Source organism: Sneathiella sp. (assembly GCF_029233945.1).
Lineage (GTDB): Bacteria > Pseudomonadota > Alphaproteobacteria > Sneathiellales > Sneathiellaceae > Sneathiella.
The window spans coordinates 1-57,671 of record NZ_JARGOQ010000016.1 but is presented as its reverse complement, the minus strand read 5'-3'; the positions used below and the strand labels follow the sequence as shown (position 1 = coordinate 57,671).

Annotated in this window: 52 protein-coding genes and 1 tRNA gene (1 of these 53 running past the window's edge); 22 read left to right on the top strand and 31 right to left on the bottom strand. The window is 53.3% G+C overall.

What is annotated here, in order from left to right; genetic code table 11:
- From prmC to P1U71_RS07410, 8 genes are all read right to left on the bottom strand, one after another.
- Positions 1 to 754: the 5' portion of a peptide chain release factor N(5)-glutamine methyltransferase gene (gene prmC, locus P1U71_RS07445; RefSeq protein WP_301104940.1), read on the bottom strand. Its footprint begins 101 nt before the window's first position; only the first 754 of its 855 coding nucleotides appear in the window; the start codon lies at positions 752 to 754; the stop codon falls past the left edge of the window.
- A gap of 4 nt (positions 755 to 758) precedes the next feature.
- Entirely contained in the window at positions 759 to 1,847 is a 1,089-nt protein-coding gene (prfA, locus tag P1U71_RS07440) for a peptide chain release factor 1 (protein WP_301104939.1), read from the bottom strand.
- Between the two features lie 9 nt (positions 1,848 to 1,856).
- Complete coding sequence (hisS, locus tag P1U71_RS07435; protein ID WP_301104938.1) at positions 1,857 to 3,101, bottom strand: histidine--tRNA ligase; 1,245 nt, start codon at positions 3,099 to 3,101, stop codon at positions 1,857 to 1,859.
- Positions 3,102 to 3,138: 37 nt separating this feature from the next.
- Positions 3,139 to 4,284, bottom strand: a complete 1,146-nt coding sequence (gene ispG, locus P1U71_RS07430; protein WP_301104937.1) for a flavodoxin-dependent (E)-4-hydroxy-3-methylbut-2-enyl-diphosphate synthase — start codon at positions 4,282 to 4,284, stop codon at positions 3,139 to 3,141.
- A 125-nt stretch (positions 4,285 to 4,409) separates the two neighbouring features.
- Positions 4,410 to 5,828, bottom strand: coding sequence for a helix-turn-helix domain-containing protein (locus tag P1U71_RS07425; RefSeq protein ID WP_301104936.1), 1,419 nt, complete (start codon positions 5,826 to 5,828; stop codon positions 4,410 to 4,412).
- Positions 5,829 to 5,910: 82 nt separating this feature from the next.
- Positions 5,911 to 8,175, bottom strand: coding sequence for a phosphoenolpyruvate--protein phosphotransferase (ptsP, locus tag P1U71_RS07420; protein ID WP_301104935.1), 2,265 nt, complete (start codon positions 8,173 to 8,175; stop codon positions 5,911 to 5,913).
- The gene (locus P1U71_RS07415; RefSeq protein ID WP_301104934.1) at positions 8,176 to 9,219 is read right to left on the bottom strand and encodes a nitronate monooxygenase family protein; all 1,044 of its coding nucleotides are present in this window, start codon (positions 9,217 to 9,219) and stop codon (positions 8,176 to 8,178) included.
- Between the two features lies 1 nt (position 9,220).
- The gene (locus P1U71_RS07410; RefSeq protein ID WP_301104933.1) at positions 9,221 to 10,441 is read right to left on the bottom strand and encodes an aspartate kinase; all 1,221 of its coding nucleotides are present in this window, start codon (positions 10,439 to 10,441) and stop codon (positions 9,221 to 9,223) included.
- 179 nt (positions 10,442 to 10,620) lie between these two features.
- Here P1U71_RS07410 and ubiG point away from each other — a divergent pair, with 179 nt between their 5' ends.
- The 3 genes from ubiG (at position 10,621) to mutT (ending at position 13,104) form a co-directional block, all read left to right on the top strand.
- A complete protein-coding gene (gene ubiG, locus P1U71_RS07405) occupies positions 10,621 to 11,382 on the top strand; it encodes a bifunctional 2-polyprenyl-6-hydroxyphenol methylase/3-demethylubiquinol 3-O-methyltransferase UbiG (protein WP_301104932.1) in 762 nt (253 codons plus the stop codon).
- A 74-nt stretch (positions 11,383 to 11,456) separates the two neighbouring features.
- Positions 11,457 to 12,689 carry a bifunctional glutamate N-acetyltransferase/amino-acid acetyltransferase ArgJ gene (gene argJ, locus P1U71_RS07400; RefSeq protein ID WP_301104931.1) on the top strand — a complete coding sequence of 411 codons (1,233 nt, stop codon included), beginning with the start codon at positions 11,457 to 11,459 and terminating at the stop codon, positions 12,687 to 12,689.
- Positions 12,670 to 13,104, top strand: a complete 435-nt coding sequence (gene mutT, locus P1U71_RS07395; protein ID WP_301104930.1) for an 8-oxo-dGTP diphosphatase MutT — start codon at positions 12,670 to 12,672, stop codon at positions 13,102 to 13,104. Before argJ ends, mutT begins: the two co-directional genes overlap by 20 nt.
- Positions 13,105 to 13,318: 214 nt before the next feature.
- Here the strand turns inward: mutT and P1U71_RS07390 are convergent, their stop codons facing one another.
- The gene (locus P1U71_RS07390; RefSeq protein WP_301104929.1) at positions 13,319 to 13,657 is read right to left on the bottom strand and encodes a hypothetical protein; all 339 of its coding nucleotides are present in this window, start codon (positions 13,655 to 13,657) and stop codon (positions 13,319 to 13,321) included.
- A 191-nt stretch (positions 13,658 to 13,848) separates the two neighbouring features.
- Entirely contained in the window at positions 13,849 to 14,745 is an 897-nt protein-coding gene (locus P1U71_RS07385; RefSeq protein ID WP_301104928.1) for a methyltransferase domain-containing protein, read from the bottom strand.
- Positions 14,746 to 14,887: 142 nt separating this feature from the next.
- On the opposite strand from P1U71_RS07385, the gene P1U71_RS07380 reads away from it, so the two are divergent.
- Genes P1U71_RS07380 through P1U71_RS07370 form a run of 3 tightly spaced genes read left to right on the top strand, consistent with a single transcriptional unit; the run spans position 14,888 to position 16,802 of the window.
- A complete protein-coding gene (locus tag P1U71_RS07380; protein WP_301104927.1) occupies positions 14,888 to 15,622 on the top strand; it encodes a ComF family protein in 735 nt (244 codons plus the stop codon).
- Between the two features lie 46 nt (positions 15,623 to 15,668).
- Positions 15,669 to 15,929: a glutaredoxin 3 gene (grxC, locus tag P1U71_RS07375; protein ID WP_301104926.1), complete on the top strand. Its 261-nt coding sequence runs from the start codon at positions 15,669 to 15,671 to the stop codon at positions 15,927 to 15,929.
- Positions 15,930 to 15,947: 18 nt separating this feature from the next.
- Positions 15,948 to 16,802: a carbon-nitrogen hydrolase family protein gene (locus P1U71_RS07370; protein ID WP_301104925.1), complete on the top strand. Its 855-nt coding sequence runs from the start codon at positions 15,948 to 15,950 to the stop codon at positions 16,800 to 16,802.
- A gap of 5 nt (positions 16,803 to 16,807) precedes the next feature.
- Here the strand turns inward: P1U71_RS07370 and P1U71_RS07365 are convergent, their stop codons facing one another.
- Positions 16,808 to 17,317, bottom strand: a complete 510-nt coding sequence (locus tag P1U71_RS07365) for a bifunctional 2-polyprenyl-6-hydroxyphenol methylase/3-demethylubiquinol 3-O-methyltransferase UbiG (protein WP_301104924.1) — start codon at positions 17,315 to 17,317, stop codon at positions 16,808 to 16,810.
- Positions 17,318 to 17,413: 96 nt separating this feature from the next.
- Here P1U71_RS07365 and P1U71_RS07360 point away from each other — a divergent pair, with 96 nt between their 5' ends.
- Entirely contained in the window at positions 17,414 to 17,854 is a 441-nt protein-coding gene (locus P1U71_RS07360; RefSeq protein WP_301104923.1) for a DUF1178 family protein, read from the top strand.
- A 76-nt stretch (positions 17,855 to 17,930) separates the two neighbouring features.
- Here P1U71_RS07360 and P1U71_RS07355 read toward each other — a convergent pair whose 3' ends face one another.
- Complete coding sequence (locus P1U71_RS07355; protein ID WP_301104922.1) at positions 17,931 to 18,899, bottom strand: peptidylprolyl isomerase; 969 nt, start codon at positions 18,897 to 18,899, stop codon at positions 17,931 to 17,933.
- 328 nt (positions 18,900 to 19,227) lie between these two features.
- Here P1U71_RS07355 and secA point away from each other — a divergent pair, with 328 nt between their 5' ends.
- From secA to P1U71_RS07330, 5 genes are all read left to right on the top strand, one after another.
- On the top strand, positions 19,228 to 21,909 hold the full coding sequence (gene secA, locus P1U71_RS07350) for a preprotein translocase subunit SecA (RefSeq protein WP_301104921.1): 2,682 nt from the start codon (positions 19,228 to 19,230) through the stop codon (positions 21,907 to 21,909).
- Between the two features lie 34 nt (positions 21,910 to 21,943).
- Positions 21,944 to 22,402 (top strand): TerB family tellurite resistance protein, encoded by a 459-nt coding sequence (locus tag P1U71_RS07345; protein WP_301104920.1) that lies wholly within the window; start codon positions 21,944 to 21,946, stop codon positions 22,400 to 22,402.
- Between the two features lie 117 nt (positions 22,403 to 22,519).
- Positions 22,520 to 22,858 (top strand): ferredoxin FdxA, encoded by a 339-nt coding sequence (fdxA, locus tag P1U71_RS07340; protein WP_301104919.1) that lies wholly within the window; start codon positions 22,520 to 22,522, stop codon positions 22,856 to 22,858.
- A 273-nt stretch (positions 22,859 to 23,131) separates the two neighbouring features.
- A complete protein-coding gene (locus P1U71_RS07335; RefSeq protein WP_301104918.1) occupies positions 23,132 to 23,629 on the top strand; it encodes a CarD family transcriptional regulator in 498 nt (165 codons plus the stop codon).
- A gap of 219 nt (positions 23,630 to 23,848) precedes the next feature.
- A complete protein-coding gene (locus P1U71_RS07330) occupies positions 23,849 to 24,568 on the top strand; it encodes a hypothetical protein (RefSeq protein WP_301104917.1) in 720 nt (239 codons plus the stop codon).
- Between the two features lie 11 nt (positions 24,569 to 24,579).
- Here P1U71_RS07330 and P1U71_RS07325 read toward each other — a convergent pair whose 3' ends face one another.
- Positions 24,580 to 26,037 (bottom strand): M48 family metalloprotease, encoded by a 1,458-nt coding sequence (locus tag P1U71_RS07325; protein ID WP_301104916.1) that lies wholly within the window; start codon positions 26,035 to 26,037, stop codon positions 24,580 to 24,582.
- A gap of 43 nt (positions 26,038 to 26,080) precedes the next feature.
- Positions 26,081 to 26,860, bottom strand: a complete 780-nt coding sequence (locus tag P1U71_RS07320) for a hypothetical protein (protein WP_301104915.1) — start codon at positions 26,858 to 26,860, stop codon at positions 26,081 to 26,083.
- Positions 26,861 to 27,039: 179 nt separating this feature from the next.
- Between P1U71_RS07320 and P1U71_RS07315 the strand changes: the two genes are divergently transcribed.
- From P1U71_RS07315 to P1U71_RS07300, 4 genes are all read left to right on the top strand, one after another.
- Positions 27,040 to 27,789: a phosphoadenylyl-sulfate reductase gene (locus P1U71_RS07315; protein WP_301104914.1), complete on the top strand. Its 750-nt coding sequence runs from the start codon at positions 27,040 to 27,042 to the stop codon at positions 27,787 to 27,789.
- A gap of 134 nt (positions 27,790 to 27,923) precedes the next feature.
- Positions 27,924 to 28,238 (top strand): DUF2849 domain-containing protein, encoded by a 315-nt coding sequence (locus P1U71_RS07310; protein WP_301104913.1) that lies wholly within the window; start codon positions 27,924 to 27,926, stop codon positions 28,236 to 28,238.
- Positions 28,239 to 28,254: 16 nt separating this feature from the next.
- Positions 28,255 to 29,910: a nitrite/sulfite reductase gene (locus P1U71_RS07305; RefSeq protein WP_301104912.1), complete on the top strand. Its 1,656-nt coding sequence runs from the start codon at positions 28,255 to 28,257 to the stop codon at positions 29,908 to 29,910.
- The gene (locus P1U71_RS07300) at positions 29,903 to 30,397 is read left to right on the top strand and encodes a DUF934 domain-containing protein (protein ID WP_301104911.1); all 495 of its coding nucleotides are present in this window, start codon (positions 29,903 to 29,905) and stop codon (positions 30,395 to 30,397) included. The genes P1U71_RS07305 and P1U71_RS07300 overlap by 8 nt, the downstream gene beginning before the upstream one ends.
- 81 nt (positions 30,398 to 30,478) lie before the next feature.
- Here P1U71_RS07300 and P1U71_RS07295 read toward each other — a convergent pair whose 3' ends face one another.
- The 8 genes from P1U71_RS07295 to P1U71_RS07260 all read right to left on the bottom strand — a co-directional run bounded on the left by P1U71_RS07295 (position 30,479) and on the right by P1U71_RS07260 (position 38,987).
- Positions 30,479 to 30,955, bottom strand: a complete 477-nt coding sequence (locus P1U71_RS07295) for a YHS domain-containing (seleno)protein (RefSeq protein ID WP_301104910.1) — start codon at positions 30,953 to 30,955, stop codon at positions 30,479 to 30,481.
- Between the two features lie 101 nt (positions 30,956 to 31,056).
- Entirely contained in the window at positions 31,057 to 31,719 is a 663-nt protein-coding gene (locus tag P1U71_RS07290; protein ID WP_301104909.1) for a rhomboid family intramembrane serine protease, read from the bottom strand.
- 20 nt (positions 31,720 to 31,739) lie between these two features.
- On the bottom strand, positions 31,740 to 32,375 hold the full coding sequence (locus P1U71_RS07285) for a glutathione S-transferase (protein WP_301104908.1): 636 nt from the start codon (positions 32,373 to 32,375) through the stop codon (positions 31,740 to 31,742).
- Positions 32,376 to 32,422: 47 nt separating this feature from the next.
- Entirely contained in the window at positions 32,423 to 33,628 is a 1,206-nt protein-coding gene (locus P1U71_RS07280) for a CaiB/BaiF CoA-transferase family protein (protein WP_301104907.1), read from the bottom strand.
- The gene (locus tag P1U71_RS07275; RefSeq protein WP_301104906.1) at positions 33,625 to 35,724 is read right to left on the bottom strand and encodes an acetate--CoA ligase family protein; all 2,100 of its coding nucleotides are present in this window, start codon (positions 35,722 to 35,724) and stop codon (positions 33,625 to 33,627) included. The genes P1U71_RS07280 and P1U71_RS07275 overlap by 4 nt, the downstream gene beginning before the upstream one ends.
- Positions 35,725 to 35,757: 33 nt before the next feature.
- Positions 35,758 to 37,569 (bottom strand): acyclic terpene utilization AtuA family protein, encoded by a 1,812-nt coding sequence (locus P1U71_RS07270; RefSeq protein ID WP_301104905.1) that lies wholly within the window; start codon positions 37,567 to 37,569, stop codon positions 35,758 to 35,760.
- 5 nt (positions 37,570 to 37,574) lie between these two features.
- Positions 37,575 to 38,402 (bottom strand): enoyl-CoA hydratase-related protein, encoded by an 828-nt coding sequence (locus P1U71_RS07265; protein ID WP_301104904.1) that lies wholly within the window; start codon positions 38,400 to 38,402, stop codon positions 37,575 to 37,577.
- Positions 38,403 to 38,438: 36 nt separating this feature from the next.
- On the bottom strand, positions 38,439 to 38,987 hold the full coding sequence (locus tag P1U71_RS07260; protein WP_301104903.1) for a TetR/AcrR family transcriptional regulator: 549 nt from the start codon (positions 38,985 to 38,987) through the stop codon (positions 38,439 to 38,441).
- 262 nt (positions 38,988 to 39,249) lie between these two features.
- Between P1U71_RS07260 and P1U71_RS07255 the strand changes: the two genes are divergently transcribed.
- Genes P1U71_RS07255 through P1U71_RS07245 form a run of 3 tightly spaced genes read left to right on the top strand, consistent with a single transcriptional unit; the run spans position 39,250 to position 42,746 of the window.
- On the top strand, positions 39,250 to 40,395 hold the full coding sequence (locus tag P1U71_RS07255; protein ID WP_301104901.1) for an acyl-CoA dehydrogenase family protein: 1,146 nt from the start codon (positions 39,250 to 39,252) through the stop codon (positions 40,393 to 40,395).
- A 10-nt stretch (positions 40,396 to 40,405) separates the two neighbouring features.
- Entirely contained in the window at positions 40,406 to 41,617 is a 1,212-nt protein-coding gene (locus tag P1U71_RS07250; protein WP_301104900.1) for an acyl-CoA dehydrogenase family protein, read from the top strand.
- A gap of 4 nt (positions 41,618 to 41,621) precedes the next feature.
- Positions 41,622 to 42,746, top strand: coding sequence for an acyl-CoA dehydrogenase family protein (locus tag P1U71_RS07245; RefSeq protein WP_301104899.1), 1,125 nt, complete (start codon positions 41,622 to 41,624; stop codon positions 42,744 to 42,746).
- Here P1U71_RS07245 and P1U71_RS07240 read toward each other — a convergent pair.
- The 4 genes from P1U71_RS07240 to P1U71_RS07225 are packed head-to-tail and all read right to left on the bottom strand — an operon-like array spanning position 42,725 to position 49,272.
- Positions 42,725 to 44,758 (bottom strand): NADPH-dependent 2,4-dienoyl-CoA reductase, encoded by a 2,034-nt coding sequence (locus P1U71_RS07240; RefSeq protein WP_301104898.1) that lies wholly within the window; start codon positions 44,756 to 44,758, stop codon positions 42,725 to 42,727. The genes P1U71_RS07245 and P1U71_RS07240 overlap by 22 nt on opposite strands.
- A 25-nt stretch (positions 44,759 to 44,783) precedes the next feature.
- Positions 44,784 to 45,578 (bottom strand): TIGR03084 family metal-binding protein, encoded by a 795-nt coding sequence (locus tag P1U71_RS07235; protein ID WP_301104897.1) that lies wholly within the window; start codon positions 45,576 to 45,578, stop codon positions 44,784 to 44,786.
- 27 nt (positions 45,579 to 45,605) lie between these two features.
- Positions 45,606 to 47,597 (bottom strand): acetyl-CoA carboxylase biotin carboxylase subunit, encoded by a 1,992-nt coding sequence (locus tag P1U71_RS07230; protein WP_301104896.1) that lies wholly within the window; start codon positions 47,595 to 47,597, stop codon positions 45,606 to 45,608.
- Positions 47,598 to 47,649: 52 nt separating this feature from the next.
- Positions 47,650 to 49,272: an acyl-CoA carboxylase subunit beta gene (locus P1U71_RS07225; protein ID WP_301104895.1), complete on the bottom strand. Its 1,623-nt coding sequence runs from the start codon at positions 49,270 to 49,272 to the stop codon at positions 47,650 to 47,652.
- Between the two features lie 225 nt (positions 49,273 to 49,497).
- On the opposite strand from P1U71_RS07225, the gene P1U71_RS07220 reads away from it, so the two are divergent.
- Both P1U71_RS07220 and P1U71_RS07215 read left to right on the top strand, forming a co-directional pair.
- Complete coding sequence (locus P1U71_RS07220) at positions 49,498 to 50,967, top strand: hydroxymethylglutaryl-CoA synthase family protein (protein ID WP_301104894.1); 1,470 nt, start codon at positions 49,498 to 49,500, stop codon at positions 50,965 to 50,967.
- A gap of 2 nt (positions 50,968 to 50,969) precedes the next feature.
- Positions 50,970 to 52,175, top strand: a complete 1,206-nt coding sequence (locus P1U71_RS07215; protein ID WP_301104893.1) for an acetyl-CoA acetyltransferase — start codon at positions 50,970 to 50,972, stop codon at positions 52,173 to 52,175.
- A gap of 66 nt (positions 52,176 to 52,241) precedes the next feature.
- Here P1U71_RS07215 and P1U71_RS07210 read toward each other — a convergent pair whose 3' ends face one another.
- Positions 52,242 to 53,783: a long-chain fatty acid--CoA ligase gene (locus tag P1U71_RS07210; protein ID WP_301104892.1), complete on the bottom strand. Its 1,542-nt coding sequence runs from the start codon at positions 53,781 to 53,783 to the stop codon at positions 52,242 to 52,244.
- A gap of 40 nt (positions 53,784 to 53,823) precedes the next feature.
- Positions 53,824 to 55,011: an acyl-CoA dehydrogenase family protein gene (locus P1U71_RS07205; RefSeq protein ID WP_301104891.1), complete on the bottom strand. Its 1,188-nt coding sequence runs from the start codon at positions 55,009 to 55,011 to the stop codon at positions 53,824 to 53,826.
- 190 nt (positions 55,012 to 55,201) lie between these two features.
- Here P1U71_RS07205 and P1U71_RS07200 point away from each other — a divergent pair, with 190 nt between their 5' ends.
- Positions 55,202 to 56,050, top strand: coding sequence for a crotonase/enoyl-CoA hydratase family protein (locus P1U71_RS07200; protein WP_301104890.1), 849 nt, complete (start codon positions 55,202 to 55,204; stop codon positions 56,048 to 56,050).
- A gap of 40 nt (positions 56,051 to 56,090) precedes the next feature.
- Here the strand turns inward: P1U71_RS07200 and P1U71_RS07195 are convergent.
- From P1U71_RS07195 to P1U71_RS07185, 3 genes are all read right to left on the bottom strand, one after another.
- Positions 56,091 to 56,167, bottom strand: a tRNA-Arg gene (locus tag P1U71_RS07195).
- Positions 56,168 to 56,254: 87 nt separating this feature from the next.
- A complete protein-coding gene (locus P1U71_RS07190; protein ID WP_301104889.1) occupies positions 56,255 to 56,434 on the bottom strand; it encodes a DUF3012 domain-containing protein in 180 nt (59 codons plus the stop codon).
- A gap of 70 nt (positions 56,435 to 56,504) precedes the next feature.
- Positions 56,505 to 57,386, bottom strand: coding sequence for an OmpA family protein (locus tag P1U71_RS07185; protein ID WP_301104888.1), 882 nt, complete (start codon positions 57,384 to 57,386; stop codon positions 56,505 to 56,507).
- Between the last annotated feature and the right edge of the window lie 285 nt (positions 57,387 to 57,671).

Here is a 57,671-nt window from a genome sequence, read left to right as displayed (position 1 = left end):
CCGGGGCCTGACCGATACCGACTTCGAACACCAATTGGCCACCAGAGCGCAAAATATTCCGGATATTGGAAAGAATGTTCCGATAACAATCGAGGCCATCCACTCCTCCGTCCAGTGCAAGATGCGGCTCAAAATCACGCACTTCCGGCTGAAGATCCGCCAGAGCTCCCGTCAGGATATAGGGGGGATTGCTGATCACAAGGTCGAATTTTTCCCCAAGATCGATATCCCAACTGCCGCGATGGAATTCAGCGCGGGCCTTTATGCCCAACCGACGCGCATTCTCCTGCGCAATGGCAAGGGCAGCGTCGCTAAGATCAACTCCAATGCCTGTCGCCGATGGTATCTCGCTCAAAATCGTCAGCAGCAAGCAGCCGCTTCCCGTCCCGAGATCCAGCACACGCTGCGGCTTAAATCCTTGGCTTCGCGATAACAGCACAGCTTCAATCAGGGTTTCGCTATCGGGTCTCGGGTCCAGAACATCTCCGCTTACCAGGAAATCAAGGCTCCAGAACTCCCGATGCCCTGTCAAATGGGAAAGCGGCTCCCGCGCCGCGCGGCGCTCAACTAGCTGCTTGAACGTCCGCGTCTCCTCCTCGGTCAGTCGGCGATCCGGCTCCCGGTAAAGATATCCTACATCCTCATTTAGGACATACGCCAAGAGGAGGGAGGCATCCCGCTTCACATCGCTTACATCAGCCTGCCGCAATATGCCACTGGCCTCATGCACCAATGATCGAAGGGACGCCGCCATCGGGTTAATCGCCACCCTCGATTTCAGCGAGCAGCGCCGCCTGATCCTCCGAGATCAGTGCCTCGATCACTTCACCAAGAGCTTCGCCCGTCAGCACCTTATCAAGCTTATAGAGGGTGAGGTTAATTCGGTGATCCGTCACGCGTCCTTGCGGGAAATTATAGGTTCGGATGCGCTCTGATCGGTCGCCCGAACCGACTTGCCCTTTTCTATCCGCAGATCTCTCTGCTGCCAGTGCTGCCCGCTGCGCCTCATAAATGCGCGACCGCAGTACACTCATCGCCTTTGCCTTGTTCTTGTGCTGAGACTTCTCGTCCTGCTGCTGCACGACGATGCCTGTTGGAATATGGGTAATACGCACCGCTGAGTCTGTCGTATTAACGGACTGGCCACCCGGACCGGACGCGCGGAAAATATCAACCCGGATATCGCTATCGGCAATTTGCACGTCGACCTCTTCTGCCTCAGGCAGAACCGCCACCGTCGCGGCGGATGTATGGATCCGCCCACCGGTTTCCGTCTCGGGCACGCGCTGCACCCGATGCACGCCGGATTCAAATTTGAGATTGGCGAAGACATTCCGCCCTGTCACCTTGACGACCACTTCCTTAACCCCGCCAAGATCGGATTCTGAAAATGACATGGTTTCACATTTCCAGCCCTGACCTTCGGCATAGCGCTGATACATCCGGTAAAGATCGCCCGCGAAAAGCGCCGCCTCCTCCCCGCCTGTGCCAGCGCGAATTTCCAGAATGGCGTTTTTCTCGTCCGCGTCATCTTTTGGGAGTAGTTGCAGCTTGATGGAATGCTCAAGGTCGGGAATTCGTGTTTTAAGCTCCTCAATCTCCAGCTCCGCCATCTCCTTCATTTCCGCGTCCGTGTCATCACTTTCGAGCATTTCTTCAAGATCGCCGAGTTCGCTACGGGTGGATTGATAGTTCTGGATCGCCTCGACCAGCGGTTTTATCTCTGAATATTCCCGGCTCATCCGCACAAAATCATCCGGCGCCACCTCGCCCATTTCGCCGGACATAGCGGCCTCCAGCTCCTCGGAGCGGGCCTGAATCATTTTGAGCTTATCTTCGGGAAGCATATTCTGACCTTAACTGAGCGCGCCAAGCGCTGCGGAAATATCCGACAAAGCGACTTCGCTCTGCTCGCCCTGATCTAGATCACGAAGGGTGCAGACGTTTCGGGCAAGCTCATCTTCACCGATAAGAACGGCCGCACGAGCATTTAATTTGTTTGCCCGTTTCATGCGCTTGCCGACATTGCCCTTGAAGGCCATTTCAATGCTATGCCCGTCTTGCCGTAGTCGATGGGCTAGCTTTGCGGCAACGGATTCCGCCGCGTCACCGACCGGAATGATAGCGATAGGGCGTATCGATGCAGGTACATCTCCGATCAGCATGGCAAGACGCTCAATGCCGCCGGCCCATCCGATCCCCGGGGTTGGTTTGCCGCCCAATGTTTCGATCAGTCCGTCATAGCGTCCACCGGCGATCACCGCCCCTTGCGCACCCAGCGCCGTGGTCACGAATTCAAAGGCGGTATGGGTATAATAATCCAGCCCGCGCACCAGTCGTCGATTGAGCGAATAGTCAATCCCGAGTAGCGATAACCCTTCCAGCACCTCGGCAAAGAAGTCACTCGAATAACTGTTGAGATAGTCATTGAACAGGGGCGCCTTTTCGACGAGAACCCGATCGTCCTTGTCCTTACTATCAAGAATGCGAAGCGGATTGCGCTCCAGCCGTTCCAGGCTGTCCTTGGAGAGGCTCGATTTATGAGCGCTGAAATACTCGACGAGCGCCGTGCGATAAGCCTGTCGGCTTTCCTGATCTCCGAGGGTATTAATCTCAAGAGAGCAATCCTGCATCACACCGAGCGCACCAAGTATTGACGCCCCAATGGCAATCACCTCTATGTCCGCCTTGGCCTCTGCCGCACCGATACATTCCACATCGATCTGGTGAAACTGCCGTTGTCGGCCTTTCTGCGGGCGTTCATAGCGGAACATCGGACCCGCCGCGAATACCTTGAACGGCACATTCTGCTGCAGCCCGTTGCTGATAAAAGCGCGGCATATCCCGGCGGTATATTCAGGCCGCAGCGTCATGCTTTCCCCGCTCCGGCTTTCAAAGGAATACATTTCCTTCGACACCACATCGGAACTTTCGCCCATTGTGCGCGCAAAAACCTCTGTAAACTCGAAAATCGGCGTTGCCATTTCCGCATAGCCAAAGCGTGCCGCCATTTCCCGCGCAGTCGCCTGCACATGGGCATGGCGCGCAAAATCCTCGGGCAACAGGTCATGGGTGCCGCGGACTGGCTGTGGTAAGGACACGTCTTTTCTCCGTCTTGTAATTTCTTCTCAGGTGGGATCAGGCGATGCGCTTGGCAGCGTGGGTTTCAGTCATATCGCCGCTTTCGTCTAGGGCCTCCAGCTCAGCGGCTTTTGCTTCGACCAGTCCGACAATATGATCCACCATATCCCCGGTCGCCACTTTATGGTCCGTAACGCCGCTCAAGTAAACCATATGATTATCCTTGCCGCCCCCCGTCAGACCGATATCGGTCTCCCGCGCTTCCCCCGGGCCATTGACGACACAACCAATAATCGAGAGGGTGAGCGGTGTCTGAATATGCGCCAGCCGCTCTTCCAGCAACTCAACCGTTTTGATCACGGGAAAGGCCTGCCGCGCGCAGGAGGGACAGGAAATAATCGTCACACCCCGACGGCGCAGCCCGAGGCTTTTCAGGATTTCATAGCCAGCCTTTATTTCCTCAACTGGATCGGCCGAAAGGGACACACGGATTGTATCGCCAATCCCCGACCAGAGCAGCATGCCAAGGCCGATAGAGGATTTCACCGTACCGGAGGACAATCCGCCAGCCTCTGTAATACCGAGGTGGAGCGGATAATCGCATACCTCCGCCAGCCCCTGATAAGCTGCGACAGACAGGAAAACATCGGACGCCTTCACGCTGATCTTGAAATTGAAGAAATCATTATCTTCAAGAATACGGGCGTGGTTCATGGCGGATTCTACCATCGCTTCCGGGCAGGGTTCGCCATATTTCTCCAGCAGTTCGCGCTCAAGGCTACCGGCATTTACCCCGATCCGCATGGAACAGTTATGATCGACCGCAGCCTTGACCACATCCCGTACACGATCAGCCGAGCCAATATTACCAGGATTGATCCTGAGACAGGCCGCGCCCGCCTCCGCCGCCTCAATGCCACGTTTATGATGGAAATGGATATCGGCGATAATGGGAACGCTTGTTTCCCGGATAATTTCCTTAAGCGCGGCTGTGCTCGCCTCATCCGGGCAGGAAACCCGGACCATGTCCGCACCCGCTTCCTCCAGCGCATGAATCTGCCCTATGGTTGCCTTGGCGTCGGACGTCAGGGTATTGGTCATCGACTGCACCGTTATAGGTGCGTCGCCGCCAACAGGCACATCGCCGACAAAAATCTGACGCGATTTCCGGCGGATAATCTCTCGGTAAGGTCTGATGCTCATGGGATCATACTTTTTAAATTAGCGTCAAAAAAAGCCGCTGTCGCGAATTTCGCCTAAAATGGCTGCAAATCGCAGAAATTACAAGTGATACAATTGTTGTCGGTTTTTCAACCTGAAAATCTCAGCTATTGTAAACCGGTATTTTCAAGCAGGCTCTCCGCAACCAACGGGACTTCACGCAAAATCGTCCCAGCCCCGCCGAGAGCCTTAATCTCTTTACCATCCACCCGGATTTCAAGTCCGCCGGCATTTCCCGTAGTGAGGATAAGATCCGGCTCATTCGGCGCCATATAGACGTCCCCCGGTTTGAGCACTCTGGAGAGGACAGGATTTTCATCTGTCGCCTTGACCTCAATCCAGCTTTCCTCCGTTGCGCGAACAACGACGCGAGCGTCCGTATTTTCAACACCAAATGTCCGCGGCAACGGATTTTCGGGCGTATCTGCTGTCTGGAGTTGCGCGGCGGTGGCTGTGTCCAACTTGTCTTGCGGATAGCTGGTGGAAGTCTCCGGTGCTGGTTGAGGCGTTTCCGGCGTAGTCGTTTGCTGCTCCGTTGCCTCTGCCACTGTGGCGGCTTGTGTTTCACGGGTCACGGGATTTTGCGGTGCTTCCACTGCGGATGCTGACGTCGTTTCATCCTCTGCCGTCGACGTGTCAACCGCCGCCATCTCTTCAGGTGATGAAGCCGCACTGTTACTCTCCGACGCCATGGCAGTCGAAGAACTTTCTACAAGTTCCGTCTCCGGGTTTGCAGTCTTGTTCGTTTCTTCAAGATTGTCTGTCGCGGCGCTCTCTTCTGAGGATGTTTCATTTTCGCTTAACGCCGCGACATTCTCACTTTCGGGAGCAGTATTTTCTTCGGACTTGGCTTCAGGGGCCTCTATCACAGCTATAACAGGGCTTTCGGATGAATTCTTCTGGTTCATGGTGACACTGTCGACGCTGGGGTCTCCTGCCGCATTTTCAGGTGAGGTCTCGCCAAGATCGCGAATTTTGCTCACCAGATGCTCCGGCAATTCCGCAACGCGCTCGAAATCAAGACTTTCGCTTTCCTGATACAAGAACCAGCCAGCCAGCAGGATCAGTGCGACGACAAATGTCCCAAGCATGATACCTGCGCCCGGGATACGTCCGCCGGAAGAGGGTTCCGGAAATGCGAGGGATTGCACATGCAATCCGCCACCTTCCTCATTCTTGTAGAGTTCGACAATCGCCACCGCGTCGAGATCGAGTAAATTCGCATAGGATCGCAAAAAGCCGGTCACAAATGTCTGGCCTGGCAGGCTGTTGAAGTTACCTTCTTCCAGCGCATGAACCTGACTTGCACGAAGCCGTAGAATATCTGCAACCTGATGCAGGGAAAGCCCTTTTGCTTCTCGTGCATCACGCAGCTGAGTGCCGACAGAAAGCGGGCCATCCTCCGCTTCCGGTTGATCGTTATTCTCTTCGGGGGTCTTTAACGACAGCCTGTTTCCCTTGGACGCATTTCTGCCGAACAGGTTAGGCTGTGTTACGACATCTCGTCGGTTGCTGTCTTTCGCCATAATGGAATGCCAAATTACCGTTAATTAACTCGTCTCAACAGCTTATCCGCCATTATCGGCGAAAATAAGGAAAGTTCAATCTCTATATTATTATTGAATGATCCCGGGCAAAGGCGCGCAGCTGATCGCGCACCGAATGATCCCGGGATTGACACAGCCCCCGGACAAAATTCTGCAGTTTACTGATATCTGCGCTCAAGGCCATCTCCTTCACCCGCCCGAGGGTTTCAGACGACATGGAAAAATTCCGATATCCCAAACCGAGCAACGCCATCGCTTCAAGAGGACGGCCGGCGATATCACCACAGATAGCAAATGGCTTACCTGCCTGCTCGCAATGTTCCGCGATATTACGTAGAAGCAGCAAAAGACTTGGGCTTAACGTATCATAGCGGTCGCTTACCTTGGGATTGCCGCGATCAACCGCAAAGAAAAATTGCATTAAGTCATTTGATCCAACAGAGATAAAATCAACTTCCTTCAACAAATGCGGCAACTGCCAGACAATTGAGGGAACCTCAATCATAGTGCCAACATTTACCTTCGTCGGCGGCCCGTCTTTGCGTTGCGCGGCTCGCGTCAGCTCCTTATTGAGGAGGAGTTTCGCTTCCTGAAACTCCGCCACTTCCGCAATCATCGGAAACATCAATGACAGTTCACGGCCAGCCGCAGCCTGTACCAGAGCCCGAAGCTGGCTACGCAAGAGAGCCGGTCGGTCAAGCCCGATCCGAATAGCGCGCCAACCAAGCGCCGGGTTTTCTTCTGGTTTGGTCTTGAGATACGGCAGAAGTTTGTCCCCACCGATATCAAGCGTACGAAAGACGACCGGTTTTTTGTCCATTTTGTCCAGAACACGCGAATAAAGCTCCGTCTGTTCGTCAACCTTCGGCATCTGGGAACGAACCATAAATTGCAGCTCGGTTCGAAATAGACCAATTCCATCGGCCCCTAATTCCGGAAAATGATCGATATCAATGAGCAGTCCGGCATTCACATTCAGCTTGAGCGGCACACCATCCTTTGAAATATTAGGCTTATCACGGAGTGCCGCGTATTTTGCCTGCTGCTGCGCGCGCTGACGCTGGCTGCGGGAAAACGCCTGCCGGACATCATCCCCGGGGCGCAGGAATACCTGGCCATGCTCCCCGTCGACGAGCATCAAATCCCCTTGCTCCACGTTATCACGCACATCCGCGCACTGGCCAACTACCGGTACGCCTAGGGCCCGCGCCACAATCGCAACATGACTGGATCGCGTCCCTTCCGCCAGCACGACAGCCTTCAGGCGGCGGCGATCATAGTCGAGCAATTCGGCCGCTCCCATATTGCGCGCAACCACGACCGTATCCTTTTCAAGATTGCGCCGATCAATTTGCGATCGCCCATCAAGATGCAGATAGAGCCGATTTGCAAGATCATCGAGTTCCGACAAACGCTCACGAAGGTATGGATCGGTAATTTCCTTCATCCGGGCACGTGTGTCGTCCTGAACACGTTTGATCGCGGCTTCGGCGGTCAAGCCGCTATTAACAGCCTCCTGCAATTTTTTCAGCCAGCCCTTGTCATGGGCGAACATTTTATAGGCTTCAAAAATTTCCTTCGATTCATCCTTGAAGAGTGTGTTTGTGGCAATCAGCAGCTTGTCGACAGAGCTTTGCAGGGCATTGACGGCGGAATTTAGTCTGGCCATCTCCATCGCGCGATTGCTCGAGATTGCATGAACGACCTCGATCCGGGGTTCGTGAAGCAGCGCAACACCTGCACCCAACCCTTCCGCCAGCACACGTCCGTTAATATGATGCGGTAATGTGGCGTTTCCAGCGGCATCCGAAAATTCCGTCGAGGCCACCATCTGTTCAGAGCTAACAAGCTCCGCCACGACCATGGCAACCGTCTGCAGCGCTTCTACTTCCTCGTCAGTGTAGGATCGCCGCGTTCTGTTCTGAACAGCCAGCACGCCGATAACCCGCCCGCCGCGCAAGATTGGCGTGCCAAGCAGGGAATGATATTCCTCCTCACCTGTTTCCGGACGATAGGCAAATTGCGGGTGTGACTGCGCATCCGACAGATTAAGAGGGCGCGCGCGCGCCGCGATATCACCGACGAGGCCTTCGCCAAAACGCAGGCGGGTCTGATGGACAGAATTCTTCTTGAGGCCTTCGGTTGCGTAAAGCTCAAGCACGTCCCCTGCACGACGCAGATAACAGGAGCAAACTTCGGCGATCATATTACCGGCGATCAGTCTAACAATCTCATTTAGACGCTGTTCCGCATCGCCATGCCCCGCCATAACCTGGTGGAGCTTGCGTAGCAGCAATCTTGGTGCACTGATCCCCAGACCGCTCATTTATGAACTGTCCCTTTGATCTCCATGATTTTCGAAAGAGCCCCGTGCCTGGCTTACGAGTTCTTCCATAATCTCCTCTATCGATTGTTCCTTCTTGACCATGCCAACGCTCTGGCCCGCCATGACAGAACCAAACTCTACATCGCCGTCGATAACTGCCCGGCGCAACGCCCCGGCCCAGAAATGCTCAATGGCGAGCTGGGCAGTTTCCAGGTCCATTTCGCCTGACTTATATTTTGCGATCATCTCATGTTGCGTTTCTATGAATTTCTTGCCCCCCTCGTTATTGAGGGCGCGAACAGGGATAACGGGAAATAATGGATCGACCTGCACTGTTGTTACCGCATCGCGAGCATTGGCGCGCATGAAAGCCTTTTTGAATGCCGGATGCGCAATCGATTCATGTGAGCAAACAAACCGGGTACCAAGCTGGCAGCCTGCCGCGCCCATCCTAAGATACGTAGCAATCGCCTCGCCTCGGCCGATACCCCCCGCGATAAAAACCGGAACATCCGTAATATTCGGTAGAATCTCCTGCGCCAGAACACTTGTCGAAACTGGTCCGATATGCCCGCCCGCCTCCATCCCCTCGATGACCAGCGCGTCGGCGCCCGTGCGGATAAGTTTTTTCCCAAGCGCCAGGGTCGGCGTAAAACAGACGGTTTTCGCGCCACCTTCCTTGATTTTGAGGATTGTTTCCTTCGATGGCACCCCGCCTGCGAGGACGACATGTCCAACGTGAAGAGACAGGCAAACATCGACCAACTTATCAAGATCCGGATGCATGGTAATCAGATTGACGCCGAAGGGCTTGTCGGTCAGTGCCTGTGTCGCTTTGATTTCCGTTTCCAGCAGATCGGGCGTCATCGCGCCGCAGGCGATCACCCCAAAACCACCGGCATTGGAGATTGCCGCCACCAGATTACGCTCTGATACCCAGGACATTGCCCCGCCAAGGATGGCGTATTTCGCGCCAAGGAACTCGCATCCGCGTACCCAGGCTGTTTCCAGGTTCACTGCGCCGTTTATTACGAGATCACCCATATTACGCCGCGTCCAATCCGAACGCCGTATGCAATGTTCTTACGGCGAGCTCCGTATATTCCTCGGCCAGCAGCACACTCACCTTGATTTCAGATGTCGAGATAACCTGGATATTGATCCCCTTTTCCGCCAACGCGGCAAACATTGTCTTGGCAACACCCGCGTGACTGCGCATTCCCATGCCGACGATCGATACCTTGACGACATTTGAATCCGGGACAATCGCCTTGCAGGAGACTTCCCCTTTCAGTTTATCCAGAACCGCCATCGCCTGATCAATTTCTTTTTGCCCGACCGTAAAGGTCAAATCCGTCGCCCGGCCATCCTCCGATACGTTCTGAACGATCATATCGACATTGACATTTGCATCCGCCAGCGCGCCGAAGACAAGCGCCGCCACACCCGGCCTGTCTGCAACCTGTTGCAGCGTTACCTTGGCCTCATCACGGGTGTAGGTAACACCGCTTACAACCTGATGTTCCACAATATCTTCCTCATCTACAACCAATGTTCCGGGTTTATCTTCGAAGCTGGACAGCACCTGCAGCTTCACCCGATGTTTCATCGCCATCTCGACAGATCGCGTTTGCAGGACCTTTGCGCCGAGGGACGCCAACTCTAGCATTTCCTCATAGGTAATTTTATCAAGTTTCGCCGCCTTTGTCGCGATCCGCGGATCGGCGGTATAGATGCCATCAACATCTGTGTAGATATCACATCGATCGGCACCCAGTGCGGCAGCCAATGCCACCGCCGACGTATCAGAACCACCCCGGCCAAGCGTGGTTATGCGATTGTCAGTACCAACGCCTTGAAATCCCGCACAGACGGCCACCTGCTTTTCTGAGAAACGTTTGATGATCTCGCTGCAGTCGATTTCCTCGATCCGCGCCGCACTATGGACCGCGTTCGTTTTCACCGGGATCTGCCAGCCAAGCCAGGACCGGGCAGAAACCCCAAGATCCTGCAGCGCAAGCGATAAAAGCCCGATGGTTACCTGTTCCCCGCTTGAAACAACCACGTCATATTCCCGTGCATCATGCAGGCTGGAAATACCAGACACGAGATCGACGAGCCTGTTGGTATCACCTGACATGGCAGAGACGACAACCGCCACCTCATGGCCGGCATCGACTTCTCGCTTTACTTTATGCGCAACATTCTTGATCCGTTCCACCGTACCAACAGAAGTGCCGCCAAATTTCATCACCAGCCGCGCCATGGCCGCATTACCTCTCCCCCCGCCTGTCGCGAGGGCCCAAACATTATCTAAAAATCACAAATACCCTTTGGTCTTAAAGGAGCGTATACTTATACTTAACAAGGGGTGCGGGGCAAGCACCGCGTTGGTTTTTATTGCAAAAGAACAACTTTTATTAAGGCATGTAGCGACGAGGTATTATGGACAACACAGCCAAGGCGAAATCAGTCGATCCTGGGGAAATTGCCAATTTCGCGGCGATGGCGAATGAATGGTGGGACGAAAACGGAAAGTTCAAGCCGCTGCACAAGTTCAATCCGATTCGTATTGGCTATATCCGTGACACGGTTATCGATCATTTCGGCCTGCAGATGGATGACGCCATTGTCAAGCTGAAGCCCTTTAAGGGATTACGGATCCTTGATATCGGCTGTGGCGGTGGATTGCTGTCCGAACCGATGGCGCGCTTAGGCGCAAATGTTGTGGCGGCGGACGCAGCCGAGAAAAATATCCAGATTGCGAAACTGCATGCGGAAAAGTCCGGCCTGCAAATCGATTACCGCCACACAACGGCAGAGGACCTCGCCGCTGCCGGTGAGCAATTTGATGTCATCCTGAATATGGAAGTGATCGAGCATGTCGCCGACATCGAAGGATTTATTGGGGCCTGCTCCTCCATGCTCAAGCCCGGCGGGATCATGTTTATTGCGACATTGAACCGCACGGCCAAGAGCTTCGCCTTCGCCATCGTCGGTGCGGAATATGTTCTGCGCTGGCTACCCAAAGGCACTCACAGCTGGAAAAAGTTTCTAAAACCCTCCGAAGTTGCCCGCCTGGTTCGTGGCAATAGTCTCTCCGTTCATGACATCTCCGGCGCGACCTATAATCCGTTTGAGGATCGCTGGCATTTGAGTAAGGATCTCAGTGTCAACTATATGATTGCCGCCGTGAAACCGGAATAGCTTTCGTAAATCCGAATTGACCCGCCCCCGGGCTTTACCTTAAGTGGATATGTTTGTATTCAAAGAGATCTGTTATGGCCTTAAAAAAATCTCCCTTGGCGCCGGAAGCCTTTCCCGACTTTCCCGAAATTCGCGGCGTGAGATTTGCAAGCGGTAATTCCGGCATGCGTTATAAAGGACGCGATGATGTCTTACTCGCGGAATTTGATCCCGGCACGACAGTTGCGGGCGTCTTCACGAAAAATGCCATGCCCGGTGCCCCCGTCGATTGGGGCCGGGAAATACTACCCTCGGGCCAGGCACGTGGACTTGTTGTCAATGCTGGAATCGCGAATGTCTTTACCGGCGCTGCGGGCCGTAAAACAGTGGAAGATACAGCGGCGGCGGCGGCGCAATTACTGAATGCTTCTCCAGAGCAAATCTACATCGCCTCAACGGGAGTAATTGGCGAACGGGTCCCGACCGAGAAAATCACAAACATCTTGCCGCGCCTCGCGGAGGATCTCTCCGTGGATGCTGGCGAAGCGGCAGCAAACTGTATTTTAACAACGGATACATTTGCCAAGGGCGCCGTCGCCACTGCGAAGGTTGGCGATAAAATGGTGACGATAGCCGGATTTGCCAAAGGATCAGGCATGATCGCACCCGATATGGCGACGATGCTATCCTTCATCTTTACGGATGCGGCGATCCCGGCACTGATTCTCCAGCAGCTATTAAGCGAAGCAAACGAGAAAAGCTTCAATTGCGTGACGGTCGATTCCGATACATCGACCAGCGATACCGTTTTGCTTTTTGCCACCGGACGTGCGGAGAATGAACCTCCGGTAGCCAATACGGATGATAGCCTTGCCGATTTTAAGCATGCCTTGCTCGGCGTTATGACCGATCTCGCCAAGCAGGTCGCAAAAGATGGTGAAGGGGCCAGCAAATTTATTGCGGTCAAGGTCACCGGCGCCGAAAGTGATTCTGCCGCCAAGACCATCGCGCTCGCCATTGCCAACTCGCCACTTGTGAAAACGGCTATCGCGGGTGAAGACGCAAACTGGGGCCGGATCATCATGGCCGTCGGGAAATCCGGTGAAAAAGCGGATCGTGATAGAATGAGCCTTAAAATCGGCGGTATTCTTATTGCCGAAGATGGCAGCCGCGCCATGTCCTATCGGGAAGAAGATGTCATGCCCCATATGAAAGGCCAGGAGATCGACATAGAGGTAAATGTCGCGGTCGGCGGCGGAAGCTCTTTCGCCTGGACCTGCGACCTCACTCACGGATATATCGAGATAAATGCAGACTACCGAAGCTAAACCAATGACAACGGCCCGACCAACAATCCTCGTGGCGGCCGTCGCCCTTGTGGATGATGACAATCGTGTTCTGATCGCCCAGCGCCCAGAAGGCAAGAGCATGGCCGGTCTTTGGGAATTTCCGGGCGGCAAGGTCGAACCCGGAGAAACGCCGGAGATCGCGCTGATCCGAGAATTACGGGAAGAACTCACTATTGACGTGACAGAAGCCTGCCTCGCCCCCTTTACCTTCGCGAGCCATCTCTATGAAAAATTCCATCTCCTGATGCCGCTATATGTCTGCCGCCGCTGGCACGGCATCCCGCGCCCGGCGGAGGGCCAAACCCTCAAATGGGTGCGCGCCAACCGGCTTACGGAGTATGAAATGCCGCCTGCAGATGTGCCACTGATCGCGATGCTGCGGGATTTGCTGTAAGGAAAATGGCGAAACTCCGCCCAGAAACCAAAAAGGTCGGCATTTGGACTTTCTCCTCATCCAAAAGCCGACCCAGGCAACCTAACTCTCACTAAAAAGAGCCAGAACTCTGGGCAGGCACCAAAACGCCCATCGTTCTTTCTAGGTGTACATTACGAATTACAAACAAAAATGATTGCTATGGCAACTGTTTTTATTTCCACTATTAGTCATATTAACTCTGAACCGTCTTAAGCTGCCGCTCTGTTTGTAGAATGAGATCACGGATTTCTTCATACATAACAATGGATAGGTCGATGTAATTTTGTGTCGGCTTCACTAAAGTACGGCGCAGATCGCTTTCATCTCTTTCAAGCAGGATCAGTTCATCCGCCACCATGGATTGAAGGATTTTTTGCAGGCTAGAGCGTCCAAGGCCCGTGACAGACGCCAGTGCCTCCAAATCAATCTCGCGCTGATTCATGCGGCGATAACTAAGCGCCAAGCCCACAAGATAAAGATTTTTGGCCTGACCGGGGTCCCGTCGCCCTCGGATAATCTGTATTTCAGCCAAGAAGTGATTTATAATCCTATACTCTTCGGCGCTTAAGCTCCGTCCGTCCAGGATTTCCTCAATTGTACGCATAATGAAATATTACTCGATCAAGCATTGAATTAATGATTATCAATACTATCGACTAAAATGAAGACGGACCGCAACCATTAACGACGAAATTTTTACAGTTGTGGTTATTTAAGATATTGCTACTTTTCCAGATAATTCCGAAGATCAACTTTGCCGCTGCCACGTTTGCTTGGCTTTTGCTGGCTTTCATGGGGTGCCCAGCCAGACATATAGATGATCTGAAATGTGGCGGGAATACGCCCCTCTTCATCAGCGTAATTTTCAATATACAGCTCCGCGGCGCGGAGCATTATCCGGCGCGGCGTAAAATGTTTCTGCCGCGAAAGAAGCGCGTTTGTCTCCCCCATACCGCGCAATTCATGCATCAGGGCGAATGGATGCTCATACTTCAATGTAATCAAATCGGTGTCCGTAACCGGTAGAGCGAGGCCGGCACGCTGCAGCAGGGAGCCGGCATCCCGAATCTCTGTGAAAGGAGAAACGCGCGGGCTGACGCCGCCGGTTATTTCCGATTCGGCCTCAATCAGGCAGGTCTTTAACTCCTGTAGACTTTCTATGCCGAAGAGCGCCCCCAGAAAGAGCCCGTTTGGCTTTAAGCACCGTGTAATCTGAGAAAGCGCGCCGGGAAGGTCGTTCGTCCAGTGAAGGCCAAGAACGCTGCCCACAAGGTCAAACGAATTTTCCTTGAATGGCAAAAATTCCTCATCCGCCACAACGGCAGCAGATATTGCATTATTCAGAACGACCGCAGTGAGGTCTGTGCGAAGAACCCTGTCGGCTTTCTTCATCGCAATCAGCTTGTCACCAAAGGTGCCGTCCCGTCCCCCAAGGTCCAGGGCAAGGCTGAAGGATTGATTGATATCCAGCAGACGTTCCGCCATCCGTTCCGCCACTTCATTGAATAAAAACCGATGACGTGGCCAGTCGAGACCGGCCGCGCGTCTGCGATGCTCAGCGACCAGCGCTCGGTCAAACAGGATTTGCTCTGGCGGAAGGAGCGATGTGGTTCTTTTCATTCCGCGTTTATGACAGCTTCTTTGTGCAGAGACAAACGCCGCGATAAATTTTGCCCCTATCCGGGCCAACTAAACATATGGATTTGGGAGCCATTACCGTATACTTCATTAAATGAGCCTCTCCACTACCACGCGCCTACTGATGCATTTACAGAAAACGGCCCTGGACGCGATTTTCCCGCCGGGCTGCGTTAGCTGCGCGGAACCAATTGATACACCGGGCAACCTGTGCGCCCAGTGCTGGCCGGAGATGACCTATCTCTCGGCTCCCTTTTGCGATATATGCGGCTTCCCGTTTGAGTATGACGCCGGTGATGGTTTCGTTTGCGCGACCTGCCTGAGACAACCACCCGTTTTTTCAAGGGCCCGCGCCGTCCTTAAATATGATGACGCGAGTCGGGATATGATCCTCGGGTACAAACATTCGGACCAGACAAATCGGGCGCCGGCCTTTGCGAAATGGATGCGTCGCGCCGGAGCTGACCTGATCAACGACTGCGACGTTATTTGCCCGGTTCCGCTGCATCACAAAAGGCTGATCAGGCGCCGCTTTAATCAATCGGCCTTGCTGGCAGGAGAGATTGGTGCTCTTGCGGGCAAACCGGTCATTCATGACCTCATTACAAGGAAGCGTCCGACACGATCTCAGGGAGGATTGAGCGCGAAAGCACGTCTTCGAAATGTAAGAGGGGTGTTCGACATTACCCCTACGCGCAAAACCCTCCTCGACGGAGCAGCAGTGCTGTTGATTGACGATGTGCTGACCACGGGGGCAACTGTCAATGCCTGTAGCAGAGCCCTTTTGGACGGTGGAGCCGTAAAAGTTGACGTCCTGACCTTCAGCCGGGTTGTCCGTGCTTCAAACACGGCTATATAGTACAAGACAACGGCGCGGATCACTCTCTGAAGTAAAGAAATTACTCATGAAAAATGTTGAAATATATACAACGATGTTTTGCCCCTTCTGCTCACGCGCGAAGAAACTACTCAATAGCAAGGGTGTAGATTATAAAGAGATCGATGTTACTGTGGCAGGCGATCTTCGCGAGGAAATGACCCGCCGGGCAGGTGGCGCCTACACGGTCCCGCAGGTTTTTGTGGACGGCGAGCATGTCGGCGATAGCGACTATCTCCATTCGCTTGATGCAAATGGAAAACTTGATAAGATTTTGGGGGTCAGTTGATCCCAAAAGGAGAGCATAATGTCATCTTTTACCGCAGCCTGCGTACAAATGACGAGCAAAGGTAACGTTCAAGAGAATCGTGAAGTCGCGACAGGCTTGATTAAAGAGGCCGCCAGTGCCGGTGCAGACTTCATTGCAACGCCCGAGGTCACCAACATGTTGGAGCCGAACAAGGCGGAAGCCCGGGCAAAAGCGCAGCTACAGGAAGATGACATCACCCTCAAAGCCTTTCGGTCCCTCGCAGAGGACACCGGAAAATGGATCCTGGCGGGCTCCCTTGTGATCAAGAAGCCGGATGACGAACGCCTCGCCAACCGGTCCTTTCTGATTCGACCCGACGGCCAAATTGCAGCTCAATATGACAAAATCCATATGTTCGATGTCGAACTGGACACAGGTGAATCCCACAAGGAAAGCCGCGCCTATGCGCCGGGCGATGCGGCCCATCTGGCTGAGTCGACGTGGGGCATGGTTGGAATGTCAGTCTGCTATGACGTGCGGTTTGCCCATCTATATCAAAAGCTGGCGCTTGCTGGCGCAGGCGTTTTGACGGTGCCAGCGGCCTTTACCGCGACGACGGGAGAAGCCCATTGGCATGTCCTTCTTCGCGCCAGGGCAATTGAAAATGGCGCCTTTGTCATCGCGCCCGCGCAATGCGGCCAGCATTCCGAGAAAAGGCGCACCTATGGACATTCTCTGATTATTGATCCTTGGGGTAAAATTCTGGCCGAAGCCGGAGAGGAACCTGGGTTTATCACGGCGGAGATCAACCTGGCGCATATCGCAAAACGGCGTCAGCAAATTCCGAACTTGCGAAATATCCGGAACTTTACCTTGCACACACCAGACTCTGTCGCAGACGCAGCGGAGTAATCCCGCTAACGCGGCTTTCTGGCAACGATGGATTGACGGCAGGCGGGCGTTGGCGCAGCAACCTCTCCTTCGGAAAAATAGACGACCTCAAGGTGGCCGCCGAAAAATTCCATAAGCTCCCCCGGCGCGAGAAGAAAATCCGGATTACTCGGGCGACCGAATTTTTCATTTCCTTGCATGAAGGTCTCATAAATCAAGACCCCACCCGGCGAAAGTGCTGCGGTAATATCGGCAAACAAAGAACGCCAGAGATAGTTGACAACAACAATCCCGGAAAAAGAGTTCGCGGCAAAAGGCCAACTCTCATTCTCCAGATCCGCTTGCTGGATGGTAAGCCCCTCCCGCCCCCGATGGGCTGAGATGGCGGTGATGTCTATATCAACTGCAATTACCTCATAACCGGTATCAAGCAAGTAAAGGCTATGCCGCCCCTTACCACAGGCGAGATCCAGAACCGGCTTTTCTTGTGGTATGAGATGCGCATGTTTCTCGATCCAGGGTGATACCGGCTGCATGAAACTCCTCTCATGGGTCATCGAAAGCTTGTGTTTAGCTGGAAATGGATTATTTCTTATACATATGGATTTTCGTCAACATAACATTTTCTGCAGATGATTAAGTACGGTCTTAAATGTGATAACGCCCATGTGTTTGAAGCATGGTTTAAAAACAGCGCCACCTATGATGAGCAGGCGGCGGCGGGAGATGTTCTGTGCGCCGTTTGCGGATCGACAAATATTGCCAAGGCCCCCATGGCTCCCGCAGTTCCGCGCAAAGGTGGACCGGCCACTTCCCGGTATGAGGAAACGGCAAAAGCGGAAACTGAAAAGGCTGCCGCCGCCATGACGGCGCTTCGTGAATTTCGCAAAACTGTAGAAGCAAATTGCGATTATGTTGGCCCTCGTTTCGCCGAAGAAGCCCGCAAGATGCATTACGGCGAAGTTGAGCAGCACGGCATCTATGGAGAGGCAACACCCGAGGAAAGCAATGAACTCCGGGAAGAAGGCGTCGAAGTTGCCGAAATCCCCTGGCTACCGATAACAGACGCCTGATCTCGCACAGCGCGCCCAAATGAAAAGGCCCGGAAGTCCCGGGCCTTTTCATTTGGGCTGGAAGTTTGAGAACCGGCTATTCCGTTTTGGTTTCTTCAGTTTTGGTTTCTTCTTTGGCTCCATCTTCTTTGGCAGCCTCTTCCGCTTTTTCTTCCTCGGTTGGCGTCATCAGAATAATAGAAGCATCCGCCTTCAATTCTTCAAGCAACTTGTCGATAACGGAACTGCTTACTTTTGAGCGAAGTTCCTGTTCTTTTTCTTCAAATGTTGGCGCTTCGGTGTTCCGTTTGTCTTCAGACTTGATGACATGATATCCAAACTGCGTTTTCACCGGCGTCTTTGTATATTCCCCGGTGTTCAGGCTAAAGGCGGCATCGGCGAATTCCGGCACCATGCTTTGTTTTGTGAAATAGCCAAGATCACCGCCATTGGGACCGGACGGGCCGGTTGAGTATTCCTTCGCAAGCTCCTCGAAATTGCCGCCATCATCGAGCAATTTAATCATGTCATTGGCTTCTTCTTCCGTCTTGAGCAGGATGTGTCGGGCGTGAAGCTGCTCTTCGGGTGTAAAGTCAGCAACGGATTTGTTATATTCTTCCTTTAGAAGCTCATCTGTCACCAGTTCTTCAATCTTGTTTGTGATGTAAAACTCTTGCATCAACTGATTACGAACCGTGTCCATACGATCCTGGAACTCTTTCTTATCACCCATCTTTTCCGCTTCGGCGGCCTGGGAAATCACTTCCATGCTGATCATCTGCTGCAACAGTTGCTCTTTAATAAATTCAATCGGCGCCTGGCGATACTGCGCCGGTAGCGATGCATAGAGCGTTTCAATGTCAGACGACGTAATATCCTTGCCATTCACCGTCGCCAGCACTTCACCATCGGATTTCGCCGGTTTCTCATCAGATTTCATCTCTGCCATTTCGGAGGCAATCATATCAGCGCCGGGGACAACACCACCCTGCGTGCCGACGTAATAGCCAATGGCCAGACAGAGCACTGCAACGATAGCCAGTGAAAAATAATGCAATGATTTCATAATATTAAAGTCCCAATCTGTATCTGCGCACCCGAAAAAGCCAAAGTGCCCTTCCTGCGCTCCAAGAGTTCAAGCGAATATAGTAATATTTCACTTCAGAACAACCTTTCATGCGCTGCATGGATTTTTTTCCATATTTTTGCCATCAAATATGCCGCTTTTTGCCTCCACCACGCCGGATAGATTGACATGGCTGCGCTAGCCCCTTATCTGTCAGCATATCCTTAGAAATAGTTTTTTCCCCAAAAGAAGAGACTATCTGTACATTGTGCCTGCGCAAAATCGCGTATCCAGAAAAAGCAAACCCATGACTGGAGTTTAGTCAGATATGTTCGGTTCTATTGCCAAGAAGTTGTTCGGATCACCGAATGACAGGGCTCTTAAACTCGTTCGAACCAAAGTCGACGAAATCAATGCGTTTGAGGAAAAGATCAAACCATTGAGCGACGCCGAATTGATGGCGAAAACCCCGGAATTCAGGGAACGCCTTGATGCCGGAGCAAAACTGGACGACCTCCTGCCGGAGGCGTTCGCCTGTGTAAGGGAAGCTGCCTGGCGCGCCCTGGGTGAGCGACATTACGACGTCCAGCTTCTTGGCGGCATCGTATTGCATCAGGGCATGATTACGGAAATGAAAACCGGTGAAGGTAAGACACTTGTCTCCACCCTGCCCGCCTATCTCAATGCCCTGACCGGCAAGGGTGTCCATGTGGTGACGGTGAACGACTACCTCGCCAGTCGCGACTCTCAGTGGATGGGACAGGTCTTTGCCAAATTGGGGCTTTCGGTTGGCTGTATTGTTCACGGGGTCAATGACGAAGAACGCCGTGCCGCCTATGCCGCAGATATCACTTATGGTACCAATAACGAATTCGGGTTTGATTATCTTCGCGATAACATGAAGTTCGAAAAACCCGCGATGGTTCAGCGTGAATTTAATTTTGCCATCGTCGACGAAGTGGACAGTATCCTGATCGACGAGGCCCGAACGCCGCTTATTATTTCAGGCCCGGCAGAAGATTCATCTGATCTCTATCTCGCCATCGACGCGCTCATCCCGAACTTACAGGAAGATGACTACGAGATCGACGAAAAGGCAAAGACAGTCGGCTTCTCGGAAGATGGGACGGAAAATATCGAGCAAGTGTTGGAGGCCGCCGGACTGCTGAAAGGCAGCAATCTTTATGACGTCGAGAATATCACGATTGTTCATCATCTGAACCAGGCCCTTCGTGCACATAAATTGTTCGAGAAGGACAAGGACTATATCGTCAAGAATGACAAGGTCATCATCATCGACGAATTCACCGGGCGCATGATGGAAGGCCGCCGTTTTTCCGAAGGGCTTCATCAGGCTCTGGAGGCGAGAGAGAAAGTAACCATCCAGCCGGAAAACCAGACCCTGGCATCGATTACCTTCCAGAATTATTTCCGCCTCTATAACAAGCTCGCCGGAATGACAGGTACGGCAGCAACTGAGGCAGACGAATTTCAGGAAATTTACGGCCTTGAGGTTGTTGAAATTCCGACAAATGTGCCTGTTGCCCGTAACGATGCCGATGATGAAGTCTACCGGACAGCCGAGGAAAAATATAATGCCATCGTCATCACCATTGAGGATTGTCTTAATCAGGGACAGCCGGTCCTAGTAGGAACTGTCTCAATCGAGAAATCCGAGATGCTCTCAGAGTTACTCAAGAAAAAGGAAATCCCACACAAGGTGCTCAACGCCCGCTATCATGAGCAGGAAGCCGAAATCATCAGTCAGGCAGGGCGCGTCGGCGCCGTAACGATCGCGACCAATATGGCTGGACGTGGGACTGACATCAAACTTGGCGGCAATGAAGAAATGATGATCGCGGCCCGAACCGCCGATCTCACGGATGAGGCAGAAATTGCCAAAGTTGCAGCCGAGCTGAAGCTGGAAATCCAGGAACAACGCAAGCAAGTTCTCGCGGCGGGCGGGCTTTTCGTCATCGGGACGGAACGACATGAATCCCGGCGCATTGATAACCAGCTTCGCGGCCGTTCCGGGCGGCAGGGCGATCCGGGCACGTCACGTTTCTTCCTGTCCCTGCAGGATGATCTGATGCGTATTTTTGGCTCGGAACGCATGGATGGCATGCTGCGCAAACTCGGCCTTGAAGACGGCGAGGCAATTGTTCATCCCTGGATAAACAAGGCACTCGAGAAAGCACAGCAAAAGGTCGAGGCTCGTAACTACGAAATCCGCAAGAACCTGCTGAAGTTCGATGACGTGATGAATGACCAGAGAAAAGTCATCTACGAACAGCGCATTGAATTGATGGACACCCAGGACGTTTCCGAGACGGTCACCACTATGCGCGAAGAAGTAATTGACGACCTCGTCGATACGCATATTCCTCCCAAAGCCTATCCGGAGCAGTGGGATGTTGACGGCCTGAAACTGTCTGTGGAGCGGATAACCGCACTTGATTTACCGATTGACGAATGGGCCGCAGAAGAAGGGATCGCCGACGAGGAAATCCGCGACCGCCTGAAGGATGCAGCAAAACGCAAAATGGCCGAAAAGGCCGTCCGTTACGGCTCTGAAATCATGCGCATGGTTGAGAAAAGCATCCTGTTGCAAATCCTCGACCAAGCCTGGAAGGATCACCTTTTGCAGCTTGATCAGCTTCGCCAAGGCGTTTCCCTTCGCGCCTACGCCCAGAAAGATCCGCTCAATGAGTATAAGAGCGAAGCGTTCAATATGTTCGAGATGATGCTGAACCAACTGCGAGAGACGGTCACAACCTATCTGTCACATGTTCAGCTTCAAAATCCGGCGGAACAGCTGCAACGGGAGGAGCCGGACGAAAGCGAAATAACGGCCACTCATATCGATCCCGCAACCGGTGAAAACGAGTTTGAGACGGCGGAGCTGAACCCGGAGGGCACCAATGCGGAAAACTGGGGCAAAGTCCGGCGCAATGCCCCTTGCCCCTGTGGTTCCGGTAAAAAATTCAAGCAATGCCACGGACGCGTTTAAAGGAGCAACAGGGAGCTTCGTTTCAAGGTTTACTATGATTTCGTTTTTAAAATCACTTCTCTCTGAGAATAATGCGGCCGAACCCGCGACACAGGATGAGGCTCATATCGCGACGGCCGCGCTTTTGATAGAGGCGGCCTTGTCGGATGACGATTACCAGGATGTGGAGCGCGATGCGATCGTCAACGTGCTCGTCCGGCACTACAACATATCGGATGAGGATGCGCGGGAGCTGGTGCAGGAGGCGGAGAAAGCACAAGCTGCCTCAGAACAACTCTTTTATTTTACCCGGACTGTCAAAGACAGTTTTCCGGTTGAAACCCGCGTACAAATGATTGAGATGCTTTGGGAGATTGCCTATGCGGACGGGGTCGTGAGTAAATTCGAGGCTAATCTTGTCCGCCGGATCGCTGGCCTCATATACGTCAGCGACCGCGAACGCGGCGATGCCCGCAAAAGGGTGATGGCCCGTCTCGGGATCAATGAGGATTGATTTTTCGGCTGCCCTTTGATTTTGGGGTTGTTTTTCCCCGTTATTAGCGATAATCCGTAAAGTGACATTGATGATGTTGTATGCATATTGCTTTGATGAACTGGCTGGAGAATCTAAATGACCTACGTTGTTACCGAAAATTGCATCCGCTGCAAATTCATGGACTGCGTGGAGGTCTGTCCGGTGGATTGTTTCTATGAAGGCGACAATATGCTGGTGATACACCCCGATGAATGCATCGATTGCGGTGTATGTGAGCCCGAATGCCCGGCCGAAGCCATTCTTCCCGATACGGAAGAAGATGCCGAAAAATTCCTCGATCTCAACCGTGAATATTCGGAAATCTGGCCGAATATTACGCAAAAAGGCGAACCGCCAGCAGATTCTGAGGAATGGGACGGAAAGCCCAATAAATACCCCGAAGAATTCAGCTCGAAGCCCGGTGGCGAAGGATAGCCAGCGGTTAGCCGCCCTTGAAATTCGTAAAACCGGCACAATTTATATAACAATATTAGCTTTTCGCGCAAAATTGTGCTACATTCCTCGCTATACATCGGGTTTGTTATAGTGAGGGTGGCGTGTGAATAGTTTTCATGGCTATTTGCGCAAAATATAGCGTGGCCTATTTTTGACGGTTAGTGTGAGTATCTGCAGCGCTGTAAATGCAGCTGTTTTTTTTTGCATTAATGCAAGAGATATGAATTCCCACGGTTGATGAGAAGGACTTAAATGACAAAAGAAATGGATTTTGCACCGCTCGATCATGTGGTTTATCCGACCCACGGCGTTGGACAGGTCATCAGTATCGAAGAGCAGGAAATTTCTGGAATGGCGTTGACGCTTTATGTCGTCGATTTTGCCCATGAGAAGATGACACTCCGCGTTCCGATCAAACAGGCCAAGAATGTCGGGATGCGCGCCTTGTCGACGCCGAAGAAGATGAAGAGTGCGTTGGATACACTCAAAGGCCGTGCCCGCATTAAACGTACAATGTGGAGCCGACGCGCCCAGGAGTATGAAGCGAAAATCAATTCCGGCGATCCGGTACAGATTGCCGAAGTTGTGCGGGACCTGCATCGCAATGAGGATCAGCCTGATCAATCATACAGCGAGCGCCAGATTTATGAAGCCGCTCTTGTACGGCTCTCACGTGAACTCGCCGTCGTTGAGCAGATCGAGGCGGATGCCGCCACGGAGAAAGTTCAGAAGGTACTGAAAGCCGCCTGACTTACGGTAACATAATATCCAAAAAGAGCCCGGAAGAAAATCCGGGCTTTTTTTATATAAATTTGACGTAAATTTCTTTGTTGGACTTGCCAATCTGCGTCATAAGTTTCATTGTAAACAACTATGAAGTCCAGAAAATATAAAGAAAAATTCGGATGCTTAACCGCTTCTAAAAGAGTATGGGCCATTGCCTCAATCCATGGGGAAGCGAATGCCCTCATGGCCATGCATAATGAAATTTCCCGGCGCTGGCGGCATGGCGATCGGATTGTTTATCTTGGGAATTATCTCGGCCGCGGGGCAAAAATCCGCGAAGTATTTGATGAACTTTTGTCCTTTCGTATAAACCGGCTCTGTCTTCCGGGCATGATCCCGGAAGACATCGTTTATCTTCGCGGAGCGCAGGAAGAAATCTGGCGCAGCCTGCTGCAGCTGCAGCTCGCTCCGCAACCCACCGAAGTCCTCGACTGGATGGTCGCAAATGATGTCGGTCACTCGCTCGCGGCATATGATGAAACCCCGGACGAGGTGCGCAAATATGTTCGAGAAGGCATTCTCGCGACAACCAAATGGACGAACCGCCTGCGTGAGAAAGTCCGGGCCTATCCCGGCCATAACGATATTTTTATTGCGTTGCGCCGGGCCGCCTATACAGAGGATGGCGAATTACTCTTCGTCCATGCGGGGCTAGATCCGGCCCTCCCCGTCATCGAACAGAATGACAGCTTCTGGTGGGGTAACCGCCAGTTTAATGAAATTAACACGCCTTATTTTGGGTTTAAGCGCGTTGTCAGAGGGTATGAGAAAGGCCATGGCGGCGTCACCATAAAACCCCATACGGTCACGCTGGACGGGGGCTGCGGCTTCGGTGGCACGCTGGAGGCTGCGTGCTTTTCCCTTGATGGAACAATCGCCGATCAGGTCAGCATACCCGCCTGAGCACTATCTTATTAATTCCCGTCACTCAAATTTTTATAAGGCTGCCCCGCAGGCGGCACGCCGTTTTCAAATGACGGGTTAAGAAGTATTAGTAGCGCTTTTTTGTCTTTTGTAACATCCGCCATCCCGGCAAGGATTGCGCTCATATCTTTCTTTTCAGAAACTGTTTCAATCTTCATCCGGATTGGTTTAATCGCCGCCGCCACTGCGGCATCGAGAGTGCGAAAACTGTTATAGCTTTCGGTAAAACGGGCCTGCAATGCATTATCCGAGCTTGTCGTCTGATAGATAAATCGCGCCACTCGGTCACCGCCAAAGTCAATCACAGCGGCAGTCAGGTAAATCTTCTGCCCATTCTGCTCGATAGCAAGCCGAGTGACCGCTGCCGGCGCCCCTCCAACCTCGGTCGTGGAAATGGACGGGACCTTCAGTTTTGCCAACCACACATTCCTCAGATAGTCCGCCATTGACTGTCCGGGGCTGCCCAGCTTCTCAAGATCGAAGGCCATCTGGCTACCCTTGCCATCAACAGCGTAAACAGCGCGAGAGGAGTTGATAAGCTGGAAACCTTCCGGCGCGGAAAATTTAAACCGTAACTCCGGATGCAAAAATTCACGCCCCCGGATAACCCCTTCTTTTGGATCATCCCCATAGAGCATGCCGTCAATGACTCCGAGATACCGGCTGCGCCCATACTCCCGGTCAAGGTCATCGGAATTTGCAGCCGCCGACGCCGACGCCCGCCCTATCCGGTCTTCCGTTTGCGGGTGGGATGCGAAGAAATCGAAGCTGCCGCCAGCCGAGTTACCCGTGAGCGCCGCCATATATTCGGTCTGCGCCTCCATCCTTTTCAGGAAGTCGGCCATAGCTTCGCGCGGATATCCGGCAAGGCCCAGATATTTCACGCCGAGCTGGTCCGCCTCATATTCCTGATCGCGTGAATAGCCCGCAACGTAGAGTCCGCCAAGCTGCTGCCCAAGCTCCTGCACGATGGAACTCCCCGTCAGGACAGTTGCAAGCGCCCCGATCAGGCCAATGCCCGTTGCGCGAGACTGACGGGCGGCGCCATGGCGGGCGGTCACATGTCCGATTTCATGGGCCAGAACACCTGCGACCTCCGCCTCGTTATTGGCGAGGGCGAGCAGGCCGCGCGTGATATAGACATAGCCCCCCGGCAGGGCAAAGGCGTTGACCACCGGCGAATTCAGGATAGTGAACCGCCATGGCAAATCCCGCATTTCAGAAACAAAGGCAAGGCGCAGACCAATATCAAGTACATAGTCATTCAAGCCTTCCTTTGTGTATTCGCCACCATATTGGGCAACGACCTGCGAATGCTGCTTGGCGCCGATCTCCCTGTCGTCATTCGGCTCGAAAATAGAAAAGAGGTTATCAAACAGGTCGGCTTTGGCTGGCGCGCTGAACGGTAAAGACCCCATGACGAACAATGGTATGAGAGCAAGTCTCATACGTCTCCATTTCCTGCCCGCGAAGTTGATATTCATGCTTTACTTATCCCTCACTCGCCATGTCATTAATTTCAAGCTGCTCGGGGAAATCAAGTTCCAAATAGGGTCCGTTATAAAAGCGCACCGCCCCCCTTACAGTAACTGATCTATTCTTCAGGTCGGCAATCTTCCAGTCCTCACGCTCAAATTTTTTCCGGGACCGCGATGGAATGGCGACGGTGAAGTCATTGCGCCAGTCCTCCCCGAAGTTAAGATATGTGGCGCTGGCCCCGCGAAAAACCTCCCGAACCAAGCCCTTAGCGACAATGAACTGGCCATTCCAGAACTGCCGCGCCGGCTGGTTCGCGTTAACAATCCTGATATGACGCCAAATTCCCAGCTTTTCGATTGCCGCGCCCGTCTCCGCCTGAACAAGACGCTGCCGAAGGGCGGGCGGATAGTCGGGCGCCCCGCTCCAGACGCCGTAACCTTGCGCGATCAGCCGTTCCTGCAGCCATGTACCGTCGGCCAGCAATATCTTACCATGAAGATCTCCGTAGCGATTTTGCGCGCTGCCTGATTCCCGAAACGCCTGAACATCAAGCCTGAAGGACGGCGGTTCAAATGATTGTCGAAGAAAACGTTGTGCTTTTCGGTAGAGTGTGGGGTCCTGCGCCTCTTCCACAAGGCGCACGCCGTATAGTGCAATCCGATCGTTATTCTTTGTAACGATCAGATCCGCTTCCACTCTTTCCGCCACATGCGTTTGTATCCCCGCCCCGGCAAGCGCCGCAGACATGGAACCGATGCAAATCACCGCAGTCAAGAAAGCTTGAAACCGCATTATCCCTCCTGCCGGCAGTTTGGGGAAATTCGCACCAACGATCAATCATAATAAAGCGTTACGTCAATCCTGCATATTTCACAAAATATAAATGTATTTTTATTTTTTTACATTTTACATTGATATTTATCATTATACCTCATAGATATCATTGTAGAACAAATTTAATGGGATAGAAGATGACTAATTCATCAGTTCAATTTTGCCCCGAATCGGAAGCCGCCCGGCTCCGTGGCCTCTATGGTCATCTCTCCGGCCTCGAATTGCTCGACGCACTTGTCCAGAACGAACTCAAGGGTCAAATCATGCTCTCGTCGTCATTCGGCGCCGAATCTGCTGTTCTTCTGGATCTCGTCGCGCAGGTTGATCCGGCAATTCCCGTTATCTTTCTTGATACGCGGCGGCTTTTTGGCGAAACGCTTCGTTATCAGAAAACCTTGACAAATTACCTCGGCCTGGAAGATGTCCGAATTATACGGCCCGATGACGGCGTTCTGTTAAGGCTCGATCCTGATGATATGCTGTTCAATGAAGATCCGGATAAATGCTGCCATATCCGGAAAGTGGCGCCGCTTGATAACATTATGAATAAAATGGGAAATCTGGGATATAAAGCCTGGATCACCGGACGAAAGCAGTTCCAGACCGCAACGCGCACGGCACTTCCCATGATTGAGGCGGAAGCGGATTTCATCAAGATCAACCCTCTCGCCGACTGGTCGAATGACGATATCAAGCAGGCTTATCTTGCGAAGAATTTGCCGCCTCATCCGCTCGTCGCCGATGGCTTTAAGTCTATCGGCTGCATGCCCTGCACAAGCCGTGTCGCCGAAGGTGCCGACCCCCGGTCTGGCCGCTGGGCCGGAAGAGATAAAACAGAATGTGGCATTCACCTGCCAAAGCGGCCGGATGTGACCACAATCATATAACACATATTTTTACTGTAATATTTTATTAAATCACAATTTTATTGCCAATTTAAAATAAATACTTAAATATACAAAGTAGATAGAGATTGATCCATGCCCGGCTGGTCAGTGGGTCTTTTTAAAGGAGAACAGCAATGGCACTGCAGGTTTACACAGCTTCCCTGTTAAAAGAGGGACTTGTTGCATATCTGGCTCTCGAAAATGGCCAACCGTCCTGGACATCCGATATTCATCAGGCAACGGTGAGCGAAGAGGACACTCTGGACGCTCTTAAACAAGCAGCGGAACAGTCGGAGCAGGAAAATATTATCGTCGCGCCCTATGCGATTGACGTCCTTAAGACCGAAGATGGCATTGTCGCTGCAACGAAGCGCGAACAGATTCGCGCCGAAGGGCCAACGATAGAATTGCCGCAGGATAATTTACGCGAGAGCCGTCAGGCCGCTTAAACTTTAAGGTCCTACCATGTATCAATATTCAGAGCAGGATCATCAGCTCCTTCTGGAGCGGGTATCTCAATTCCGTGGTCAAGTCGACCGCCGCCTTAAAGGCGAATTGTCGGAAGAAGAATTCAAGCACCAAAGGCTGCGCAACGGCCTTTATTTGCAGCTTCATGCCTATATGCTGCGGGTTGCCATTCCCTATGGGCTGCTGTCATCGGAGCAGATGCGCACTCTCGCCCATATCGCCCGGAAATATGATAAGGGCTACGGCCATTTCAGCACGCGGCAGAATATCCAGTATAACTGGCCTAAGCTGGAGGATGTGCCGGATATTCTCGATGATCTTGCCAAGGTCGAGATGCATGCCATCCAGACCAGCGGCAACTGCATTCGCAACACGACATCCGATCCACTTGCCGGTGTCGCCCGCGATGAGATTGAAGATCCCCGTCCCTATTGCGAACTGATACGGCAATGGTCGACCTTCCATCCAGAATTTAATTTTCTGCCGCGCAAGTTCAAAATCGCTGTGAGCGGCGCCACTCATGATCGGGCGGCGGTTGCCGTGCATGATATCGGACTGCGCCTGGTAAAAAGCGACAGCTCAGAAGAGACCGGATTTGAAGTCTATGTCGGCGGTGGCCTTGGCCGGACACCGATGCTTGGCAAGGTCATCCGCGCGTTCCTTCCAAAGCAGGACATGCTGACCTATCTTGAGGCAATCCTGCGGGTCTATAACATGCTCGGTCGGCGCGACAATATCTACAAGGCGCGTATCAAGATTCTCGTCCATGAAACCGGTGAAGAGAAATTCCGTGAGCTTGTCGAAGCTGAATGGGAGAAGATCAAGGCTGGTGGCCTTTTCCTGAGGGATGAGGATTTTAACTGGGTCAAAGGATTCTTTAACGATCCGGCATATGAAGCCATTCCGGATAATGATGTAGACTTTGAAAATCTTATGCTCAACAACGCGGAATTCGCCCGCTGGGTCGACAAGAATATCGAACTGCACAAACAATCAGGCTACCGTATTGTTTATTTGTCCCTCAAAACAGCGCACCAACCGCCGGGCGATGTAACGGCCGATCAGATGGATGCGATTGCCGACCTAGCCGACAAATACAGCCTCGGGCATATTCGCACGACGCATCGGCAGAACCTGGTTCTTTCAGATGTGCAGCTAAAGGACTTGCCGGCTCTTTGGGAAGAGCTGAAGGCGCTTGATCTTGCGACACCCAACTATAATCATGTCACAGATATCATTTCCTGCCCCGGACTGGATTACTGCGCGCTTGCAACAGCCCGCTCAATTCCGATTTCTCAGGCGATTACAGCTCGTTTTGATGATTATGACTTCATCAATGATCTTGGCGATGTCAGCATCAACATTTCCGGCTGCATCAATGCTTGCGGTCATCACCATGTTGCCAATATCGGTATTCTGGGCGTCAACAAGAAGGGGACGGAAGTCTACCAGCTGACCCTCGGCGGGAGTGCCCGCGAGGATGCGGCCATCGGTAAAATCATTGGTCCGGCGTTTGAAGCGGACGAGATTGTGGACGCCGTTGGCAAGGTTCTTGCCGTTTATCTTGAAAGCCGGGAAGAGCCGGAGGAAACCTTCCTTATGACCTATCGGCGGCTCGGACAGGCCCCCTTCAAGGAGCGGCTGTATGGATAACTATATCAAGGACCGCAAGGTAGACAGCGATGGATGGATGCCCTTCACCGGGCTTGAGGATGGTAGCTCGCTTCCGACAGGCGATATTTACGTCCCGGTAGAGGAGTGGCTGAATGCCCGTGAGGCATTGCTCACACGCAATGGCCGTCTGGGCGTCGCGCTTCGCAACACGGATGATCCCGCGATTATCAAGGATGATCTCGACAGGCTGGATTTGGTTGTCCTGGAATTTCCGAAGATGGCGGACGGACGTGCCTTTACACAGGCCCGCCTTCTTCGTGAACGCTATGGCTTCAAGGGCGAGATCCGGGCAACCGGCGACGTTCTCTATGATCAGCTCTTCTATATGCAGCGTTGTGGCGTTAACGGGTTTGAACTACGCGATGACCAGAATGCCTCCCATTCATTGAAGGCATTTGATGAGATGACCGTCACCTATCAACCGGCTTCTGATGAGGAACTTCCCCTCTGGCGCCGCCAGAAATAAACAGTTAAGAATAAGAAGGCCGTGCAATACGGCTTCTTTTGAAAGCACCTGGTTCTCGCTCCCCCGCAGCCAGGTGCTTTTTTATTTCAGCTCCTTCTCAATGCCAGGCCAGTTGTTGTTCGCAAGACCGATATTGCCGGGAATATCCTCTTCCCAAGTGCTCTGCACCCCCTTGGAATAGTTGAGGTAAAGCTTGTCGTCGACAATTTTCCATGCCTCCGGCACCGTTGACGCCGTATAGCCTTGACTGACGGCCCAGGCGCAATAACCGCCATATTGGGGGGCGTATTTTTCAGGGTTCGCTTCGAACATTTTCTTGTGTTCATCACTTGCAAAATACCAATCAACGCCTTTCCACTCGGCGCTATGGTCTTTGCTGCCCTCAACAGGCTTCCCATCCGTGAAATAGGCAACAACGTCATACCCTTCCACCGCAGTGCCAAAAAGCGTGCTGTAGTAGAGTTTCTCTGCGGAAGCGGCCTGTATTGTTGTGAGAGAGAGCACCGCAACAAACAAAGCAATCGCCACGCTTCGAAGATTGATCAACCGGGTCATCATCTTGATATTCCTCCCTTGTATAAAAGGACCACCTTCGCCTCAACAAAATAATTATATCTCGCTTTTCGGCCAGCCACTTTCAATAACAATGGCGTGAACAGCTACAAAGAAGGCATCCGGCGGCTTGAATAAATAAGGGCAATGATAAGCCCAAGGGCAAATCCAGCGACATGGGCAACCCAAGCTATTCCTGCGCCCGGACCAACCAGAAGCGTGCCAAGCGGTGTCGCGCCAATGACCAGATTGACGCCGAGCAATACGGCAATCAGGGTGACGACGCCACGACGTCCATAGCGCGGCAGAAGAACAATCATCGTTGCCCCCATCGCCCCGAATACAGCCCCGGAAGCACCGTAAAGGGTTATATCCACGCCCGGATCGGCAATCAGATACTCGGCAACTGCCCCGAACCAACCACAAAGAAAATACAGGATCAGAAAGCGTATGGTGCCGAACCGACGCTCCGTCATTGTCCCAAAGGCGAGCAGCATACCTGCGTTCAGGACCATATGGCTCCAATCATTATGGAGGAACATATGGCTGTTGAGCGTGATGAAGATATGGAACAGCCCGCCGAAGGAAGGATGATCAAGAATGGCGGAGACAATAGCCGGCCGGAAGGAAAAATTATTATAGACCCAGTCCAACGTCTCAGGCGCCGTGACCGTCAGCAGCAGATGAACACCAATAATGGCGACAACCAGATACATGGTCGCGGGAGGCACATTGAAGACCGGCTCCCGGTCTTGGGATTCATTTGTCACGCAGGTCCAATCCGGTTAAATCAAGCGGTTGCCGGACCATAGGAGTAATGACCGCCTTTTTCAAGCGCCCGCAGATATGCCGGTCGCGCCTGAATACGTTCAACGAAGCCAGAAAGCGCGGGATAGGCACTCAAGATACCGCGGGCGCGAGCGGCCTCCAGCGGAAAGGACATCATGATGTCCGCGCCGGTAAGATCGGAGCCCGCGAAAAATTCCCGCCCCGTCATTTCCCCATTCATGAAGGAAAAATGATTTTCCGTTTCGCTGTCAATTCGCGGCATCAACGGCGCGGCGGCATCCCCTAGCCGACCTGTATAGAGCCGAAGGAGAAGTGGCAGCATGGCGGAGCCTTCCGCATAATGCAGCCACTCTGCATATGCTTCATATTCCGCACTGCCCGGCTCCGGTGCGAGCGTTCCCGCACCGTACGTCCGGATCAGATAATCAGTGATAGCCCCGGATTCATGAAGTTGGAGTTCTCCATCCGCCAGCACTGGCGATTTACCGAGGGGATGGATTTCCTTTAATGCGTCCGGCGCAAGACGGGTTGCTGCGTCACGTTCATAACGTATCACCTCATACTCAACGTCAAGCTCTTCCAAAAGCCATAATATCCGCTGGGAGCGGGAATCATTGAGATGGTGAACCGTAATCATGATCAGCTATCCTTTAAGTCAGCAAACAAACCCGCGACTGCGAAGAATCAGGTTTCTTTTGGTGAAGTGATCTTGGCGATATCATCATCATCATACCCAAGTTCACGTAAGATCTCTTCTGTATGTTGGCCCACTTCTCCAGGGGGCGAAACGGCATTCTGCGGGCTGTCTTCATTTGCAATAAATGGAGCGCCGACAAGACGTAATGCTTTATCGAATCCCCTAACATTTTCTGCCTCGACGACAATACCGCGATGCTGCAGCTGCGGATCGGTTGTAGCCTCCGCCAGAGTCCGAACCGCTTGCACAACAACGCCCGCCTCACTCATAATCTTGATCCAATCCGCCGTCGTCTTGGTCTTCATAGCTTCGCCGACAATCTCCAGCCCCTCCCGCAGATTAGCCTGCCTCGCCTCGAATGTGGCAAAGCGCGGATCGTCCAGCAGATGTTCCAATTCCGCCGCCTTCAGCATAGCGATGTTATGGGCTGGAGTAATTGTGGCAATCAGAACTATTCCGTCCTGCGTCTCGAACACCCCGGCGGTGGGTTGGCGTGTCGGGGATTCATTACCAATCAGCGGAGGGACATTGCCGCGCACCATAAAGTCGGCCATTTGTGCCGCGGCCAGCATAAGGGCACTGTCATACATCGCAACATCGACATATTGCCCTTTACCCGTCTTTTCACGCCGATAGAGCGCGGATGAAATCGCGAACGCAGCATTCATTCCGGTGAACATATCGATCACCATGATGCCTATGCGCATCGGGCCTGACTCTTCGCTGCCGTTTAGGGTAAAGAGACCAGACGCTGCCTGAATGGCGGAATCATAGGCTTTGTCACCGCTGCGTGGGCCTTTTTGCCCATAACCACTGATCGAGCAATAGACAATCTCCGGCTTGCGTTGTTTCACGCTTTCATAATCGATCCCCAGTTTCTTTGCGACTCCGGGCCGAAAGTTCTCAACGACGACATCGGCGTCATCAATCAGGCGATAGACAATTTTCCGCCCCTCTTCCGACTTCAAGTCAATGGCAAGACTGCGCTTGCCAAGATTAACCGTCAGAAATGCAGGTGACAGGCGTTTGGCAACCATCTCCGCATCCGAGAGCGTCGTCCGAAGCTGATCGCCTTTTACCGGCGCCTCGATCTTGATCACGTCGGCTCCCAGAAGCGAAAACATCTGGGTACTGATCGGGCCCGCCAATACTTGCGTAAAATCTACGACTTTCAACCCTTCATACGCCTTCATGATGCGTTACCCTTCGGAACGATCAAGGCGTCAACCGCAACGGCACCATCCGGGAGAACGATAAACGGATTAACATCGATCGTTTCAATCTTGTCGGCGTTATCCGCCGCATAGACGGAGAGTTTGGAAAGGGCTTCCGCCAGCGCTTTCAGATCAGAGGGCAGCGCGCCCCGCACGCCATCAAGCATCGCCCGTCCTTGAATTTCATCGATCATCCGGTAGGCCTCATCCACGCCAAAGGGAGCGAGACGGAAGGTCACGTCTTTCAGGACTTCAACAAAAACACCCCCAAGACCGAACATAACGGCAGGACCGAAGACCGGATCGCAGACAACGCCCATCACTGTCTCGACGCCGCCAGTCACCATTTCGGCAACAATAACGCCGTCAATTTTTGCATCCGGCTTCGCCTTCTTCGCGCGCTCGATCAGCGTCGCGTATCCTTCTACCACCTCTTGTTCGGAGTTGAGCTTGAGAAGCACGCCGCCAATTTCCGTCTTATGAAGAATGTCAGGCGAGGCAATTTTCATAACAACGGCACCGCCGATATTCTGCCAGACCTTGACGGCTTCCTTAGCGGATTGAGCCAGCTCTTCGCGGGTCACGGGCACACCGATGCTGTTCAGCACCTTCTTTGCCTCATGTTCCGCAATTGGCTCCGTTGGCGCCGGCAATGCTCCCTCGGGCAGCGCCGGCGGGCTATCCGGCCGGCCGCGCGCGTAAACCTCCCCGAAATAGGTGAGCGCCGCCATGGCCCGAACCGTGAGGGACGGATCCTGAAAACAGGGCATGTTCAGCTTCTCAAAAGGCTCCACAATCTCCGGCGGTCCGATCAGGCTCATCATCATCACCTCATTCGGATATTTCGAGCGAATGTTGGAGAATATCTCCCGACAGGCATCGCGCGTAAAGGGAGACGCCGGAACACCGGCCAGATAAACGATGTGGCTGTCGAAATCGGCCTCTTCGATCGTCATCTCGATATTGGCCTCCATCAACTTCGGATCGTTCAGGGCCTGCGCCGTGAAATCGACCGGATTATTGACCCCAGCAAAGGGGATCAGCTCCTTTAATTTCTTTTGTGTTGCCGCCGGAAGCGGGGCAACATCCAAGCCGTACTTTACAGAGGCATCCGCCATCTGAACACCGACGCCGCCGGAGATTGTCTGCAAATCGATCTTGCGCCCCTTCGGGTAGTTGCCGAACTGGCAGGCATAGGCGATGTCCACAAATTCTTCGGTGGTTTCCGCGCGATAGACACCATATTGCTTGAACAGCGCGTCATATACCGCATCCGCACCAGCAAGCGACGCCGTATGAGAGGCCGCCGCCGCCGCACCGGCGTCGGTTTTACCAACCTTCATGAAAATAACCGGCTTTTCCGCATCCCGTGCCATTTCAAGCGCCCGGCAGACCCGGTCCGCATCCTTCATGCCCTCTGCATAGGCAAGCACCACCTTAACTTCCGGATTCTGGGCATAATACTCAATCACCTCGGCCACATCGACATCCGATTCATTGCCTGTCGTCACCCAGTAATTCGACCGAACTCCCCGGAGTTGCGAAACGGAAAAGACATGCGCCCCATAGGCGCCGCTCTGGCTGACAATACCGATCGACCCGGGTGGGTTTAATAAAGCCCCGGGTGCATTACTGAAAGTGCCGTACCAGCCCGCGCTGATATTAAAAACACCAAGACAATTGGGGCCGATGATCTTCATTCCACTTTCTTTGGCAATGCCCGTGATCTCGCGCTGCGCGCGGGCGCCATCATCGCTTTGCTCGGCAAAGCCAGAGGTAAACATGACCGCGCTTTTGACCCCCTGGTCTGCGCAATCGCGCAAAGTTTGAACCGCAACTTTTGCGGCGACTGCGATGACGGCACAATCTGTTCCTTTCGGGACATCCTTTATGCTGGCATATGCCGGCAGGTCCTGGATGGTGTCGTAATTTGGATTTACCGGATAAATATCGCCTTTAAAGCCCGCAGTCTTCATGGCATGTATCGGTCGGCCGCCAATCCTGGATGGCGTATTCGAGGCCCCGATAATCGCCACGGACTGTGGCCGCAACATGGGCTCAAGTGGATGGGTCATTCTTATTTCCTTTTTTATCCCTGCGACTAATTTTTATACTTGGTGTTCCAACAGATCGCCCGGCACTTTTATCGGCAATGCCAGAAGCTGTTGAGCGTATGTCTTCGCCAGATTATCGAGATGAAGAGTGGAGGTTCCCCCGCCTCCCAGACAGTTCGTTAGCAGAAAATTCACCGCATTCATACCCGGCAAATCAAACCGCATCACCTCCCCCTCCACGACATGCCCGAAATATTTTTTTACGGCCTCTTCTGTTGCGCTTTGCTTGATCCAGGGAAGATAATTAGGCTTGCGGGCGATGACGCCAACATTGGCATTGTTCCCCTTATCACCGCTGCGTGCGGCCGCCAGAGTTATCAATGGCACTTCGACCAAAACATCAGACGTCGAGTTCAGGGGAGATTCCGGCGCAGCATGACGCATTTCCGGGAATTTTGAATATTCGCTCGAAACCTTTATATCATATTTAACCGGTTTATTATTTATAAACACCTTCGGCTGAATACGCGCCTTGTCGATCTGAAATGCGAACTGTGCAACAACCGGCGTGATCTTTGGGCGGCCCGCCGCCCCTGCCGAGGTGCGCCCCGTCGTCATGGAAAGACCGACGCCCGTTGTCTCCTTGGAGAAGAGCTCCAGCGCCGCCCGTTCATCATGGCGGACATCTATCTGGGTAATGATCTCGCGTGCAACGGCAGCATGCTCATCTGCGTTCTCCCCCCAGAGGGTTTGCGCTCCGATAATGTGCACAGCCGTATCGCGGTAATCACCAAGGTTACGATCAACAAAAAGACGACGGGTCCGCTTCAGCAAAGCATCAGCAAATGCCTGCCCTTTTTCCACCGCGTCAAAACCGGTGATAACGGTCATTGCCGTTGCGCGATATCCATCCTTGTAGGTACCGGAGACTTTATAGGTTGATGTCGGCGCCCGGCCTTTGACATTTGCCACTTCCAGCCAATCTTGTTTCGTTTCCGTAAGAGTGACACCGGAAAAATCGCAAATGACATCGGGCATGATATAGGCTTCCGGGTCTCCAATCTCATAGAGGATCTGCTCCCCGACCGTAAGACGGGAAACAAGACCGCCGGTGCCCACTGGTTTGGTAATCGCAAAATCCCCATCTTCCCGACAGACGGCGATGGGGTAGCCCATATCATCCCAGCCACCGACAGTATCGCGCCAGTCGGTAAAGTTTCCGCCAGTTGCCTGCGCCCCGCATTCAAGAATATGACCGGCGAGACTGCCTGAGGCGAGCTTGCCATAGTCATCGACGGTCCATCCAAACTCATGAATCAGTGGGCCCAAGGTTACGGCGCTATCGACGCATCGACCCGTGATCACCACATCCGCTCCTTCATCGAGCGCAGCGGCAATCGGGAACGCCCCGAGATAGGCATTGGCGCTGATCATCCCGTCTGGCATCGGAACGCCAGAGAACATCTCGGTCATTCCTTCCGACCGCAGGCTCTCTATTTCCCCCGTCAGATTGTCGCCCTCGACCGTGCCGATTTTGATATCCAGCCCGGCCTCTTCCGCGACCTTGGCGAGGGCTGCGGCACAGGCCGCCACATTGACGCCGCCCGCATTGGCAACAACCTTGATCCCGCGTGCCTTGATTTCATGAAGAAGCGGCTTCATGGCGAGATCGACAAAGTCCCGCGCATAGCCGAGGTCCGGCGACTTTTCTTTCGCCCGCACCAGAATCGACATGGTAACTTCCGCGAGATAGTCGAAGACAAGATAGTCAAGATCGCCCTTCAGAACGAGTTGGCGCGGCGCCTCCTGTGAGTCGCCCCAATATCCTGATGCACCGCCAATCCGGATGGTTTTTGAACTTGTCATATCCCTCATCCTTTCGCTTTATCGCCGGTTTCCTGCCAGGCAGGTTTTCGTTTTTCGGCAAAGGCGGATTGTCCTTCCTTACCTTCATCCCCCCGATTAAGGGCAGAAAATTTTTCCGCCGAAAACCGCACCATTTCCTCTTCGGGCAATGATCCGACTTTCAGCATGATCGCTTTGGTCGCTGCGTTGGCCATGGGGCCACAGCGCATCACCCGTTCGACAACCTCTTCCAACGTCGCATCGATATCCGCATCGGCAGAGAGATACTGCGCAATACCATATTCAAACGCCTTTGCGCCATCGAACCGCTCAGCGGTGAGTGCAAGTTGCCGCGCGCGGGTCAAGCCAATTCTTTTGACCACATAAGGCGCGATCTGGGCCGGCGCGACACCAAGCGTCGTCTCCGGCATGCCCATCCGCGCGCCTTCTGCAACGATGGTGATATCAGCGAGACAGGCATAGCCCATGCCGCCCCCAAACGCAGACCCCTCAACGACCGCGATCGTCGTTTGCGGCAAATGCTCAAACTTTAGGAACGCCAACCCGGCGGACTGGTTTCGCTCCATAATCGGATCGCTGTCTTCAGTGACAACATCCTCGGCCATGTTGCGTCGCTCTTTAATATCACCGCCCGCGCAAAAATGCCCCCCGGCGCCGCGCAGCACCACCACCCTGACATCAGGCGTCGCTTCCAGCCAATCGACAACTGCGGCGAATTCTGCCCCCATCTGGCTGTTAATGGCATTTCGCTGATCCGGCCGGTTGAACCACAGATTCAATCTCCCCGCGACCACATCAAGCTTTAGAAATTCACACTCCGGTAATTCATGCATTTTCTTTTTCTTTCTTCTTATCGCATCACCCGCCGATTATGCCTCGGTCAGGTATCTTGTAAACATAGCCTTAAATTGATCAATTTGCAGCGAAACTTTTTCATTTTTCCCGGCAATCATATTTGTCAGCGCCAGACCGCGGAGTGTAATGAGCAACATATCCCGCCATGACCGGATTTCCTCCCGGCTTCGTCCCGTATCGGCAAAGACCGCCTGCCAGACAACGGCTCTTTGTTTCTCAAGCTCTTCCAGGGTTGTCGTAATCGCTTCTTCAAATGCCGGGTCCTGCCGCCCCCGGACGGCTATCTCGATAAAAGCCGTGTAATTAAAACCGCGAAACCCCTGCCAGTAATCATCAACAATACGATTGATGCGCTCCTCCAGCGGTAACCCCGTCAGCTCATCCGCATCCAGATGGCGGCTGAGACGGTTTGCAATTTCCTCGATACTCGCAACCAATAAGGATTTCGGATTCTCAAAATGATACTGGATGGCTCCGCGCGTCAGCCCTGCCTCCTGCGCGACATCTGCCATGGTAAGCTGCCCGGCCCCCTTCTCATGAAGCAGCATAATCGTTGCATCCACAAGCCGTCCTCGGGTTTCCGCCCGCCTGTCCTCCTGCCGTCGACGTTTTCCGCCTCCTCGTAACGACGCCGTTCCCAAGTCAGCCTCCCGAAAGCGTGGATGAACAACCTGCATATTCCGCAAGATCGTCCCATGCAGCTATCGCATAATATTTATTTGTAACATTCATGCGTGAATGTTAATGTGGGCGTACAGAAAAAACAATCCCTTTAAGGGGACCGGAGGCATTGCTCATTCCGGAAAATATAAAGCGGGGAAAACCATGCAATTTACTCAGGAACATCGTGAACTTTCCGAAAGTTTGAAAAAATTCATTGAAGCAGAGATAAATCCTCATGTTGATGAATGGGAAGAAGCGGAACAGTTCCCTGCTCATGAATTGTTTAAGAAGATGGGGAATATGGGCTTCCTCGGCATCGGCAAGCCAGCTGAGTTTGGCGGCAGTGGCCTCGACTATTCCTATGAGGCCGTTGCTTCCGAGACGCTCGGCTATATTGCCTGTGGCGGTGTGGCGATGGCAATCGGCGTGCAAACCAACATGTCGACCCCTGCCCTCGCCCGGTATGGTTCGGACGAATTGCGGCGTAATTTCCTGGCTCCCGCTATTGCCGGCGATATGGTCGGCTGCGTTGGTGTCACCGAAGCCGCCGCCGGGTCGGATGTTGCAAGTCTTAAGACAACCGCCCGAAAAGACGGTGACGACTATGTGATTAACGGCTCCAAAATGTATATCACAAACGCCTTGCAGGCGGACTGGGTCTGCCTTTTGGCCAACACGGGCGATGGCCCCGTGCATAAGAACAAGACGCTGATAATTGTTCCCATGGATAGCCCGGGCATCACCAAACATAAACTCCGCAAGATCGGCATGATGTCCTCCGACACGGCGCAGCTTTTCTTCGATGATGTGCGCGTACCCCAGCGGAACCGTATTGGCGAAGAAGGGCGCGGCTTCATTTATCAGATGCAGCAGTTTCAGGAAGAGCGACTGTTCGCCGCCGCGCGCGGCCCTCGCGTCATGGAAGAGGCGATCAACGAGACGATTGAATATACACGTGAGCGCAAGGCCTTCGGCAAAGCCATTCTGGATAATCAGGTCGTGAACTATCGTCTTGCAGAGCTCCAGACAGAAGTGGAGGCGTTGCGCGCCCTCACCTATCACGCCGTGGAACGTTATGTGGCGGGCGAAGACGTCACCAAGCTTGCCTCCATGGCGAAGCTGAAGGTGGGGCGGCTACAGCGCGAGGTCATGGACAGTTGCCTGCAATATTGGGGCGGTCAGGGATATATGTGGGAATCCTCTATCTCTCGTAAGTTTCGCGATTTCCGGCTGACATCCATTGGTGGCGGTGCCGATGAAGTCATGTTGAAAGTCATCACGAAACTGATGGGTATTTCTCCGGACTAAGGAAGAAAACATGGATTTAACGGATCACGCGGAACACAGGCAGTTTCGCGAAGAAGTGCGGACATTTATTTCCGAGCATCGGCATCTCGCACCTGAGGACACGGCCCATTCCTACCGGCTGATGCCGCGCCCCTATTCTGAGGAAGTCCAGAACTGGCAACAGCTACTGGTGGAAAAAGGATATGCAAACCGAACGGTGCCGTCCGAATATGGCGGGTTCGGTGCGGAACCTGACATTCTGAAGTCGAAAGTCATTGCCGATGAATTTTTCAAGGCAAATGTGCCACAAGGCCTATACAGCCAGGGTATCTCCATGCTGGTACCGACCCTGCTGGAGCATGGAACAGAGGAGCAGAAAAAGGAATGGATCAGCCGGACAATTCGCACTGAGGTATTCTGGTGCCAGGGTTATTCAGAGCCTAATTCCGGCTCCGACCTCGCCAGCTTGCAGACCAGCGCGACAGAAGATGGTGACGACTTCATCATCAACGGCTCGAAAATATGGACCTCCTCCGCCCATGTCGCGCAGATGATCTTCTGCCTTGTCCGGACAGAACCCGAGGCCGGGAAGTATGACGGCATAAGTTATTTGATCTTTCCAATGGACACCCCAGGCATTGAGATACGCCCGCTTCAGACAATGACGGGGCACCCATCTTTTAACGAAGTTTTCTTTACTGATGTACGCGTTCCCAAAAGCGCGGTTGTCGGCGGGCGGGGTAAGGGCTGGAAAGTCGCGAATAGCACTCTCTCGCATGAACGAGGCATGCTATCCAACGCGAACTTATCCCATGAACGTCTCCAGAAAATCGAAAAACTGCTCAAGAGGGAAGGATCCGATGGCCGCCCAATTGGCGAAAACGCTCCGTTGATGGACCGGTATATCCGTCTGCAGGCCCGCGTACAAGGCATGCGGTTCCATGAAATGCGCCTGATATCGGATGCCGCCGCAGGCAAACCGAGAGGTCTCGGCGATATGGTCTGCAAGCTCATTGGCTGTGAGTTGAACCACCAACTGGATGGGCTTGCTATTGATATTCTTGAGGAAGCCGGCGTTCTATATGACGGCATCCCGTCGATAGAGTTAGATGGCATCTGGCAACAGCTCCATATGTACGATCTCGGGCTTATTATTGGTGGCGGCACCGCCCAGATTCAGAAAAACATTATCGCGGAGCGCGGGCTCGACATGCCACGCGAACCGCGTCCGGCACAAGGATAACCCCATGGAATTCGGACTTTCAGAAGAACAGCTTCTTATTCAGGAGAGCTTTCGCGGAACATTGGAGCGACTTGTCAACCTTGACTCTATTCGCGCCGTCTCCAACGGTGCGCAATCGATGGATAAAACTCTCTTCGCGGAACTTGCAGATCTCGGCATGGCAGGTCTTCTTATCGATGAGGAAGAGGGCGGCACGGGCCTCACATTGTTTGATGCCGCGATTGTCGCCATGGAGCTTGGGCGCAGCATAGCGCCTGTGCCCTTTGCCGCTACCGCGGTTATGGCTCCGCTCGCCTTGAAACTTGCTGGCAGTGACGCTCAGCGAAAAGAATGGCTCCCCAAAATTGCCGCAGGCGAGATCATCGTCGGCATGGCTCTTTCTGATGCGATTCATGGCGCAAAGCGTGGTGCGAGTGTTACGGCGCATAACAACAAGCTGAGTGGTCAAACATCCTTCGCCCTCGATACGGCGGAGGCAGACGCCCTGATTATCGCCGACACCGAGAGTAATCTATATCTCGTTTCGACAGATGCATTGGGGCTTGAATGCACCCACATGCCCTCTATCGATGGCACACGCCCGCTCACCGATATCATACTAAAAGATGTAGCGGCGGAGCCGCTTGGTAACGGCGGCAAGGTTCATATTACAGAAATCATAAACGCGGGTCGGGTTATTCTGGCGGCGGAAAGTTTCGGCGCATCTGAAGAAATGCTGAGCCGAGCGGTCGATTATGCCAAGGAACGGCGTCAGTTCGACCGGGCCATCGGTTCCTTTCAGGCCGTCAAGCATCTCTGCGCGGAAATGGCGGCGGAGTTGCAACCCTGTCAGGCGCTTATCTGGTATGCCGCCTATGCCTTTGACAGCCTACCTGAAGAGGCAGAACTGTCCGGCTTGCTGGCAAAATCACATATGGACGAAATCGGGCGCTTCGTTGCGCGCACGGCAACGGAAGTGCATGGCGGCATGGGCTACACAGACCTGATGGGCCTGCATTTCTGGTTCAAGCGCATCGGCTTTAACCGTGCCCAACTCGGTGGGCCTGAAAAACTACGTGCACTTGCCGCAAGCCTTCAAGGACTGACGGGATCGTCCGCGACGTCTCATCAAACGGCGGCGGCGAGGTAACTTGCCTGATTAATGGCACGTTTGGCGTCGAGTTCCATAGCCTCGAACGCGCCGCCAACGAGTTCGGCATCGACCCCGTTTGCCACCAGCTCGTCGTAAAGACCGCGCAGCGGAAGCTGACCTGCGCAGATGATTACCGTATCGACATCCAGAATTTCATACTGATCATTGATATGAAGATGCAGGCCCTGATCATCGATCTTTATATACTCAACACCATTGATCATTTTAACGCCGCGCCGGGCCAGCGTGATGCGATGGGTCCAGCCGGTCGTCTTACCAAGACCGCGCCCGACCGGTGACGATTTCCGTTGAAGTAACGTTACCTCTCGATCCGCTTTCGCGATGATGGGTTCGATACCCGTCACACCGCCGCGCGGATGGTTTTTAAAATCGATCCCCCATTCCTTCGCGAAGATATCAACATCAAGCGCAGAAGATGTCCCTTCATGGGTTATCTTCTCCGCGACATCGAAACCAATACCGCCGGCCCCCATAATGGCAACTTTCTTGCCGACAGACTTCGTACCTTTGATCACATCGATATAACTGACCACCTTCGGATGATCGATCCCCTCAATATCGGGAACGCGCGGGGAAATACCGGTGGCGACAACCACCTTGTCATAGCCTTCTGCGGCCAGTATATCGGCATCGACCCGGGTGTTGAGCTTCAGTTCGATCCCGCGCTTTTCGATCATACGGTTAAAATACCGGATCGTCTCATGGAACTCCTCCTTCCCCGGAATTCGCTTTGCAAGGTTGAACTGCCCACCGATTTCCGATGACGCGTCGAATAATGTGACCGAATGACCCCGCTCCGCCGCCACCGTCGCGTAAGCCAAACCCGCTGGGCCTGCGCCGACCACGGCAATCCTCTTTGGCACTTCGACCGTTACATAATTCAGCTCCGTTTCATGGCAGGCGCGTGGATTGACGAGGCAACTGACTTCCATTCCGTTGAATGTATGATCCAGGCATGCCTGATTGCAGGCGATGCAGGTATTGATTTCATCCTCCCGCCCTTCGAAAGCTTTCAAGACCAAATCCGAATCCGCGAGCATCGGGCGCGCCATCGAGACGATATCCGCATCCCCGCGCGCCAGCACCTCCTCCGCAACGGCCGGCATGTTAATGCGGTTACTGGTAATAAGTGGAATACTGAGTTCCTTCCGGAGGCGCCCCGTTACCTGGGTAAAAGCCGCGCGCGGCACCATTGTGGCAATTGTCGGGACAGCAGACTCATGCCAGGTGAAATGGGTACTCATGATATTGACACCAACTTCTTCGATTCTTTTGGCGAGTTGTACCACTTCCTCCCATGACATGCCGCCTTGCAACATGTCCATCGCGGCGATACGGAAGACGAGAATAAAATCCGGCCCCACAGCCTCTCGTACCCGACGCATGACCTCGACGGGAAAGCGCATCCGGTTTTCGAAGGAGCCGCCCCATTCATCCGTTCGAAGGTTGGTTTTCTCAACAAGGAAAGTGCTGAGAAGATATCCGGCAGAACCGATCACCTCGACACCGTCATAACCTGCTTTCCGGGCACAGACCGCACAGTTCACGATATCTGCAATTTGCTTCTCTATCCCTGCAGCGTCAAGCTCGCGCGGGGTCTTACGGGCAATGCGGGAGCGGATGGCCGATGGCGCGACAGGACTGTCATTCCGGGCGAGCGGTCCCATATGCAGGATCTGCATGCAGATTTTAGAATCCGGCGAGGCCTGATGCACGGCATTCGTGACAAGGCGATGTTCCTCCACCTCGTCATCATTTGAAAGTTTTGCGCCTGCCCCGCCCTCAAGATTTGGCGAAATACCACCGGTAATAATCATCCCGACGCCACCGCTGGCTCGCTCCGCGAAATAGGTGGCCATGCGCTCAAACCCGCCCTCAAGCTCTTCGAGCCCCGTATGCATAGAGCCCATTAGCGCGCGGTTCTTGATCGTCGTGAAGCCAAGGTCTAGAGGAGAGAAAAGATTTGGGTATTTCTGATGTGCCGTCATTTTTTTCTAATCCTTTATTCCAAATTCAGGCGTGGCGCGTTCCTGGGGCGGGCGGATTGCGCGGCGGACCCGCGAAGCATTGAGCAACAGACATCCAGCGCGTCGCGACGTCCCCGGAAACCTGAATATCCGTATCGACGATATTGCGGGTCTGCGTAACAACCTGACAAAACTCTGCGGCGTTTCCTTCAACCAAGTCCGTGTCCGTCTCCGGGTTCCATTCCCAGATCTCACCCGATGGCGCCGTCAACCGGACATGCGGAACCGGCTTCGGCACTTCTTCCTTGCGATTGATAAAGGTCCAGCCGAAAGTATTCATCCCCATAACGGCTATACTCTTGATCAGGTCTCTGTTTTCCCGTTCAACCCCCAGCAGATCGTATATTTCCTGCGCATGGGACCAGGTCTCCATCAGCCTGGCCGAGATGCTGGATCGCGCACTCATGCTCGGCCCTACCCAGAGCAGCCGTTGCTTCGGGTCGGCGGCGTAGAACCGGTCAGACATCTCCAGATAATACTTCCGCCAGGCATCCCGAAGCGCAATTCCCTTCAGACCATTCAACATCTCATCTGTCGCCGCCACAAGGGAACCCGTCTTTTCCTGAATAACCTTGAGTTCACCATAAACCCGTTTGAACTCTTCCTCGTCGGTGAGGGTCAAGTCGGCGACATAGTTGAAGAAATGCAGATGCTGCATAACATCATTGACCGTCCAGTCGCGAAACAAGGTTACCCGGTCGTAATCCGCATCACCAAGTGGCTCTATGAGGCTGTAGAGCGCTTCGCTTTCATCCCTGAAGTCATAGGCTTCTTTCAGCATTGCTTGGAACTCCCTTCTATTTTCGCATTATTCCGGCGCTTCGATCTCAAACAACAGATCATCCACCGAGACCTGGCTGGCCGCCGTTGCGATGACATTCTGCACAACACCGGAAACTTCCGCCAGGATATCATGCTGCATCTTCATGGCCTCCAGCACCGCAAGTCGGGTTCCAACCTCAACGGTATCTCCAGTTTTCACAAAAACATCCAGCAAGGTGCCATGCATGGGCGCCGTCACCTGACCACTGCCCGCCGCCGCCGCGGCCGAAAGCGGGAAGGCAATCTCATTGGTGAAGCGCAATGTTTTCCCGTCGTCGGTGAGTTCAAGCACTCCGTCAGTTAATGCCTCATAATGCACATGTTTGCGCTTGCCATCGACGGTCAGTTGCGCTTTATTCTCGCCGCGCCCCATCACCTCCAGGGATAACGAGGTTTCGCCAACCACCACATTGTAGCCACCTTCGCGCATCGGTGCGACGGTTACGTCGACCTTCTCATCTTCGCTCGCGAAGACGTAGCGGGTCAGTAATTCTCCTCCGCTTGACCAGTCTACTAACTGGTCGCTCACGAACAATGCCGATGATTTGGCCCGATCCCGCTCAACCTGATAGAGGAGCACGGCTGCCATCGCCATTTCACTTTGATCCGGCGCCCGTGCGGCGAGACGCTCGCCACCGAACAAGTCTCCGATGAAGGCCGTTGTCGCCTCTCCTTTTGCGAAGGCTTCCTCATTCAGGATATCAATAAGAAAACCGCGATTTGTCGTGAGGCCAAAAATGACCGTATTTTTAAGCGCCTCAATCAGGCGATGGCGAGCTACTTCGCGGCTATCGCCATAGGCAATCACTTTCGCGATCATCGGGTCATAAAAGGGGGATATTTCCTGACCGGAATCGATGCCGACATCGAAACGAACTCCCTCCCCAGCCGCCGCCTTCCATGACGTAATCCGGCCGGTACAAGGAAGGAAATCCTGCGCGGTATCCTCGGCATAGAGGCGCACTTCAATGGCATGGCCTTGCAGTTTCACATCCTGCTGCTCAATCCCAAGCGGTTCACCTTGCGCCACCTGAATTTGCAGCGCGACGAGATCCATCCCCGTCACCAGTTCGGTCACCGGATGTTCCACCTGCAGCCGGGTATTCATTTCAAGGAAATAGAAGTTATTCCCGGCATCGAGCAAAAACTCCACCGTGCCGGCACCACGATAATTGATACTCTGGGCAGCCTCGACCGCCGCAGCGCCCATCTTTTCGCGCAAATCTGGCGTCATAACGGGGCAGGGCGCTTCCTCCACCACTTTCTGATGGCGGCGCTGGACAGAGCAATCCCGCTCCCCCAGATGGATGGCATTTCCCTGGGTATCCGCGAAAACTTGAACCTCTACATGTCGCGGTTCAATAATCGCTTTTTCAAGAATAAGTTCATCCGAACCGAATGCGTTAAGCGCCTCTGAGCGGGCAGACGCAAGGGCATCAGTAAGATTTTTCTCTTCATGCACAAGACGCATGCCTCGACCGCCGCCGCCCGCTGCTGCCTTTACCATGATCGGAAATCCGATATCTTTCGCGGCGGCGATAAGCGTATCGTCAGACTGATCCTGATCTTCATAGCCGGGAACGCAAGGTACATCGGCCGCGATCATTCGTCGCTTGGCCGCCGCCTTGTTCCCCATCAAATCAATCGCCTCGGCGGAGGGGCCGATAAAGACGATGCCCGCCTCTTCACAGGCGCGTGCAAAGTCTGCATTTTCTGACAGGAACCCGTAGCCCGGATGGATAGCCTCCGCCCCTGTTTCCTTGGCAGCCGCCAGTATTTTCGTCATGTCCAGATAGGATTGCTGCACCGGCGCAGGCCCGATCAGCACAGCCTCGTCCGCCATGCGGACATGAAGGGCAGCTGCATCTGCCTCTGAGTAAACGGCTATGGTACGATAGCCGAGGCTTTTCGCCGTTTTTATCACCCTGACGGCGATTTCGCCCCGATTGGCGATCAGTATTGAGTTAAAATTTCTCATTTTCCGGACCTACCTGTTCTTTATCTTTATTTTTTTCATTGATTACCGGAGATTAGAGACGGCCAACGCCGAAGCTGTTCGGTTGCAAGGTACGGTTACGCGCCTCCCAGCAGGTTTGCAGCGCAAAGCCGATGATCTTTCGGCTATCGCGCGGATCGACAACCCCTTGGTCGAGAAGTCGTCCGGAGGTATAGAAAGCATCCGCCTGACTATCGAAATGCTCAATCAACCGCGCCTTTTGCGCTGCCAGTGCTTCTTCATCGACGGGCACGCCCTTGCGTTCGGCGCCGCTTCTCGCCACCTGATCCATGGTGACTGCCGCCTGTTCTCCGCCCATAACACCAGTCTTGGCATTAGGCCAGGCAAACAGGAAATCCGGGTCATACGCAAGACCGGCCATGCCGTAGTTTCCCGCCCCGAAACTTGCGCCGATATAGAATGTGATCTTCGGCACACGAACATTGGAGACGGCCTGAATCATTTTCGATCCATGCTTGATCATACCTTTTTGTTCATATTCCTTGCCGACCATATAGCCGGTAATATTGTTGAGGAAGATGAGCGGAATGTTTGCCTGATCGCAGAGCTGGAAGAACTGTCCGCCCTTGGCCGCCCCATCGGGATCGATCGGGCCATTATTACCAACAATGCCACAGGCTTGCCCAAAGATATTAGCCTGCAGACAGACAAGTGTTGATCCATAACGCGGCTTGAATTCTTCAAAATCGGAGCCATCAACGAGCCGGGCAACAACTTCACGTACATCGTAGGGCTTTCGATAATCCACGGGCACGACCCCGGCAATTTCCTCGGGGTCATAGAGTGGCTCCTTGAAGCTTTTCACTTCCGGCCTTGGGCATTTGTCGTTCCAGCCGAGTCGACCGATAATATCCCGCGCGATCAGAAGGCCATGGGCGTCATCTTCAGCGAGATATTCGACAAGCCCCGTGGTGGTCGCATGCATTTCCGATCCTGCAAGCTCTTCATCATCCGAAATTTCACCGGTTGCCGCCCGCACCAGAGCTGCGCCGCCAAGCGAAGCCCGCCCCCGACCCTTGATGCCAATCACATAATCACTCATGCCTGGGAAATACGCCCCGCCTGCTGTTGACGGTCCGTGCAGCACAACGAAGGTCGGGATGCCAGCGGCACTCAGCTTTGCGAGTCGTTGGAAGCCACCCCCGCCATGCGCCCAGGATTCAACCTGATATTTCAGGAGATTGGCCCCTGCACTCTCAACGAGATGCACAAAGGGAAGCTTTTTATCAATTGCTATATCCTGGCACCGACGAACTTTTTCCCCTGATTTTTGGGTCATTGCGCCTGCATTGATTCCACTGTCGCTTGCTAAGATCATGCATCGCACGCCATTAATGAACCCGATACCGGCCAGTGAACTTGCGCCGGGAATGCTTTTGTCCCGGTCAGTCGTATCTACACAATAGTTGGCGAGGCCAAACAACTCCAGAAACGGCATTCCTGGATCGAGAAGGCGTACCAGCCGCTCACGCGGGGTAAGCTGTCCGCGCTCCTCAAACCTGGCGCGCCGCCGCTCGGACAATTGCTTTGCGCGGTCTTTTAACGCATGCAATTCATCGACAAGCGATAGCATCTCCTGTCGATTGGCAGCAAAACTGTCAGAAGAGGTAACAATTTTGGATGAGAAAACGGCCATTCGGAACTCCCGATTTTTATTTTTTCTTTATTGATAGCATAGGAAAGTTTGCACCGTTAAGAAAAAAAGACGCGACCGACCGAGGCATGATTTAATTTTCTGGCGTTACGCCCATAGTCGCTTTAAACTGTCGCCCTGTAGGAAATATTTTTGCGGGAATTTTAACGCTTATTTCCTGCAATATATATGTGGCACTAAGAAATAATAAAAAAGGAGCCTTTCCAAATGGAAGTAGGAATATTGGCCTACGGGGGATATATCCCGCAAAGCCGATTGCAACGTAGTGAAATCGCCAAAGCTCACAGCTGGTTTAACCCGGGCCTGAATGGCCTCGCCAAGGGCGAAAGAGCCATGGCAAATTGGGACGAGGATAGCGTCACCATGGCCGTCGAAGCCGCGCGGGATTGCCTCGCAGACTCTGACCGCGGCGACGTATCTGCCGTCTATATGGCCTCGACGAGCTTTCCGTTCATGGATCGGCAGAATGCTGGCATTGTCGCCGATGCGCTCAACTTAAGCAGCAGCTTGCAAACCCTTGATTTCGCGTCCTCCCAGAGAGCTGGCAGTGCTGGATTGTCTACTGCTCTGCAGGTTGCCAAAGGAGGCAGCGGTCCAATTCTTTTCACTACGGCGGAAAAACGTCAGACCAAAGCAGCAAGCCCGCTGGAATTCACCTCCGGTGACGGAGCCGCCGCTTTTCTGGTTGGGCAGGGAAAAGTAATCGCCCGCCTTATTGGCAGCCATACGGAAGCCGTCGATTTCGTCGATCACTTTCGCGGCGAAGGCGAAGCCTACGACTATAACTGGGAAGAACGCTGGATCCGGGATGAAGGATATTTGAAGATTGTCCCAAGCGCGATTTCTGCACTTTTGTCTGAAACCGGTGTCAAGGCAGAGGATATTACCACCTTCTGCTTCCCCGTCGCCGCACGTGGCGTCGCTGCAATGCTTGCGAAGAAACTCGGCCTACCCGAAAGTGCCGTCGCAGATAACCTGCAGGCAACCTGCGGGGAAACTGGCACGGCCCATTCCATGGTCATGCTCGCCCACGCCATTGAGAACAGCAAACCTGGCGATAAAATTCTTGTCGCAAGCTTCGGTCAGGGCAGCGACGCCCTGCTGTTCGAAGTGACGGAGGAAATCAATTCGCTCTCACCCCGTAAAGGTGTCTCAGGACATCTTGCCCGGCGTTACGCGGAAACGAATTACGGCAAGTTTCTCGCGTTCCACAATCTCATCAATCTGGAGCGTGGCATTCGCGCGGAAACCGACAAGAAAACGGGTCTCACGACCCTTTACCGAAACAAGGGAATGACCCAGGCGATGATTGGCGGGCAATGCTCTCAATGCGGCACGGCGCAGTTCCCGAAGTCCAATATGTGCGTGAATGAAAATTGTGGCGCCATCGGTACACAGGAAGATTACCCCTTCGCAGAGCGGCTTTCCAAGGTGAATTCCTTTACCGCTGACCGGCTCACCTATTCGCCGGACCCGCCCGCCTATTACGGCATGATCCAGTTCGAAGAAGGTGGTCGCTTGATGAGTGACTTCACGGATATCTCACCGGAGACGGATATCCAGGTGGGAATGCCGATGCGGATGATGTTCCGGATCAAGGACTATGACGACAAGCGCGGGTTCAGGCGCTATTTCTGGAAAGCGGCCCCCGCGGACGCTTCAAATAAAGGAGAATAACAATGGCCTCAGGAATTAAAGATAAAGTTGCTATTATCGGCATGGGCTGCTCCAAATTCGGCGAGCGCTGGAATAATAATGCGGAAGATCTGATGATCGAAGCCTATGTCGAAGCTTTGGAAGACGCCGGAATTGAGAAAAGCCAGATTGAAGCAGCATGGCTTGGAACTGCCATCGAGGAAGAACATGTCGGCAAATCCGCAGTGCCTCTTTCCATGGCGCTTCGTTTGCCAAATATTCCGGTAACGCGCGTTGAAAACTACTGCGCCAGCGGATCTGAAGCTTTCCGTGGTGCTGTCTATGCGGTTGCATCCGGCGCCTGCGATATTGCTCTCGCACTCGGTGTCGAAAAACTCAAGGACACGGGGTATGGTGGCCTGCCTCAGCGCAATCGGGGCTCAGTGAATGACCTTTTCTGGGCCAATGCCTCGGCGCCCGGCTCCTTCGCTCAGCTGGCGTCCGCCTATTCGGCAAAACATGGTGTCAGCAAGGAAGATATGAAACGGGCCATGGCCCATATCTCCGTCAAGAGCCATGACAACGGATCCAAAAACCCAAAAGCACATCTTCGCAATAAGATCAATGAAGAGAAAGTGATGAACGCCCCCATGATCGCGGAACCACTTGGTCTCTTCGATTGCTGCGGCGTGAGTGACGGATCAGCCTGCGCCATCGTCACGACGCCGGAAATTGCGAAATCTCTCGGCAAGAAAGACCTTATTACGGTCAAGGCGCTGCAACTCTCCGCCTCCAACGGAACGGAAGCACAGCACAACTCCTGGGATGGCAGCTATTTCGTTACCACCCGGGCGGCCGCGAACCGGGCCTATAAGGAAGCCGGTATCACCAAGCCACGCGACCAGGTCAGTATGTTCGAGGTTCATGACTGCTTCTCCATTACCGAACTGGTCACCATGGAAGATCTGTTCATTTCCGAAGAGGGAGATGCCGTCAATGACGTAATGAACGGCTTCTATGATGCAGATGGCAAAGTCCCTTGCCAGATCGACGGCGGGCTGAAATGCTTTGGCCACCCGATCGGCGCATCAGGCCTTCGGATGATCTATGAGATGTATCTTCAGATGCAGGGCCGCGCTGGCGAACGCCAGCGTAAAGAAGAGCCGGTCGTCGGTATGACGCATAATCTGGGTGGTTTCCCGCATCAGAATGTCTGCTCCATCACCATTGTCGGAAAAGAGGGCGCTTAAGCACTTTATCCGGAACCCTTCAGGCCGCCACTGCCCCGGCGGCCTGAAGAGATACCAGAGAAAGATTTACGCGGGAATACGCAGATCCCCAATTTCGTCTTTCAGGACTCTTTTCAGGACCTTCCCCGTCGCGTTACGCGGCAATTCCTCCATAAAGACAACATGCTTCGGGATTTTGTAACGGGCGAGTTTGTCCTGACAATAGAGGATCACGTCATCTGCGGTTAGCTGCTTGTCCTGCGCGACAACAATAACCGCGCATCCCACTTCATCCCAGCGGTCATCCGGAACACCGATAATTGCGAGATCGGCTATTTCCGGCATTTTGAACAAGGTACTCTCGACCTCCGCCGGATACACATTTTCTCCGCCCGAGATATACATATCCTTCCAGCGATCAACGATGAAGTAATGCCCATCCTCATCGACCCGGCAGGCGTCACCGGTATGCAGCCAGCCATCCGTTATCGTTTCTGCATTGGCCTCAGGTCGGTTCCAGTATCCGGGTGTGATGTTCGGCCCCTTCACCCAAAGCTCCCCGGTTTCTCCTTGCGGGACATCTTCGCCATTTTCATCAACAACCCGCGCTTCGGCATTTAACGCAAGCTTGCCGGCGGACCCCGGCTTGCTGAATGCCATTTCCGCATCCTGCACTGTTACCGTTGGGCTGGTTTCCGTCATGCCATATCCCTGCTGCAGGGCGAGGCCCCGCGCCTTATAGGTTTCAAGGAGCGGAACAGGCGTGGGGGCACCGCCAACACCGGAACAGGCAAGACGTGACAAATCCGTTGTGTCGAAATCCGGATGCTGGCTCATAAAGAGGTAGTTAGCCGGCACGCCAAAGAAGTGAGTGAGACCAATCTCCTCATCATCGATGATACGCAGGCACTCAGCCGGATCAAAGGTCCGCATGACCAGAGTCGTCCCCCCAAAATAGAGCGCAACGGAGCTGTAGCAGTTAAGCCCACCAGTATGAAACAATGGCAGAATAGTCAGTGTTTTGGCGTCCGGCGTAAAATAGGTAGGAACACCAAGGTTTACTGCGTTGTAAAACGCCATCCCATAAGTGTTCATCGCCCCCTTCGGCAGGCCGGTCGTACCCGAAGTGTACATAATCGTCCAGACATCATCATGCATGACCTTCGCAAGCATCGGTGTCGGACTTGCGGCCTTAATCGCTGCTTCATAAGGCGTATCCCCGCCGCCGCCGGTTGTCTCCAACAGATATGAAACGCCGGTTTTTTCTTTTAGCTCCGCGATCTCAGCAGAGAACTGTGCATCATGGATCAGGATTTTCGGTGCCGCATCACGGATGATAAAATCAAGTTCATTGACAGTGAGCCGCCAGTTAAGCGGCAGGAATATCGCGCCTATCTTGGCACATGCCGCCTGTATTTCGAGCATATCGGTGGAGTTCATCGCCAGAACGCCAACCCGGTCGCCTTTTTCAACGCCGCAAACTTTCTGAAAATGGAAAGCAAGGCGCAGCGCCCTGTCATTCGCCTCGGCATATGTGAAATGACGGTTGGAATGAAGGTCCACCCACACCTCCTTCTCCGGCACCCTTTCCGTATGATGGGCCAGCCAGTCATAATGCATCACACTCATCTATTTCCTCCCTGTTATATTTTTATGAGGTTTCCTGACTCTAAATCTCCATCTGCCGTGCGACAAGATCACGCATAATTTCTTCCGACCCACCGCCAATGGCCATGACGCGGACTTCGCGGTAAATTCGCTCCACCCGACAGCCGCGCATATATCCGGCTCCACCAAGGACCTGCATCGCCTCCCGCGCGCAGAATTCCATAGTTTGCGTCGCCTGCACCTTTAACAAGGACAGGTCTGCGACCGGTCTTTCGCCGGACTGAACGCGGAAAGCACATTGTTCCAGATAGGCCTGAGTCGCATTAATCTTCCGCGCCATCTCGGAGAACTTATGGCGAATTACCTGATGATCTGCGAGTCTTTGCCCAAAGGTTTTTCTCTCTCTGGCCCATGCGAGCGCATCTTCGAGGCAAACACGCGCGAATGCATTGGCACCTGCCGCCATTCCCAGCCGCTCGCTGTTGAAATTGCTCATGATGCCAACAAAACCCTTATTTTCTTCGCCAATGAGATTGCTCTTGGGTACCCGGACATCGTCGAAATAGAGTGCCGCCGTGTCAGAGGCCCACCATCCCTGTTTCTTAAGCGAAGTGCGGGTGAAGCCGGGCCGCTCCCGTTCAATTAACAGAAGAGAGATACCACTACGCCCCTCTCCGCCTGTGCGCACCGCCACGGTATAGTAATCTGCGCGCATACCACCCGTGATAAACATCTTCGACCCATTGACCAGATAGTCATCGCCGTCGGCCTCAGCACGTGTCTTGATATTGGCAACATCCGAGCCACCCGAAGGCTCTGTGATGGCAAGGGCATGAATTTTCTCGCCCGAAAGCACGGAGGGTGCAATCCTTTGTTTTAACGCCGCAGAGCCTGTGGCGAGAACAGGTGGCAGGCCAATGCTGTGCACCATCAGACTCGCATTGATCCCGCCAGCCCCAATTCGGGCCATTTCCTCAGACGTGACAATATTGAAAAAATTATCTACCGGGGTGCCCCCAAACTCCTCCGGATATCCGAGACCCAGCAGCCCCACCTCCCCCGCCTTCTTATATAGCTCTCGTGGAAATTCCCCAGCCTCTTCCCAGTCGTTCACATGCGGCATGATTTCCCGTTCGATAAATTCACGCAGCGTGGCGCGCCATGCCCGATGATCCTCAGTGTAATACGGGCATTGATAACGGTGTTCAAAATCAAATGGATGCTCTCCGTTAGTAAACGCAGGGGCCATGATGTTGTTCCTTATTTTAAACAGCCAATCCGTTTTGCGAGTAAATCTCCCGCCTATATCATGCCTTCTTTCTCAAAATTACGATACCCCTCAGCGATCTTTCAGGGACGAAGATATTTGATACCTGCCCGATATCGCCGTAAGATAAGCAAAAATAACAATGACACCAAACCTGAGAGGGAAACCCGCCGTGACCTATAGCTGCTTCGACGTTCAAATAGAAAATCATGTGGCCCATATCATTCTTAATCGGCCGGAAAAGCGCAATAGCATGATCCCCGCGTTCTGGAATGAACTTCCCGAGATTGTTCACGATATCGATGAAAATGCAAAGGCACGGGTGATTGTCATTTCCTCGACCGGACCGCATTTCTCCTCCGGGCTGGATGTCGCATCCTTCATGCAGGCGGAAATAACCGACCCGGCGGAAAAGAGGGCCGCCGAAATTCGTGCAGGCGCCGAATTTTATGGGGCTGTAAAAAATATGCAGAAGACCTTCACGGCATTGCAGGATTGCCGCTTGCCGGTGTTGGCCGCAATCCAGGGAGGCTGTATTGGCGGCGGTGTCGATCTTATTACTGCCTGCGATATGCGCTACGCCACCGAAGATGCGTTCATTACAATATTCGAGACGAACATCGGCATGACGGCCGATGTCGGGACATTTCCGCGCATTACCAAAGTGATCGGCGACGGCCTCGCGCGCGAGCTGGCCTACACGGGCCGCCGAATGCCCGCGGATGAAGGGAAATCTGCGGGACTCTTTAATGCCGTTTATAAGGATCAGGAGGCTTTGCTGAATGCTGTCATGGAGATGGCACAGGAAATTGCCAGCAAGGCGCCGCTCGCGATCATGGGCTGCAAGCGCATGATGAACTATTCACGCGATCATTCCATAGAAGACAGCCTCGACTATATTGCCATCTGGAATGCCAGTATGTTACAGCGGGACGAGATATTCGAGGCAATGAAGGCCAATGCTGAAAAGCGACCCGCCGAGTTTGTCGAGCTGCCGCCCATTCGCAAGAATATTGGCTAATTGGCCAGCGATAGGACGTACTAACCGCAAAATATTAAAGTGGTGATCCCGACAGGACTCGAACCTGTTACCTCAAGATTAGGAATCTTGCGCTCTATCCTGATGAGCTACGGGACCGTATCCCGGGTTTAGCAGAGAGCTTTTTTTCGCGCCAGAAAAAACTAGAAGGAATCACGAATGTGATTCCTTCGCCATTTCAAACCCTCAATCGGAAATCAATACGCAATTCTTTGCAAAATCAGCCGCTTCATTCGCGGACCAGTCCCCTTTGGGCTTTTCTTTCATCGTTTCGCACCATTCCTTGCTCCCCACCTCCGGATCGCAAGCCGTAAGCCCCAGTGCAAAAACGGACAAAAGAGTAAGGCCGACAAATTTCTTAATCATACTTTTCCCCTTCAGATACAAAAAAGGACGGGGCGCGTTTCCGCGTCCCGTCCCTTCTTGAGTGTCAAGATTACTTGCTTTCGACGGTGATTACCACACGACGGTTTGCCGCGTTTTTAACTCCATCAGCAGTCTGGACTTTAAGGTCCTTCTTACCATAGGAGCGCATGATAATCCGCTTCGGCTCCATGCCTTCCTCGATGCCCATGAAGGCAACGTTTTCAGCACGGCGTTCACCAAGCTTGTCGTTGTAGACTACGCTACCGACCGTATCCGTATAGCCAGCAATCGTAATTTTCGGATCCTCGAATTTCTTCATATATTCCGCAGCTGCCTTCACTTCTTCCATAGAGCCGGGCAGAGGTGTGTCGGAATCGAAATTAAAGTTCACTTCGAAGGATTGCGGCTTCATCATCATGGGTTCTTTCTTCTCCATGACAACGACTTTTTCTTCAACAACAACGGCGACCGGCGCCATTGCAGCCTCAATCTCTTCCATCGCTATCACGAAGGAATCCCGGCAAGCGGCGATATCTTTTGGCTGCCAGTTTTCTTCCTGCTCCTGCACCCAGCAATCAAAGCTTGTCTGTGCCTTTGCTGCCTGCATCGGAAGTTTTTCACGGGCACCTGCATTCAGAACTTGCATCAAACGCTCCCGCGCACCGATCAAGACCGGCTCTCTGTCGGAAGGAAGATGCCATTCTTCCGGATGGTAGGGATCAACCTGTTCCCCGCGCGTTGCCGCCATTGCCTTTTCCGCAAAGCGATCAGAATCAATGTAGTCACCTTCGTTATATTCAGCTTTTGCCAGTTCAATATAACCTGTGTAAAGCGCCTGCTGGAACTCACTTCCGCTGGGGCTAAGCCGCTCGGCTTGCTCCAACTTGCCGCCACAGGCCGCCAGCACGAGCGAGGCTGCACCAACTATCGCAAATCTAATCGTATTTTTCATAATTTTCCCCTCAACCCTTTCCGAGGTGCACTGGTATAGCACCAAGTATGGTTAATACTAGTACGTTGCAAAGCAGCAAACAATAAGAATTGCCATCGTTAAACTGAAATAGGCTATTTATGGACCGTTTCAACACTTAATTTGCAAATACTTAATCTAAGCTAGGCAATAACCATGGCCTAAATACGGCAAATAACCGCCATAATTATGGATTTATCATTCATACTTATGAAACATTCGTTACTGTTTCTTGACTGCCAATTCCTCGAACAAAAAAAGCCGCCG

Bases quoted from the DNA above. Each gene is read 5' to 3' on its own strand.
- ispG (WP_301104937.1), bottom strand. From the start codon at position 4,284: ATGAGCATCAGACCTTACCGAGAGATTATCCGCCGGAAATCGCGTCAG.
- ubiG (WP_301104932.1), top strand. From the start codon at position 10,621: ATGGACAACACAGCCAAGGCGAAATCAGTCGATCCTGGGGAAATTGCC.
- P1U71_RS07325 (WP_301104916.1), bottom strand. From the start codon at position 26,037: ATGAGACTTGCTCTCATACCATTGTTCGTCATGGGGTCTTTACCGTTC.
- P1U71_RS07250 (WP_301104900.1), top strand. From the start codon at position 40,406: ATGGATTTAACGGATCACGCGGAACACAGGCAGTTTCGCGAAGAAGTG.
- P1U71_RS07380 (WP_301104927.1), top strand. From the start codon at position 14,888: ATGCATTTACAGAAAACGGCCCTGGACGCGATTTTCCCGCCGGGCTGC.
- P1U71_RS07285 (WP_301104908.1), bottom strand. From the start codon at position 32,375: ATGATTACGGTTCACCATCTCAATGATTCCCGCTCCCAGCGGATATTA.
- secA (WP_301104921.1), top strand. From the start codon at position 19,228: ATGTTCGGTTCTATTGCCAAGAAGTTGTTCGGATCACCGAATGACAGG.
- grxC (WP_301104926.1), top strand. From the start codon at position 15,669: ATGAAAAATGTTGAAATATATACAACGATGTTTTGCCCCTTCTGCTCA.
- P1U71_RS07190 (WP_301104889.1), bottom strand. From the start codon at position 56,434: ATGATTAAGAAATTTGTCGGCCTTACTCTTTTGTCCGTTTTTGCACTG.
- P1U71_RS07295 (WP_301104910.1), bottom strand. From the start codon at position 30,955: ATGATGACCCGGTTGATCAATCTTCGAAGCGTGGCGATTGCTTTGTTT.
- mutT (WP_301104930.1), top strand. From the start codon at position 12,670: ATGCAGACTACCGAAGCTAAACCAATGACAACGGCCCGACCAACAATC.
- P1U71_RS07220 (WP_301104894.1), top strand. From the start codon at position 49,498: ATGGAAGTAGGAATATTGGCCTACGGGGGATATATCCCGCAAAGCCGA.
- P1U71_RS07370 (WP_301104925.1), top strand. From the start codon at position 15,948: ATGTCATCTTTTACCGCAGCCTGCGTACAAATGACGAGCAAAGGTAAC.
- P1U71_RS07185 (WP_301104888.1), bottom strand. From the start codon at position 57,386: ATGAAAAATACGATTAGATTTGCGATAGTTGGTGCAGCCTCGCTCGTG.
- P1U71_RS07365 (WP_301104924.1), bottom strand. From the start codon at position 17,317: ATGCAGCCGGTATCACCCTGGATCGAGAAACATGCGCATCTCATACCA.
- P1U71_RS07210 (WP_301104892.1), bottom strand. From the start codon at position 53,783: ATGAGTGTGATGCATTATGACTGGCTGGCCCATCATACGGAAAGGGTG.
- P1U71_RS07225 (WP_301104895.1), bottom strand. From the start codon at position 49,272: ATGGCCGTTTTCTCATCCAAAATTGTTACCTCTTCTGACAGTTTTGCT.
- P1U71_RS07355 (WP_301104922.1), bottom strand. From the start codon at position 18,899: ATGAAATCATTGCATTATTTTTCACTGGCTATCGTTGCAGTGCTCTGT.
- P1U71_RS07275 (WP_301104906.1), bottom strand. From the start codon at position 35,724: ATGACCCATCCACTTGAGCCCATGTTGCGGCCACAGTCCGTGGCGATT.
- P1U71_RS07415 (WP_301104934.1), bottom strand. From the start codon at position 9,219: ATGGGTGATCTCGTAATAAACGGCGCAGTGAACCTGGAAACAGCCTGG.
- P1U71_RS07265 (WP_301104904.1), bottom strand. From the start codon at position 38,402: ATGCATGAATTACCGGAGTGTGAATTTCTAAAGCTTGATGTGGTCGCG.
- P1U71_RS07315 (WP_301104914.1), top strand. From the start codon at position 27,040: ATGACTAATTCATCAGTTCAATTTTGCCCCGAATCGGAAGCCGCCCGG.
- P1U71_RS07360 (WP_301104923.1), top strand. From the start codon at position 17,414: ATGATTAAGTACGGTCTTAAATGTGATAACGCCCATGTGTTTGAAGCA.
- P1U71_RS07410 (WP_301104933.1), bottom strand. From the start codon at position 10,441: ATGGCGCGGCTGGTGATGAAATTTGGCGGCACTTCTGTTGGTACGGTG.
- fdxA (WP_301104919.1), top strand. From the start codon at position 22,520: ATGACCTACGTTGTTACCGAAAATTGCATCCGCTGCAAATTCATGGAC.
- prfA (WP_301104939.1), bottom strand. From the start codon at position 1,847: ATGCTTCCCGAAGATAAGCTCAAAATGATTCAGGCCCGCTCCGAGGAG.
- ptsP (WP_301104935.1), bottom strand. From the start codon at position 8,175: ATGAGCGGTCTGGGGATCAGTGCACCAAGATTGCTGCTACGCAAGCTC.
- P1U71_RS07230 (WP_301104896.1), bottom strand. From the start codon at position 47,597: ATGAGAAATTTTAACTCAATACTGATCGCCAATCGGGGCGAAATCGCC.
- P1U71_RS07300 (WP_301104911.1), top strand. From the start codon at position 29,903: ATGGATAACTATATCAAGGACCGCAAGGTAGACAGCGATGGATGGATG.
- P1U71_RS07320 (WP_301104915.1), bottom strand. From the start codon at position 26,860: ATGCGGTTTCAAGCTTTCTTGACTGCGGTGATTTGCATCGGTTCCATG.
- argJ (WP_301104931.1), top strand. From the start codon at position 11,457: ATGGCCTTAAAAAAATCTCCCTTGGCGCCGGAAGCCTTTCCCGACTTT.
- P1U71_RS07335 (WP_301104918.1), top strand. From the start codon at position 23,132: ATGACAAAAGAAATGGATTTTGCACCGCTCGATCATGTGGTTTATCCG.
- P1U71_RS07205 (WP_301104891.1), bottom strand. From the start codon at position 55,011: ATGGCCCCTGCGTTTACTAACGGAGAGCATCCATTTGATTTTGAACAC.
- P1U71_RS07215 (WP_301104893.1), top strand. From the start codon at position 50,970: ATGGCCTCAGGAATTAAAGATAAAGTTGCTATTATCGGCATGGGCTGC.
- P1U71_RS07280 (WP_301104907.1), bottom strand. From the start codon at position 33,628: ATGAAGGCGTATGAAGGGTTGAAAGTCGTAGATTTTACGCAAGTATTG.
- P1U71_RS07245 (WP_301104899.1), top strand. From the start codon at position 41,622: ATGGAATTCGGACTTTCAGAAGAACAGCTTCTTATTCAGGAGAGCTTT.
- P1U71_RS07255 (WP_301104901.1), top strand. From the start codon at position 39,250: ATGCAATTTACTCAGGAACATCGTGAACTTTCCGAAAGTTTGAAAAAA.
- P1U71_RS07270 (WP_301104905.1), bottom strand. From the start codon at position 37,569: ATGACAAGTTCAAAAACCATCCGGATTGGCGGTGCATCAGGATATTGG.
- P1U71_RS07425 (WP_301104936.1), bottom strand. From the start codon at position 5,828: ATGGCGAAAGACAGCAACCGACGAGATGTCGTAACACAGCCTAACCTG.
- P1U71_RS07235 (WP_301104897.1), bottom strand. From the start codon at position 45,578: ATGCTGAAAGAAGCCTATGACTTCAGGGATGAAAGCGAAGCGCTCTAC.
- P1U71_RS07305 (WP_301104912.1), top strand. From the start codon at position 28,255: ATGTATCAATATTCAGAGCAGGATCATCAGCTCCTTCTGGAGCGGGTA.
- P1U71_RS07345 (WP_301104920.1), top strand. From the start codon at position 21,944: ATGATTTCGTTTTTAAAATCACTTCTCTCTGAGAATAATGCGGCCGAA.
- P1U71_RS07385 (WP_301104928.1), bottom strand. From the start codon at position 14,745: ATGAAAAGAACCACATCGCTCCTTCCGCCAGAGCAAATCCTGTTTGAC.
- P1U71_RS07330 (WP_301104917.1), top strand. From the start codon at position 23,849: ATGGCCATGCATAATGAAATTTCCCGGCGCTGGCGGCATGGCGATCGG.
- P1U71_RS07310 (WP_301104913.1), top strand. From the start codon at position 27,924: ATGGCACTGCAGGTTTACACAGCTTCCCTGTTAAAAGAGGGACTTGTT.
- P1U71_RS07240 (WP_301104898.1), bottom strand. From the start codon at position 44,758: ATGACGGCACATCAGAAATACCCAAATCTTTTCTCTCCTCTAGACCTT.